Source organism: Streptomyces sp. NRRL S-646 (genome assembly GCF_000720765.1).
Taxonomy (GTDB): Bacteria; Actinomycetota; Actinomycetes; order Streptomycetales; family Streptomycetaceae; genus Streptomyces.
This window is the reverse complement of the sequence record NZ_JODC01000003.1, coordinates 57,672-113,730: the sequence shown is the minus strand read 5'-3', so window position 1 is coordinate 113,730 and position 56,059 is coordinate 57,672. Positions and strand designations below refer to the sequence as shown.

Genomic DNA, 56,059 nt, shown 5'->3' with positions numbered 1-56,059 from the left:
CACCCAGGCCTCCGATCAGCACGTCCGGCTCGTTGCGGGCGTCCAACGCATCGAGCGCGGCGTCCACGAGGAGCCGCTCCGAGCGGCCGTCCGAGGTGTCCATCAGAAAGCAGCCGTTGGCGATGATCTGCAGTGACTCGCCGTGTCGGCGCAGCACGACCTCGCCGTACGGGCCCTCGCGACGGTCCAGGACCACAGGGGTGTCGTAGATGGCGGTCATGGCCCCATCCTGCACGAACTCGGGTTTACGGCCAGGGGAATTACCGGGGGGCGTCGCGCGCCTCGCGCCTGCTGCCGGGCGTGCCTACGCTCGAAGCAGAGCGCTCCGCGATGCGGCGTGGATCGTCTGCGGGTTCGTTGTGGCTGGTCGCGCAGTTCCCCGCGCCCCTTCGGGGTCGCTGCCGACCTGGTCGGCAGCGAGAAGTGGGTGGTGGCTGTATGGCCGCGAATTACCCGTTCGTGGGACGTGAGGATGTGCTGGGCGAGCTCCGGGCGGCCCTGGACCGTGCTGCGTCCGGGCGGGGCGGGCTCGTCACCCTCACCGGGCCCGCCGGGGCGGGCAAGACCCGTACCGCCGAGGAGGTCGCCGAGCGTGCCGGGGCCTTTCGCGTCCTGTGGACCTGGTGTCCGCCGGAGACCGCCGGGCGCGCCTTCCGTCCCTGGTCGCGGCTGCTGCGGGAGCTGGTCGCGGAGGATGTGGCCTGCGGGCGGCTGGTGGCCGCGTCACCGCCGCTACGGGCGCTGGTCTCGGGTGCGGCGACGTCCGGCGCCCTGCACGGTGCCGACCCGGAGACCGCTCGGCTGCGGCTCGCAGGCGATGTCTCCGAGCTCCTGGCCACGGCCGCGCGCCGCCGTCCCCTGCTTCTGGTGCTGGACGACGTACATGCCGCCGACGCCTCGTCGCTGCGGCTGCTGCTGGAGACCGCGGACGCGGCCCGCACCTGCCCGGTCCTGCTGCTGGCGACGGCTCGCGACGAGGACGCGGCCTGGGGGGACGGGGGCTGGGCCCGGGCCCAACTGCTGCGGCGGGGGAGGGCGTTGGGGCTCGGGGCCTTGAAGGAGCGGGACATTGCGGTGTTGGTGGAGGCCGTGACGGGCGCCGCACCGGAGGCGGCTGCGGTGCGGGCGCTGGTACGGCGTACGGGCGGGGACGCGTTCTTCGTCACTGAGCTACTGCGGGCCGGGAGTTGGGGCGCTGCGCCGCCCGGGAACGGGGACGGCCCCGGTGTCTCCTCGGTCGCCGTCCGGGCCGCCGTCCGGGACCGGCTGGACGATCTGACCCCGCGGGCCGCGCGCGTGCTGGACGTGGCAGCCGTCCTCGGCACCCGGTTCCGGCTCGACGTGCTCGCCGAGGCCGCGGAGGTGCCCCTCGGCGAGCTGCGCACACTGCTGGGAGAGGCCGCCGGGGCCGGGCTGCTGGCCGTGGCCGGGGCCGACCGGGGCGCCTTCCGGCACGACCTGCTCAGGGACGCGGTCCACGACACCCTCGCCCCGGCCGCACGCGCCGCCCTCCATCAGGCGGCCGCCGAGGTCCTCGCCGGATACGCCCGCCGCGGCCGCGACACCGGCCCCGCGGAAGTCGCCCACCACCTGCTGCTCTCCGGCCCCGAGCAGGCGGGGGAGGCCGCGAGGTACGCCCGCGAGGCGGCGGTCCGGGCGGAAGCGCTGTCCGCGTTCGAGGATGCGGCCCGGTGGTACGAGCGGGCGGTCGAGGTGTGGGGCGCAGGGAGCGCCGAGCCCGTGGAACTCGTGGAGGTGCTGCTCGGGCTCGGTTCCGCGCGGCTCGGGGCCGGGGAGCGGGAGGCCGCGCGGGCCGCGCTGCTCAGGGCGGCGGCGCTGGCGCGGGAGGCCGGGCGGGCCGATCTGCTGGCGCGGGCCGCGCTGGGGCTCGGGACCGGGGCCGTCGGGTTCGAGGTCGACCTCGAGGATCGTGAACAGCTCGACCTGCTGGCCGAGGCCCGCGCCGCCCTGGCCGCCGAGCCCGCCCACGCCGCGCTGCGCGCCGCCGTCACCGCACGGCTGTCGCTCGCCGCCGGGCTGGTCGAAACGGAGAAGCACCGCATCGCCCTCGCCGAGGAGGCCGTCCGCACCGCCCGCCAGGCCGGTGATCCGGCGACCCTCGGCCCGGCCCTCGCCGCGCTGTGCGACGCCCGGCCCGGCCCCGACCACTGCCGCGACCGGCTCGACTGGTCCATGCAGATCGTGACGACCGCCCGCGACCTGCGCGACCCCGTGCTCGAACTCCTCGGCCGGCGGCTGCGGTTGGTCGCGCTGATGGAGACGGGCGAGTTCGCCGGGGCCGACGCGGAGGCGGCCGCGTACGAGACGACCGTACGGCCGCTGCGGCGCCCCCTGTACGCCTGGTACGTGCCCCTGTGGCGTGGGACGCGGGCCCTGATGGAGGGTCGGTACGACGCGTGCGCCGCCGCGCTCGACGAGGTCGAGGAACTGGGCCGCAGGGCCGGCAGCGCCAACGCGGCGATGCTCGCCGTCACCCAGCGCTGGTGCCTGTACACCGAGACGGGCGACGCGGCCGGGCTGGGGCGCGTGCAGGGGGAGGCGGCCCAGCTGGAGCGCTCCCCGATGCTCTGGCCCCGCGTCGCAGTCGCGCTCGTGGCGGCACAGTCCGGCCGACTCGACGAGGCCGCGCGCCGTCTGTCGGCCGTCGCACCCCGGCTCGGCGGTGCCCCCAGGGACAGCGAGTGGCTGCCGATGCTGGCACAGGCCGCGGAAACGGTAGCCGCTGTCGGCTCCCACCCCTGCGCGCCCGCCCTCTACGACCTCCTCGTCCCGTACGCCGGCCTGTTCGTGGTGGAGGGCATCGGTGCGGCGGTGCGCGGTCCGGTCGACCGCCATCTGGCGCTGCTGGCGGCGGCCATGGGCGACCCGGACCGCGCCCGCGAACACCGGGAGAGGGCACTGCGGGCGGCCGGGGCGGCGGGTGCGGTCGCACTGGCAGAACGCATAGCGGGCGAGACGACCGGCAGGGGGAGGGGCGGCGGGGCGAAGGCCGACACTCCGCCCGACACCGCCGGCTCCGCGCTCTTCCGGCACGAAGGACCCCTCTGGCACCTCCGGTACGCCGGTCACGACGTACGCCTTCCGGACAGCAAAGGGCTGAACGACATCGCCGTCCTGCTCGCGCGTCCCGGCACACCCGTGCCCGCGGTCGAGCTGGCGGCGCCGGCCGCCAAGGGGGAGCACGTCGAGGGCCTGCATCCGCAGGGCGACACCGGTGAGGTCGTCGACGCCGCCGCGCGGGCCGCCTACCGGCGCAGGCTGCGGGAACTGGAGGAGGAGGCCCGGGACGCCGACGAGGCCGGGGACGCCGGACGGTCGGAGCGGATCGCCGTCGAGCGGGACGCCCTGGTCGGGCAGCTCGCGGCCGCGTACGGCATCGGGGGCCGGGTGCGCCGTACCGGGTCGGACGCCGAGCGCGCCCGCACCACCGTCACCGCCCGCATCCGGGCCGCCGTGCGGCGGATCGCCGCCGCCCACCCCGAACTCGGCCGGCACCTCGAAACCGCCCTGCACACCGGCACTCTCTGCGTCTACCAGCCGGAACAGACCCCCGAGTGGCGGCTGTGAGGCCCCGTCCCACACCGTGATGTCCGATCTCACGCCTCCTGGGTGAAGCACCCGAAAGCACCCACGGAAGGCAGGACACCATGCCACGCACCACCAAGGCCGAGGCCGAACTCAAGGTCGACGAGCCCGTCATCGAGGGGCGCTACGCCCAGCTCGGCCCGTACACCGTCTCGTACGAGTCGATGAAGGAGGACATGGACCCCGCCCCGCTCTTCCGGGGCCTGCCCGACGACCGCTGCCAGTGCCCGCACTGGGGCCAGGTCGTCTCCGGCCGGATCGTGTTCCGGTACGCCGACCACGACGAGGTCTTCCACGCCGGCGACGCCTACTACGGCGCCCCCGGCCATCTCCCCCTGATCTTCGCCGGCACCGAGATCGTCGAGTTCAGCCCCACCGCGGAGCTGAACCGCACGATGGAGGTCGTCGGCCGCAACCTCGCGGGAGCGCAGTCATGACCACCGACAGCGGCACCCGTGTGAAGGAGCTCGCCGACCTCTTCGTGCGATTCCTGGAGACCAACACGGCCCCGGAGGGGCTGTTCACGGACGACGTGTTCCTCGACCTGACAGTCCCTCAGTGGCGGCTGCAGGCCTCCGGCCGCGACGAGCTCGTCGCCGCCCGCCGCCGCAGTCACCCCTTCCTCGGCACCGTGCCGCGCCACCGCGTCGACGCCACGCCCACCGGCCTCGTCCTCGAGTTCGAGGAGCAGTGGGAGGACGAGCAGGGCGGCACCTGGTACTGCAGGGAGCTGATGCGCGCCGACATCCGCGACGGCGCCATCAGCGAGGCGTCCGTCTACTGCACCGGCGACTGGGACCCGGCGACACGGGCGGCGCACGCGAGGGAGGTCGACCTGCTGAGGCCGTGAGGAAACCCATTCAGGAAGCGGGGGTTGTCCTCTGATGCAGGAAAAGCATGAGAGGTTGCTGTGAATCGCCTCTCGCGTGGCGTCGGTCACAGACAGGGACCCCTGTGGTTGCGAAGGGTGGGGCGCAACGGAAGGAGCGCCGCAACGTGGAACCCATCGCGACGGCCGACAACGAATCCTCGGTCGCGCCCCTTCCCGACGTGTCCGAACTCCTCGACGGTATGCCGCGTCAGCGTGGCGCGGCCACCGTCGTCGGACCGGCCGTGCAGGTGCCCGTCCCCGCGGCCCGCACCCTCCGCCCCTGGCGCCTTCTGCCGACCCCCACCGGTACGCCGTTCACCTTCGCCTACGCGGCGGTCCTGGCCCTCACCTCACTGTTCGCCACGTACGCCGCTCCGTCCCTCGTAGTCACCCTGTACCAGGCCTCCAGCACGGACGTCGCGCACCTCGTGCAGACGCCCGTGCTGGTGCTGCTCGCCAGCGCGCTGTGGATCGCGGGCGGGGTCGCGTCGCCGTACGCGATCTGTTTCCTGCTCGTCCTGACGGCGCTGGAGCGGCGGATAGGCGGTGCGCGCACCGCAGTCGTCTTCCTGCTCGGCCATGTCCTGGCCACACTCGCGACCGAGGTTCCCGTGGGCCTGGCCGTGCTCGTCGGCCACCTCCCCGACAGCTCCCTGCACCGCCTCGACTACGGCATCAGCTTCGGCGTCGCCGCCAGCGTCGGCGCCCTGGCCGGGCTGCTCACGCCCTGGCTGCGCTGGCCGGTGCTGGTCCTGTTCGGCAGCATGCTGGTCGAGGACCTGATCGAGTTCACGGACCCGATGACCAACTGGGGCCATCTGATCTCGCTGGCCATAGGCATCGCGACCTGGCCGATGATCCGCCGCTGGTACCGGACGGCCATGGCGACCGCCTAGCTGCCGCTCCCTGCGGATTCTTTTCGCTTCGCCCGGCGTTGTCCTCTCCAGCCAGGCCGCGCGTTGTCTTCTCCAGCCCGTCCGGCCTTGTCTTTCAGCCCGTCCGGCGTTTGAGGACGAGGCCCCTTCAGGGCCGAAAGCGGGGGTCTGGGGGCTGCAAGCCCCCAGCAACGCCCACTTCACCGCCGTGATCGCTGACAGCGAACGGGGCCCCGGGAACATTCGCGGAGCGCCACGCATTGAGTCGGCATAACTCAACTTGACTGCCGGAGGGTAGATCATGGCTTCGACGTCCACACCGCTCACCCTGCCCGTGCTGCCGCTCGACGACGAGGTCGTGCTGCCCGGCATGGTGGTTCCGCTGGACCTGAACGACACCGACGTACGCGCCGCGGTGGAGGCCGCCCAGGCCGCCGCCCGCTCCGAGCCGGGAAAGCCCAGGGTCCTGCTGGTGCCACGCATCGACGGCACATACCCCGGCACCGGGGTGCTCGGCACGGTCGAGCAGGTCGGCCGGCTCGCCGACGGTGACCCGGGCGCCCTGATCCGCGGCCGCGGCCGCGTGCGCATCGGCGCCGGCACCACCGGCCCGGGTGCGGCGCTGTGGGTCGAGGGGACGAGGATCGACGAGAGCGTGCCCGAGCCGCTGCCCGGTCACGTCACCGAACTGGTCAAGGAGTACAAGGCCCTTGCCACCGCCTGGCTCCGCAAGCGCGGCGCCTGGCAGGTGGTCGACCGGGTGCAGGCCATCGACGATGTCTCCGCCCTGGCCGACAACTCCGGTTACTCGCCCTTCCTGACCACCGATCAGAAGATCGAGCTGCTGGAGACCGCCGACCCGGTCGCCCGCCTCAAGCTCGCCACCCAGCACCTGCGCGACCACCTCGCCGAGCAGGATGTCGCCGAGACCATCGCCAAGGACGTCCAGGAGGGCGTCGACAAACAGCAGCGGGAGTTCCTGCTGCGCCGTCAGCTCGAAGCCGTACGCAAGGAACTGCGTGAGCTCAACGGCGAGCAGGACGGCGAGGAGTCCGACGACTACCGCGCCCGCGTGGAGGCCGCCGACCTGCCGGAGAAGGTGCGCGAGGCGGCGCTCAAGGAGGTCGACAAGCTGGAGCGGTCCAGCGACCAGTCCCCCGAGGGCTCCTGGATCCGCACCTGGCTGGACACCGTCCTCGAACTCCCCTGGAACGAGCGCACCGAGGACGCGTACGACATCCAGGGCGCCAAGGCGATCCTCGACGCCGAGCACGCCGGCCTGGAGGACGTGAAGGAGCGCATCACCGAGTACCTGGCAGTGCGCAAGCGCCGCAGCGAGCGCGGCCTCGGTGTCGTGGGCGGCCGGCGCGGCGGTGCCGTACTGGCTCTCGTCGGCCCGCCCGGTGTCGGCAAGACCTCCCTCGGGGAGTCCGTCGCGCACGCCATGGGCCGCAAGTTCGTCCGCGTCGCCCTCGGCGGCGTCCGTGACGAGGCCGAGATCCGCGGCCACCGCCGTACGTACGTCGGTGCCCTGCCCGGCCGTGTCGTCCGCGCCATCAAGGAGGCCGGTTCGATGAACCCGGTCGTCCTGCTGGACGAGATCGACAAGGTGGGCTCGGACTTCCGCGGCGACCCCGCGGCCGCCCTCCTCGAGGTCCTGGACCCGGCGCAGAACCACACCTTCCGCGACCACTACCTGGAGGTCGAACTCGACCTGAGCGACGTCGTCTTCCTCGCCACGGCGAACGTCCTGGAGGCCATCCCGGAGGCCCTGCTCGACCGTATGGAGCTGGTCCGCCTGGACGGCTACACCGAGGACGAGAAGGTCGTCATCGCCCGCGACCACCTGCTGCCGCGTCAGCTGGAGCGCGCGGGACTGCAGTCCGACGAGGTCGCTGTCGACGAGGGCGCGCTGCGCAAGCTCGCCGGCGAGTACACGCGCGAGGCGGGCGTCCGCACCCTGGAACGCTCGATCGCCCGGCTGCTCCGCAAGGTCGCGGCGCAGCACGAACTGGGCGACCGGGAGCTGCCGTTCACCATCACGGACGGCGACCTGCGCGACCTGATCGGACGGCCGCACCACGTGCCCGAGTCCGCCCAGGACCCGGCGGAGCGCCGTACGGCGGTCCCGGGCGTGGCGACGGGTCTCGCGGTCACCGGCGCGGGCGGCGACGTCCTCTTCGTGGAGGCGTCCCTGGCCGACCCGGAGACGGGCGCGGCGGGCCTGACCCTGACTGGCCAGCTGGGTGACGTGATGAAGGAGTCGGCGCAGATCGCGCTGAGCTTCCTGCGCAGCCACGGCGCCGAACTGGAGCTGCCGGTCGCGGACCTGAAGGACCGTGGAGTGCACATCCACTTCCCGGCGGGCGCGGTCCCGAAGGACGGCCCCAGCGCGGGCGTCACGATGACGACGGCCCTGGCGTCCCTCCTGTCCGGCCGCCTGGTCCGCACGGACGTGGCGATGACCGGCGAGGTCTCGCTGACCGGCCGTGTCCTGCCCATCGGCGGCGTGAAGCAGAAGCTGCTCGCCGCACACCGGGCGGGCGTCACCACGGTGATCATCCCCAAGCGCAACGAAGCCGACCTGGACGACGTCCCCGCGGAGGTGCTGGACAAGCTCGACGTCCACGCCGTGACCGACGTCCGCCAGGTCCTGGAACTGGCCCTCGCGCCCGCCACGAGCGACGCGAAGCCGGAGGTTCCGGTGGCGGCGTGACGGACGCCATCGGATAGGGGAGGCCCGGGTCCCGTGAGGGAGGCCCGGGCCTTCGCCGTACCTACGTGCTGAGGGTCAGCCGTTGGCCAGTGCCTGCACTCGATCCAGCGCTCCGTTGCTGCATGTCCCGGGGGGCGACTCCCGGACCCGCGGCCGGGGCGGGGTGGTGCTAGCCGTTGGCCAAGGCCTGCACCCGATCCAGCGCTCCGTTGCTGCATGTCCCGGGGGGCGACCCCCGGACCCCCGGCCGGGGGGGGGGGTGGTGCTAGCCGTTGGCCAAGGCCTGCACCCGATCCAGCGCTCCGTTGAACCTGTCGTGGTCCCCGACGGTCGGGCCGGACGACGTGTACTGCCACATCGTGTAGTAGCCCCAGCCCGCCGGCAGCGTCCCGGCGTCCGACGCGTACCGCGCGATCCACAACGGGTGGGCCGAGGCGAATCCCGCGTAGTTCCCCGTGCAGTCGCTCCACCAGCTCGTCGCCGTGTAGATCACGGCGTCCCGCCCCGTGCGCGCCTTGTACGTGTTCAGGAAGTCGGCGATCCAGCCGACCATCGCGCTCGCCGACTTGCCGTAGCACTCGGCGCCGTACGGGTTCCACTCGATGTCGAGGGTGCCGGGCAGGGTCTTGCCGTCCTTGGACCAGCCGCCGCCGTGGTCGACGAAGTAGTTCGCCTGGGTCGCGCCGCTGGTGGTGTCGGGGGTGGCGAAGTGGTACGCGCCGCGGATCATGCCGACGTTGTACGAGCCGTTGTACTGCTGGGCGAAGTACGGGTTCGTGTAGTACGTGCCTTCGGTCGCCTTCGTGTAGGCCCACTTGACCCCGCTGCTCCACAGGGTCGACCAGGCGACGTTGCCCTGGTGGGCGGAGACGTCGACACCCTCCGTCTGGGTGACGGCGGTGGGGGAAGGGGTGCCGCGCCGGCCGTCGTGGGCGAGGACGCCCATGCCCATGTGGGCAGAGCCGCGGGCGGGCCCGTCAGCGGCGGAGGCCGGGACGGCGAAGGGCAGGGCGAGGGAGAGGGCGGCGAGCAGGAGTCCGGCGCGGAAGAGGCGCCGGGGGCGAACCGATCCGGGTCTGTGCACGGGCATAGCGTGCCTCCGAAGGCTCGGTGATGCTCGGTGAGGAAGCGCTGAAGTGCCGAGGTGCCGCCGGCGTGGGCAAGCCGGTCATTGCCTGGTAAGGAAGCTACGCACGTCGAAGAGCGGGTGGGAAGGGGGCCCGGAGGCTGCCGTTGGTCTAGCCCTGCGAAATACTTGTGGAGCTGCGGCAATGACGGGGTCTGGCGGAAACTTTCAGGATCGGGAAACCGAGGCAGGGGCTGACGTGCACGAAGGCGGAAACCGGGACGAGCGCCGACTTCCGGCTCAGACGTCACCGAGTGGCGCGGACCAGGAGTACCTGTCCCTGGAGCGCGAACTGACGGTTCTGCTGCGGCGCGCCCGGGCCAGCCAGGGCGAGATGGCCCGCGAGGTCCACCCCGACCTGGAGTCCGCCGCGTACGGCCTCCTCGTACGCCTCGACGAGCACGACCGCCTGCGCGCCACCGAGCTCGCCGCGTACATCGGCGTGGGCAAGGCCACCATGTCCCGCCAGCTGCGCGCCCTGGAGGACCTGGGCCTGGTGGCCCGCGAACCCGACCCGGCGGACGGTCGGGCCTGGCTGGTCCGTCTCACCGAGGAGGGGCACCGCCGGGTGAGCAAGGTCCGTGACGCCCGGCGGGCGCGCTACGTCAGCCAGCTGGCCCACTGGGACCGGCGCGAGGTGGCGGAACTGGCGCGGCTGCTGGGGGAGTTGAACCGGAACATGGAGAAGTAGGCCGACGCCGGTCACCCTGCCGTCCTCAGGTGCCGGCGCAGCCGCCTCCGATGAGGTGCAGGGGCGCCTCCGCGCCCCCCGTCGGGATGGTTGCGGAAGGTGAGAGGGGCGCTGAGCAGCCGGGCCTGTCCAGCGGCGATGGTCAGGCCGAGGCCCGTTCCCGCGGACCCGCCGCCGGTGCGGAATCGCTGCGGACCGGTGGTGGTGAGGACGGTCAGCAGGCCGGGCGGGACGCCGGGACCGTGGTCGCGGACCCGGACGACCGGTCCGTCGCCGTGCCGGCCCCGCTCGAAGTCCACCTCGACCGTCACCGGCGGGGCACCATGACGAAGCGCGTTGGCGACCAGGTTGGTGAGCATCCGCTCCACGCGCCGCGGATCGGTCTCCGCGAGCGCGTCCGTGACGATCCGTACCTCGACCATGCCCTCCGCCCCGTCGAGCCCGGCGACCGCACGCCGGGCCATCGCGCTGACCTGCCGGGTTTCGGTCTCCACCGGCACCGCGTCGGCGTCGAGTCGGGCGACCTCCAGGACGTCCTCGACGAGGCCGCGCAGCTTGTGCACCCCGCCCGTCACCAGGTCGACGGCCGGGCCGGCCGGGAGCAGGCCGGTCGCGGTCATCATGGCCGCGACCGGTGTGCGCAGTTCGTGCGCGATGTCGGCGGTCACCCGTCGCTCGGCCTCCAGCCGGGCGCCGAGAGCGTCGGCCATGGTGTTCACGGATGCCGCCAGGGCCGGCGGTCCGGTCTCCTGCCCGACCTGACCCGGCGTATGACGGAGGCCGGGTAGGCGGGCGCCTGGTGAATTTCACCGTCCGTGCCCGACCGGCTCCGAAGCGTGCCTATCCTCGAAGGATGCCTCAGCCGAAGAATCTGGACCCCGCCTCCATGAAGGAGTTCTACGGCGCCGAGCTCCGGCGGCGACGTGAGGACGCGGGGCTGTCGCAGTCCGGGCTCGGAGACCTCGTGTTCTGCTCGGGGGCGTACATCGGGTACCTGGAAATGGCCGCCCGCAGCCCGCAGTTGGACATGTCCGAGCAGATCGACTCCGTCCTGAAGACCGATGGGTTCTTCCGGAGGCTGTGCGGGGCCGTTCTCAATGCGTCCAAGTTCGCGGGTTATTTCGCGGCCGCAGCCGAGCTGGAGCAACGGGCCCTGGCCATCTGCGATTTCGCCACCACCGTCGTGCCGGGGCTTCTGCAGACCCCCGTCTTCACGCGGGCCTTCATCCGTTCGCTCCGGCCCCTGGTGGACGAGCAGGAGATCGAGCAGATCGTCGGCGCACGGCAGGAGCGGGCTCGGGCTCTGCTCAAGAACCCCCTGGAACCTGAGCTGTGGTTCGTCATTCACGAGGCCGTGCTGCGCACTCAGGTCGGCGGAACCGACGTGATGCGCGAACAACTGGAACACATCGCCGACGTCTCCCGGACCCATCAGGCAGTCATCCAGATCCTGCCCTTCTCGGCCGGGATGACTCCCCTCATGTACGGCCCGATGAGGGTCATGACCTTCGCCGAGGAACCGTCCGCCGCCTACACGGAGACCGCCCACACCGGGCAGTTGATCGAGGATCCGACCGTAGTCGCGAGCGTCGCCAAGTCTTACGATCTGGCCAGGGCCGCAGCCATGTCCCCGGAAGCGTCCCTGGCCTTTATCGATCGGCTACTCGCGGAGGACTTCACACCATGAACAGCACGCACGACCTGCGGTCCGCTTGCTGGCGCAAGTCCTCGTACAGCAACGCGGAAGGCGGAGAGTGCGTCGAGGTCGCCGACAACTTCCCCGGTGTCATACCCGTCCGCGACAGCAAGGTCCCCGACGGCCCGATCCTGCTGGTGTCGGCCGCAGCCTGGACCTCCTTCATCCACGCAGCCGCCAAGTAGGTCACAGCCCGACGTACACAACCGTCGCGTCGTCATGCGTCTTGCTGCGCCGCAGATACCTCCGCTCCTCCGCATCCGCCCGCTCCAGCTCGCGCACGCGGTCCACCAACGCCTGCGCTCCCTCCTTCCGTACGAACCGGAAGCAGTCCGTCCAGTCGCCCTCCCGGAACTTCTCCACCCATCGCGTGGCCCCGTCCGTGAGGGCGAGCAGCGCCCGCACGTCGCCCCGTGGCAGCACCCCCGTCACCGCCCGCCCCGCCACCGACGGATCCGCGGCCGCCGTGAAGAAGCCGCCTTCCTTGTTGCGGAGGGTGGAGTCCACCAGGGCGTCGGTGGCCAGGGAGGACCGGGGCAGCTTGGACAGGCGGTCGTCCAGGAGGGACGCGACCACGCCGTCGGGGGACTCCACCAGCAGCGCCGAGTCCGACAGGACCAGGTACTCGACCCTCTCCACACCCCACCGCGCCACCACCACCGTTGCCTGTGGGGTGCGTGGGTGAGAAAGGTCACAGGTCGCGGCATGGGCTTCGGTCGTACGCGCGATGGCGCGGGCCAGCGCCTCCTGCAGCGGAACATCCGGGAGGGAAACGGTCAGTTCGGTCAGGGCTCCGCCGAGGCGGGCCGTGTACCAAGGGACCGAATGCAGACAGCCCGTCCCGCCGCGCGGTGGCGTCACTCCGTCCAGGACGACGAGGGTGCCGCCCTGGCCGGAAGCGGGCAGTGCGGCCGCGGCGAAGTCCTCGTTGGGGTAGGCCGGATCACCGGGCTCCGAGACAAGTTCCGTATGCATTCGGCCAGTCTGCACGACGTCTTCACAAGGTTCGCCAAAGCCTGGCATCGGTCGCGGAATTGACGCACTCGCGCAGGTCAGGTGCCCTGTTTGGGGTGGAATCCGTTGTTCCGGGAAGCCGTGGCGGCGAATACTGCCACCGCCCGGCGCGGACGTCCAACCGGCCTGCCGCACGGGGCCGCTGAACGCTTCCCAGGAACTTGCTCGCCAACTCCCCTCCGATGTTCACTCCTTCGGGTGGCGGGTCAGGTGATGCTCGTCCACTGCCCACCGGCACTGGGAGGGTCGGCACCGTACTGGGAGTACGCACGGTCGACGTCAGTTGACGGAGCGTCACCCGGGCCCATGAGTATCACGAGTCAGGAATGCGAGCACCGGTGCAGAAGACGCGGCCTCGTCGCACAGGCAAGCAGACGGATCCCGCAGCGGGCGTGGAGGGCACGCCCGGCAGCACCGGCACCACCACCGGCAAGGGCCGGCCCACGCATGTACGCAACCGGCTCGTCGTCGCCGTGGCCGTGGTGGCCGCCGCGATAGCCGGGGCCGGTGTCCCTTCCGTCCTCACCGCCTCCGGGCAGCTCAGCGACTCCCAGGACCTGGTGACGCTCGCCGGGCAGACCCAGGACGCCCTGGCCCTTGCTCATTCGCTCGCCGACGAGCGGGACGAGGTGACGTCCTACATCGCCGCCGGGCGGCCCAAGTCCAAGGCGCCCTCCGAGCAGCGCAGCGCCCGCGTCGACCGGCAGGTCGAGGAGCTCCGGGAGAACCCCGACACACCCGCCTCCCTCCGCAGCGACCTTGACGGCATCGCCGCGCTGCGCCGCTCCGCGCTCACCGGCAAGAGCGACGCCCTGCAGACGCACGACGCCTACTCCGCCGCCATCACCGAACTGCACGGGCTCGCCGAGCAGCTGGCGCAGCAGATGCCGCCCCGCGCCGGATCGGGCGCCTATGCCCTCGCCGAGCTGGACTCGGCCGTGCAGCAGGCCGCCGCCGCCCGCGGCCTGCTCCTCGCGGCGCTCAACGTGCCCAGGACCACCCAGACGGTTATCAGCCCGGTCACCGGACTGCCGACCACGGTCACCTCCTCCTCGGCCGCCGACACCAAGCAGCGGGGCGCGTTGACCGCCGCCGCCCAGCAGGCCCGGCTGCGCTCCGACGCGGCCCTCGCCGACTTCCACGACACGGCGACCAAGGCCGCCCGGACCTCGTACGACTCCACGGTCACCGGCCCCGAGGTCAACTCCGCCGAGAAGTACCTGGCCGCCCTCACCGACCAGCCGACGTTCTCCGAATCCGAACTCGGCACCAGCGCCTCGAAGGTCGACGCCGCTCTCTCCGCCCGTATCGACGCGATGCGCGGCGCGGAGTCCGCCCTCTACGACCGCCGCACCAAGGAGCTGGCCCAGCTGCGCGACGACGACGTCAGCGCGCTGGAGCTCCGTATCGCCGTCCTCGGCGCCCTGATGCTGCTCGCCGTCGGCATCGCCACGGCGATGGCCCGCACCCTCACCCGGCCGCTCTCCGTCCTGCGCCGCGGCTCGGCCCGGCTCGCCGAGGCGGCGGACCCCGCCGCCGAGGAACCGGTCACCTTCACCGGCCGCAACGATGAGTTCGCGCAGGTCGTCCGCTCCGTCAACGCCCTGCACGCGCACGCCGCCGCCCTGGGCGAGCGCATCGTCACGCTGGAGGCCGACCGCAAGCACCTGGTCGGCCAGCGCCAGAACATGGCGGACGCCCGTGAGGAGCTGCGCGCCGAACTCGCCGAATCCGCAGCCCAGTTGGAGCGGCTGCGCGAGAGCATCGGCGGCACGTTCGTGAACCTCTCCCTGCGCACCCTCGGCCTGGTCGAGCGCCAGCTCGCCGTCATCGAGAGCCTGGAGGAGCGCGAACAGGACCCGGAGCGCCTCGCCACCCTCTTCAAGCTCGACCACTTCGCGACGGTCATGCGCCGCCACAGCGAGAACCTCCTGGTCCTCGCCGGCACCGAGCACGTCCAGCAGAGCGCGCACCCCGTCCCGCTCGTCGACGTCGTCCGCGCGGCGGTCAGCGAGATCGAGCGCTACGAGCGCGTCCGCATCGCCGTGCTGCCGCCGCACGCGCACGTGGCGGGCTTCGCCGCGGACGACCTCTCCCACCTCCTGGCCGAACTGATGGAGAACGCCACTTCGTTCTCCCCGCCGGACCTGCCCGTCGAGGTCTCCGGCTGGCTCCTGGAGAACGGCGAGGTCATGCTCTCCGTCCAGGACGAGGGCATCGGCATGACCGCCGAACGCCTGACCCGCCTCAACACCCGCCTCGCCGAGTTCGACCCCGAGTCCCCCTACGACCAGGAGGGCGAGGAGGGCCTGGGCCTCGGCCTCTACGTCGTCGCCCGCCTCGCCCACCGCCACGGCGTCCGCGTCCAGCTGCGCGAGCAGAAGCAGGGCGGCGTCGCGGCGGTGGTGGTCCTCCCGAACCCCCTGCTGGCGCCGGCCCCGTCCGCCGCGGTCCCGTCGTCGTCCGCCCCCGCGACCGGCGGCACGCTCACGTTCTCCCTCCCGGGAGCGGACGCGGAGGCCAACTCCAACGAACTTCACGGCCGCCCGAAGACGACCGACCCGCTGGTGGAACTGGCGGAGAGGGCGGTACGCCACCACTCCACGGACGGTGAGCAGCACGAGGCGACCCCGGCCGAAACCACGATGGAGCTCCTGATCCCGGAGCAGGCGACGGCCCCGGAGCAGGAGCAGACCCACGACGGGCCCGCGGCCGCCGACGGCGGGGAACCCCCACAGGGGCCACCGGCACCCGACGACGAAGGTAGTACGGGTGGTGCGGGTGGGAACATCCACGCCGAAGGCGAAGCCGAGGCGGAACACACCCGCGCACCGGACGAGGAGCACCTCACAGACAAGGGCCTGCCCAAGCGCACCCCCAAGATCACCGCCCCCGCCCCAGCCGCAGCGCAGCGCCCCCGCACCGTGGACGCGGAAGCCCTCCGCAGGAGACTCGGCGGCTTCCGCACAGGCGCCCAGGCCGGCTACCGCGCCGTAGAAGCGGAGATCGCCGAACAGACCGCCCAGAACCAGCTGCCGGGCACCGCACCAGCCGTATCCGAAGAAACCACGGGGGGCACTGTCGAGGAGGCAAGCAGTTGACCGCGCCCAGTACCTTCGGACTGAGCAGTGAAGCCCGCAACCTGCACTGGCTGCTGACGAACCTGGTCGAGGAGGTGCCGGGCATCCAGTCAGTAGCGGTCGTCTCCTCGGACGGCCTGCTCCTGCTCTCCTCCGACCCCGGCCGCAACGACGAGGCCCGTCAGACCCGGGACACGAAGCCCACGGGCCCCCGGGGCTCCTCCGCCGATCTGGCCGCCGTCGTCTCCGGCATCGGCAGCCTCACCATCGGCGCGGCCAGGCTGATGGAATCCGGCCCCGTGAAGCACACGATGGTCGCGATGGAGGAGGGCAGCCTGTTCGTGATGTCGATCAGCGACGGCAGCCTGCTCGGCGTGCACGGCTCCGCGGACTGCGACATGAGCGTGGTGGCGTACCACATGGCCCTGTTCGTGGGCCGCGCCGGCCACGTCCTGACGCCCGAACTCCGCAGCGAGCTACGAAAATCCCTGGAGTCGGAGTCCGCCGGGAGCCACCGATGAGCAGTTCGCCCAAGAAGCTTCCCGTCCGCGGCGGCGACCGCAGGTCGGCCCGCGTGCGCCCCTACTCGCTCACCGGCGGCCGTACCCGCTTCGGCCACGTCCTCCTCGTGGAGACGTTCGTGGCCGCGCTCGACGCCCCCGAGGAGCGCAAGGAACTCACGAACGGTTCCCTCAGCACCCGGGTCATGCCCGAGATGCAGGCCATTGTCGAACTGTGCCGCCGTATGCGCACGGTGGCCGAGATCGCAGCACTGCTGAAGATGCCGCTGGGCGTGGTCCGCGTGCTGCTCAGCGACCTCGCGGACCAGGGCAGGATCCGCGTGTACGGAACAGGTACCGGTCACGGCACGGGCCGTCCGGACCGCGCACTGCTCGAAAGGGTGCTGAATGGACTCCGTCGCCTTTAGAGACACCGCCTTCGCGGACACCGACGAGGATCTGAAGTCCTGGCAGACGGACCGCACCCGTGCCCCGATCGCGACGAAGATAGTCGTGGCGGGCGGCTTCGGTGTCGGCAAGACGACCCTGGTCACCGCCGTCTCGGAGATCACGCCCCTGCAGACCGAGGCGCTGATGACCGAGGCGAGCGAGGAGACCGACGACCTCACCGCCACACCGGGCAAGCTGACCACCACCGTGGCCATGGACTTCGGCCGTCTCACGCTCGACGACGACCTGGTGCTCTATCTGTTCGGCACACCGGGCCAGCAGCGGTTCTGGTTCATGTGGGACGACCTGGTGCGCGGCGCGATCGGTGCGGTCGTCATGGCCGACACCCGCCGCCTCAAGGACTGCTTCCCCGCGCTGGACTACTTCGAGAGCTGCGGACTGCCGTACGTCGTCGCGGTCAACCATTTCGACGGCAGCGAGCTGTTCGAACCGGAGGACGTGCGGGAGGCGTTGACGATCCCGGCGCACATACCTGTAATGATCATGGACGCGCGCCGCCGGATCTCGGTGATCGAGACCCTGCTGTCCCTGGTGGGCCACGCGCTGGACGTCACCCCCGAGTAGCCTCCCCCCGGCCGCCCCCCAGCAGTCCCCGAGTAGGAGAACAGCCCCGCATGCGGAAGATACTCGTCGTAGGAGCCGGCCAGTCCGGTCTCCAGATCGCCCTCGGACTCCAGTCGCACGGGTACGAGGTCACCCTGATGTCGAACCGGACGGCGGACGAGATCCGCTCCGGCCGGGTCATGTCGACGCAGTGCATGTTCCACACGGCACTGCAGCACGAGCGCGATCTCCAGCTGAACTTCTGGGAGTCCCAGGCCCCGAAGATCGAAGGACTCGGCGTCTCGGTCGCGGCCCCCGGCTCGCACGACCCGGGCCCGACGCAGCGTGCGATCGACTGGGTGGGGAGGCTCGACGGGTATGCGCAGTCGGTGGACCAGCGGGTGAAGATGGCCGGCTGGATGGAGACCTTCGCACAGCGCGGCGGCCAGCTGGTCATCCACGGCGCGGCGGTCTCCGACCTCGACTACTTCTCCCGTACGTACGACCTGGTGCTCGTCTCGGCGGGCAAGGGCGAGCTGGTGTCCATGTTCGGCCGGGACGCCTCCCGTTCGCCGTACGCCGAGCCGCAGCGCGCCCTCGCCGTCTCGTACGTCCACGGTCTGGGCCCCCGCCCCGAGCACCCCGACCACGAGGCGGTCCGCTGCAACCTGGTGCCGGGTGTGGGCGAGCTGTTCGTCATGCCGACGCTCACCACCTCCGGCCGCGCGGACATCCTCTTCTGGGAGGGCATACCCGGCGGCCCGCTCGACGTCTTCAACGGCGTCAAGGACCCGGCGGAGCACCTCTCCCTGACCCTGGAACTCATGGAGAAGTTCACGCCCTGGGAGTTCGAGCGGGCCAAGTCGGTGGAACTGACCGACGCAGGCGGCGTGCTGGCCGGCCGTTACGCCCCCACCGTGCGCAACCCCATCGGCCGGCTGCCCGGCGGCGGACTGGTCCTCGGCGTCGCGGACGTCGTCGTCGCCAACGACCCGATCACCGGTCAGGGCTCCAACTCGGCCTCCAAGTGCGCCGCTTCGTACCTCGCCTCGATCCTGGAGAACGGCGAGAAGGAGTTCGACGAGACCTGGATGCAGGCCACGTTCGACCGCTACTGGGACACCGCCCAGCACGTCACCAAGTGGACGAACGCGATGCTCGCCCCGCCGCCGGAGCACATCCTCAACCTGATCGGCGCGGCCGGCCAGCTGCAGCCGGTCGCCGACCGCTTCGCCAACGGCTTCAACGACCCGTCCGACTACGAGAACTTCTTCTACGAGCCCGAGAAGACCGCTGCCTACCTCGCGGAAGTGACCGGCTAGGCGCCCTTGGGGCGCTGGTCCGGACGCACGGCTCCCAGGATCGGGTACGACGCGACCGGCGAGACCTTGACCGTCTCGCCCGTCCGCGGCGCCTGGATCATCATGCCCTCGCCCAGGTACATCGCCACATGCGTGGCATCCGGGAAGTAGATCACGAGGTCGCCCGGGCGCAGCTTCTTCAGCGGGATCCGCGGCAGCCGTGCCCACTGCTCCTGGCTGGTGCGGGGGATCGGCGTACCGGCCCTGGCCCAGGCCTGAGAGGTCAGACCCGAGCAGTCGTACGACTTCGGGCCCTCCGCCCCCCACCGGTACGGCTTACCGATCTGCCGCACCGCGTACCCGAGGGCCCGGTCACCCTTCCGTGAGGGACGGCGTTCGCCGCTCAGCACGCCGGACGCCATGAGCCGCTGCTGCGCCGCGTCGGTGCCCTTCTTCTCCAACTCGCCGAGCGCGGCCAGCTGTCCGGGTGTGAGGGAGGCGAGCAGCTTCTCGACGTCCTTCAGGCGCGCCTGAACGTCGTCGCGGTCCTTCTTCTGCCGTTCGGCGAGGGTGATTTGACCGTCGAGGGCCTTTCGCGCCGCGCGGTCCAGCTCGCCGGCCTGCTTCTCACTCGCGGTCAGCCGGCCGACCGCCTCGACCCGCTCCCGCGCCAACTGGCCGATCACATGCCCCTCGTCGAGCGCCTGCTGCGGATTGCGGGCGAGCAGCAGGCGTACATACGCGGAGATCTCGGTGCTGCCCTGGTACTGCTGTCTGGCCAGGCGGCCCGCAGCCACCCGGCTGTCGTGCAGCGAGCGGCGGGCCAAGGCCAGTTCGCGGTCGAGGCGGGCCACTTCCGCGCGCTGCTTCGTCAGCTTCTCCGCGGTGCCGTTGTAGGCCTCGGTGGCCTTCTCGGCCTCCCGGTACAGCCGCTGAAGGTCCGTCAGCTGCGCGGCGACGGTACGCCCGCCGGGCTCCGGCCCGGGCGCGGCCGCGGCGGGCGGCGGTACGAGGAGAGCGCCGGCGGCCATCGCCACCGTACAGACCAGGCGCAGCAGCTTTCCTGACACATCATCACCTCCGGTGCGGGGCAGCCCCTCTGCTCCGCACAGTCAGGTGTTGACGTCTCTACGGCGAAAGACCCGCCGCGTGTGCGCTGATCAGCGCAACCTCGTCACCCGTCGGTGTCGTCCGGCTTGCGGTTCGGCGTGGCGTCTGGATCGGCGTCCGGCTTGGACCACGGCCACTTCAGCCTGTCGGCCTTGCCGGTGGGGTCGTACTCGTACTTCCACCCCTGCGGGATGCCGAGCCGCTTGCTGTGGCCGCGCGGGACGCGCCGGTAGACGAGCACGGTGGGCGAGCCTCCGGCGGCGTCCGGTACGGGGATGCGGTACGTCTTGGGCGGGTGCCCGGTGGGGCCCACGAGGACGGGCAGTACGCGGCCGTCCATCGGCCCGCCCTCGAACGGTGTCTCTTCGCTCTTCACGGCACCAGTCTCAGACATCCTCGGCCAGCGCCTGCACCAGCGCGGCGGTCTGCGGGTCCCGGGCCGCGGTCACCGAGAGGACGGCCACGAACTGCTCGACCAGCCAGTCCCGCAGTTCGTCGAGCGGCGGCCGCTTGTCCTCGTCGAGCCAGATCAGGGAGGCCGCCTCGACCGCGGTGATCCACATCCGCACGGTCATCCGCAGCAGCAGCCCGGGGTCCGTGACCTCCAGATGTCTCAGGATGTGCTCGGCGGCGGCCCTCCGCACCCCGTCCACGATGGCGGTCGTCCGGGACGTCTCGACCACGCTGCCGCCCTGCAGCAGCGCGCTGAACCCGGCGTCGTGCTGGTCGACGAACGCGAGGTACCGGTCCAGGGCCCGGGCCAATCGGGCGAGAAGGGGGCCTTCGAGGGCCTCGTCGAAGCACTGCTGGAGCTCTTCGGCGGCCGACCTGAGCGCAGCCTCGTAGAGCTGCTGCTTTCCGCCCGGGAAGTACCGGTACACCAACGGCCGCGACACCCCGGCGGCCCCCGCCACGTCATCGAGGGAGACGTCCTCGGGGGCGCGGTGCGCGAAGAGGTTCAGCGCGGCGTCGAGCAGCTGGCTGCGCCGCTCCTCGACACTGAGACGGCGGTACGCCGGCGCGGCAGGGGTCATGGGTTGCAGCGTAGTCGGCGGCTGCGGGTGCGTCGTGGCTGGTCGCGCCCACGCGGCGGAGCCGCATATCAGACACGGCCCCGCGCCCTTTAGGGGCGCGGGGAACTGCGCGAGCAACCCCCACCGGCGCGCACCCTGCACTCAAGCCAGCAGCCCCGAGCTCTTCCACAGCCGTCGGCCGACACCCCGCAGCACCCCGATGTCATCCAGGAAATCAGTCAACCGCTTCGCCCCGGTCTGCATGACCTCCCGCCGATGCCCGCTGCCGCGCACCTGCTCCATCGCCTCGCGCTTGTCCAGCCCGACGTTCGTGTACACCTCGGGGTTGACGAAGGCGACGGAAAACACCCGCGCGAACTCACCGGACGTCACCCTGGTGAACTCCTGCGACCACCGCGGCGCGGTGACCATCTGCCGCCGCAGCTCCTCCCGCGCGTACCGCACATGCCGGGCCTCCTCCACGACATGGATCCGCGTGACCCCCCTGATCAGCGGCTGCACCCGCTCGTCCGGAAACGTCAGCCGCTGCATCCAGTCGAGAACCTCCTCACCGAGGAGCGTGGCCGTGAAGGACCCGGGAGTGGTCGAGATCGTCTTGAACAGCCGCCCCAGGTTCTGGTGCACCCGGGCCACCGGGTACCACGGCGCGTCCCCGCGCGAGATCAGCCGCGCGAACATCTTCGAGTGCCGGCACTCGTCCTCGATCTCGGTGAGCGCGTACCGCACATGCGCGCTCGTGGCCGCCTTGTCGTAGATGTGCCGGACGAGTAGCTGCATGAGAATGAGCTCGAACCAGATCCCGAGGGAGGCCAGCGCCGCGGCCTCGTGCTGCGACAGCAGGATCCGCTGCTCCTCGCCCATCCGCTTCCACAGGGGCGTGTCGTACAGCGACACCAGCTCCGGCGGCCAGAACCACTTGCCCTCCTCGAAGGGCGCGTCCCAGTCCAGTTCCCTGTCGGGGTCGAAGGAGTGCTTGGCGGAGGAGGCGAGGAGCCGTTCGGCCACCTGTTCGCGGTCCTTGAGCAGCCCGAGCGCGTCGCGCAGACCGTCCAGCGCGTCGGCTTCCGTCAGGGTCGTCATCGTTCTCCCACCTCTGTTACCCGGGGTCACATCCTCCACCGCTTATGAGACTGCTTGTCAGCAAGCTCGTCAATCCCCTGCGCGCGACTTGTTGACCCGGCGTCTACCACGTGTGAGCCTGCGAGGCATGCCGACTTACGACCTGTACGCCATGGACTCGGGAGATCCTCTCTGGCAGGTGCCGGCGACCGGCGCGGCCCGCTTCAGCTGGGAGTACGACGACGGCCGCGACCGCCTGCTCGCCCTGTACCAGAAGGGCAAGGACAAGCAGTGGGACGGCCAGAAGCGGATCGACTGGGATCTCGAAGTCGATCCGTACGACCCCCTCGGCACCCCCGACGAGTCGATGTCGCTGTACGGCACCAAGCACTGGGCCAAGATGACCGACAAGGACAAGGGCGAGCTGCGCAAGCACTACGCCTCCTGGCAGTTCAGCCAGTTCCTGCACGGCGAGCAGGGCGCGATGATCTGCGCGGCCCGGATCGTGGAGTCGGTCCCCGACTTGGACGCGAAGTTCTACTCGGCGACCCAGACCATGGACGAGGCACGGCACGCGGAGATCTACGGCCGCTTCCTGCACGAGAAGATCGGGATGCTCTACCCGATCAACGACAACCTCCAGTCGCTGCTCGGCGACACCCTCCGCGACAGCCGCTGGGACATGCCCTACCTCGGCATGCAGGTCCTCATCGAGGGCCTGGCCCTGGCCGCCTTCGGCATGATCCGCGACACCACCGACAAGCCGCTGCCCAAGCAGATCCTCGCCTACGTCATGCAGGACGAGGCCCGGCATGTGGCCTTCGGCCGGATGGCGCTGCGCGACTACTACAAGCAGCTCACCGACGCCGAACTGCGCGAACGCGAGGAGTTCGTCATCGAGGGCTGCTATCTCATGCGGGACCGGCTGCGCGGGGTCGAGGTCCTGGAGAACTTCGGGATCCCGACGGCCGAGGCGGAGCAGTACAGCGAGCAGTCCGAATTCCTCGCGCTGTTCCGGCAGTTGCTGTTCTCCCGCATCGTCCCCTGCGTCAAGGACATCGGCCTGTGGGGCAAGCGGCTGCAGCAGGCGTACGTCGACATGGGCGTGTTCGAGATGGGCGACTCGAACCTGGACCTGTTGATGGCCCAGGACGAGGAGATCGCGGAGCAACTGGACGCGGAACGGTTCGCGGTGGAGGAGCGGGAGCGGGTCGCGGAGGTGGAGGAGGCGATCGAGGCGGGGGCCGCCGAGGCGTGACGGATCACGCGCATGCAGTAGCGTTCTGACGTGTCCACGCCTCAAGGCCCGTACGGGCCGCAGAACCCCTACGGCCAGCCGCCGCAGGATCCCTACGCAGCCGGCCCGAATGCTCAGCAGCCGTATGGCCTGCCACTCGCACCGCAGCCGCAGCCGCCGTACGGAACCCCGTATGCCCAGACCCCGTACCCCCAGCAGCAGCCCTACGGCTGGGGTGTTCCGCCGATGTCGCCGCCTCCGGCGAAGCGGCGGACCGGGTTGGTGTTCGGCATCGTCGGCGGAGTCGTCGCCATGATCGCGGTGGTGCTCTTCGCGGGTTCGAAGATGGCGAACAGCGGCTTCCCGGAGGCCGAGTACGAGCTCTCGCTGCCCAAGACGCTGGAGAACGGCCGTTACCGACTCACCAAGGACCTCTCCGACTCCGAGGGGCGAAAGCTCCAGGACCAGGCGGCCGGGGCCTGGGACGGCAAGCTCGACGGGGTCGTGGTCGGGCACTACGGCCTGGGCGGTGACCAGGCGAAGGGCACACTCGCGGTGACGGGCATGTATGGCCGGTTCAAGTACCCCGACTCGATCCGGAACGGGATGATGAAGGGTGGAGGGGACGGCGAGGGCGCCAGGGTGGCCGTAGGGCCGAAGGACTTCCACCCGGACGGCTCCGACGGCCTCACGATCACCTGCGAGGTCGGGACCCAGACGCCGCTCGGCACGGAGGTGACGGTCACCATCTGCGGGTGGGCGGACGACAACACGAGCGGGTCGATGGCCGAGGCCACGGCCGCCACCAGGACCCGGAACCCGGCCGACGTGGACCTGAACAAGGCGGCCGTGGCGACCCTCCAGGTCCGCTCGGAGATGCGGAAGGCGATCGAATGACGTGAGCGTCAACCGTGCGCTCGGCTGTCACTCGCGGGAGGGGCGATCTGGCGTTCTGCCTGGGTAGGCTGGCCGTGCCTGCCAGGCTCCACCGCATGGGAGTGATCATGAGCGCCGCACGCGAGTACGGGCTGGACGAGGACTATGAGTGGGCCCGTCCGCCGGAGGGTGGCTGGACCGCGGACGACCTTGATGAGCTTCCCAACCTTCCTCCGCACACGGAGCTGATCGATGGGAGCCTCGTCTTCGTGAGTCCGCAGACCAATTTCCACTCACGTGCGATCCGTCTGTTGGACAACACCCTGCTGGGTCAGGTCCCGGATGAGCTGGATGTCATCCGCGAGATGACCATCAAGCTCAACAAGCGCAATCGACCGGAACCCGATGTCCTGGTGTTCCGTGCGGGGGCTGACACGGGGCCGAAGCAGACTTGGTATCGCCCGGAAGACGTCGTGATCGCCGTCGAGGTCGTCTCGGAGGACTCCGAGGACCGTGATCGGGAGGTCAAGCCGCGAAAGTACGCCGAGGCAGGCATTCCGCACTACTGGCGTGTCGAGGAGAACGAGGGGCTTCCGGTGGTCTACGTCTACGAACTCGACCCCGCGACCCAGGCCTATGGCCTGACCGGCATCTTCCACGACAAGCTCAAGCTGACCGTCCCGTTCCGCATCGATATCGACCTCACCGCGATCAACCGCCGCCGCTAGACCGAGCACCCCAGATCCTCTGGGACCGCCAGTGACACCGGCTCCGCCCCCTGGGCCGGGAACGACGTCCGCAGTGTGAAGGCATACGGCGTGGGCCCGTTCGCCCGCAGGTGCAGCAGGCGTTCCTCCGCTTCCGCCACCGTCGGGCGGTGGCCGGACGGGACCCACCACAGGGCCACCATGGCCTCCTCCACCCGCTCGAAGAACTCCCGGCGGCGGGCCAGCATCTCGCGGTGGCGGCCCTGGTACATGTACGCGGTCAGGGCGTTGCTGTCCCGCCACACCGACATGTTGATGATCAGCCACTCGTCGCCGAAGACCGCGATGTCCGTCGCGTCGCCCTCGTCGGACTGGAGCCGCCAGACGAATCCGTCCGCCGTGTCGGCGTCGGCGTTCACGGGGTCGAGGTTGTCGACGAAGTCCTTCAACTGCGGTGAATCCAGCGGGGCTTTGAGGCGTCCGATGTTGACCTGGGCGAGTTGGTACGCGGCATCGGGTGTCGTCATGGACCGAACGATAGGTCGGGAAGGCCGCGCGATCCCAGACCCCGTCTCAGCATGTGAGCAATGTCCGCCTTTCACCAGCGGGTCGCCGCCGTCGACCTCGAACAGGGCCGCATCCGCGGTCACGCCGTCGCCGAACTCTCCCATCTGCTCGCCGAGTTGGTGGAGAACGCCCTGATGTTCAGCCCGCCCAGGCAGCCGGTCGAGATCTACGGCTGGGGGGACGGCGCCGAGTACTGCCTCGCCGTCGTCGACCGGGGGATCGGCATGACACGGGAACGGATGGCGCAGGCCAACTCCCTGCTCACCGGCCGGGGCGGCGCCCTGCTCACGGCCCCCACCCGCTTTCTCGGCCATCATGTCGTCGGCGCCCTCGCGGCCCGCCTGGGCGCACACGTCGAACTGCGCCCCACCCAGGGCGCGGGCGTCACCGCATACGTCGCCCTGCCGGCCAAGCTGGTGCAGGAGCAGCCGTCAACTGCCGTTGTCTGAGGACGAGTTCAGCACCGCCTGCATCACGTCCCGGGCGATCGGCGCGGCCACCCCGCCCCCGGTGATGTCCCCGCGCTCCGCCGACGCGTCCTCCACCACCACGGCCACCGCGACCTTCGGCACCACCTCGCGCTCGCTCTGCGCCCAGGACACGAACCAGGCGTACGGCATACCGGCATTGCCGAGCCCGTGCTGTGCGGTGCCGGTCTTGCCGCCGACGATCGCGCCCGGGATCGCGGCGTTCGTGCCGGTGCCGTCCGTCACGACGTCCTCCATCAGCTGCTTCATGACGTCGGCGGTCTCCGGCCGCATCGCCTGGCGCACCGGGCGCGAGCCCGCAGTGGTCATCGTGGCGCCGTTGCCCGTGGTCGTCCGCTCCACCAGATACGGCGCGCGCACCTGCCCGGCGTTCGCCACGGCCGCCGCCACCATCGCCATCTGCAACGGCGTGGCCCGCGTGTTGTACTGCCCGATCGACGACAGCGCGAGCTGCGCCCGGTCGACGGAGGTGTCGAAGGTGCTCGGCGCCACGGAGAAGGGGATCCGCAGCCGGGTGTCGTTGAAGCCGAAGGCCTTCGCCGCGGCCCCCATGCGCTTCACCCCCACATCCACACCGAGCTTCGCGAACACCGTGTTGCAGGACCACGCGAAGGCCTCCCGCAGCGGGGCGTCCTCGCAGCCGTCGCCCTCGTTCATCAGCATGGTCGTGGTACCCGGCAGCCGGTACGGGTCCGGCGAATCGGTCGGCCGGTCGATGTCCAGGACCATGCCGGAGTCCAGCGCGGCCGCCGCGGTGACCACCTTGAACGTCGAACCCGGCGGATACGTCTGCCGCACCGCCCGGTTGAGCATCGGCTTGTCCGGATCGTCGTTCAGCCGCGTCCAGGACCGCTCCGTAGCCGCGGCGTTCCCGGACAGCACGGCCGGGTCGTACGACGGGCTCGACACCAGCGCCAGCACCCGCCCCGTCGCCGGCTCGATCGCCGCCACGGCACCCCTGCGCCCGTCGAGTCCCTCGTACGCCGCCCGCTGCGCCGCCCGGTTGAGGGTCGTCACGACGTTGCCGCCCCGGCCCAGGGCGCGCGTGAGGTCACCCACCAGGGGGAACGGCGAGAGCATCGGGTCGGTGCCGGACAGCACGGAGTCCCCGGTGTGCTCCAGCAGCGTGGTGCCGTACACCTGTGAGGCGAAGCCGGTGACGGGCGCGTACAACGGGCCGTCCGTGTACGTCCGTTCGTAGCGGAGCTGCTCGCCGGAGTCCCGGGAGCCGGTGACGCTCTGCCCGCCGACCAGGATGTTGCCGCGCGGCCGCTCGTAACGGGCGATGGTGGCACGGCGGTTGGCGGGATTGTCGTCGAAGGACCTGGCGCTGAAGATCTGGATGCGGACTGCGTTGACCAGGAGCGCGACGAGAAGGAGGGCGCAGAAGAACGCGGCGTGCCGGATGTGCTTCGCCATCAGGGCGCCACCTCCCCGTCGTACTGACGCCGTGCCGAGTGGCTCACCCGGATCAGCAGCGCCACGATCGCCCAGTTGGTGACCAGTGACGAACCGCCCTGCGCGAGAAACGGCATCGCCATGCCGGTCAGCGGGATCAGCCCGGTCACACCGCCCGCGATCACGAACACCTGCAGCGCCACGATCGAGGCCAGCCCGACCGCCAGCAGCCGGCCGAAGGGGTCGCGCAGGGCGAGGCCGGCCCGGTAGCCGCGCTCCACGAGGAGGCCGTAGAGGATGAAGAGCGCGGACAGGCCTGCCAGGCCCAGTTCCTCCCCGGCCGTCGCGAGAATGAAGTCGGACTTCGTCGCGAAGCCGATGAGGATCGCATGGCCGAGGCCCAGGCCGGTGCCGAGGACTCCGCCCGCCGCGAAGGCGAACAGCGACTGCGCGACCTGATTGGGGCCCTGCCCCGCCTCGATCGTCGCGAAGGGATGCAGCCAGTCCTGGACCCGGCTGTTCACATGCGGTTCCAGCCAGCCGACGGCCACCGCGCCCGCGGCGGCCAGCAGCAGGCCGACGGCGATCCAGCCGGTGCGGCCGGTGGCGACGTACAGCAGGACCACGAACAGGCCGAAGAACAGCAGCGAGGTGCCGAGGTCGCGCTCCAGCACCAGCACGCCAACGCTCAGCAGCCAGATGGCGAGGATCGGACCGAGCACCCGGCCCGTGGGCAGCTGGATCCTCCGGAACCGCCAGACCTGACGCCCGGTGTACGCGAGTGCGCTGCGGTTGGCCGCCAGATACGCAGCGAAGAACACCGCCAGCAGCACTTTCGCGAACTCGCCCGGCTGGATGGAGAATCCGGCGATCCGCACCCAGATGCGGGCGCCGTTCACGGCCGGGAAGAGGATCGGGAGCGCAAGCAGGAAGAGCGCGGCGACGACCCAGACATACGCGTACCGCTGGAGCACCCGGTAGTCCCGGAGCATCAGCACGAGCACGATGAACAGGGTCACGCCCAGCGTGGACCACACGAGTTGGGCGGGAGCGGCATGGTCGTGGGGGGTTTCCAGGTCGAGCCGGTGGATGAGCACCAGACCGATGCCGTTGAGCAGCACACCGATGGGCAGCAGCAGCGGGTCGGCATACGGCGCCCGCATCCGCACCGCCCAGTGGGCGAGCAGCGCGAGCACGCCGAGCCCGGCGCCGTAACCGGCGGCGCCGGGCGGGACGGTGCCGTTCCTGGCGAGGCCCACGGCGCAGTAGCCGTACACACAGAGCAGTACGGCGACGACGATGAGGGCGAGTTCGATGCCACGGCGCCGGGGCAGGCGGGTCACGGGAGCGGGAGTGTCCGGGGTCTCCGCCTGTGCCACGGTGGGTCCGGCGTTGGTCATGTCCGGAACCTACCCAAATAGTCGGTCTTGTGATCTCAGTGCCTCAGCACCAGCGCGGTTCGCGGCCGGTGACCTCGATGAAGCGGGCCGCGCCCCACGCCCAGGTGCCGTCCGGGAGGAGGTACCAGAGGTTGTTGCCGTCGACGCTCTGGCCCGGGGTCTTGCAGAAGATGGAGACCACGTCGCCCTCGTGGGCCACCCGGATCACCTGGCTGCCTCGGTTCGGCGCACTGCGCAGAAACAGCGTGCGCGCGATGACGACGCCCTGCGCGAGCCGGTCGTGGTGGTGGTCGTCCCCCTGGCCGAAGCCGGGGTCCCCGCCACCGTCGCCCCATTCGTCGTCCGCGAGGGCGGGGGAGACGGCTGCAGAGCTGACGAGAGCACAGGCGGCGGTGGCGGTGGCCAGGCGTATGAGGGTGGAGCGCAGGGACATGGGGGATACCTCCATGAACGGGGGCGAAGCTGACTATTCGCCACATGCCAGCCACATTAGGAGGAGGGGGCAGGGGCCGCCCGTCGTGCTGGTCCATAGGAGCGGGGCCGGCAGGAGCGCCCCGTCAGGGGCGCGGGGCCCCGCCGCGTCAGCGGCTGATGTCACAGCCGATTTGCGGCTCCGCCGCGTGGGCGCGATCAACCCCCACAAGCCGCGGCCAAAGAACGACCTGCAGCCCCGAGCTCTCAGCCCCCCGAACCAAGCGTCAGAATCGCCACCGCCCCACCATCCACCGCATTCGCAAACTCAAGCCGCGCCCCCAACACTTCGGCCTGTCCGACCGCAATGGTCAACCCAAGCCCGTGCCCCTTGGCACCGCCCTCCGTGCGGAACCGCTGCGGCCCATGCTCAAGGAGATAGTCCGGGTACCCGTCCCCGTGATCCCGCACGGTCACGACCGCCCCGTCCACTGTCAGAGACACCGGCGCCCGCCCGTGCTTGTGCGCATTCGCGACCAGATTCCCCAGCACCCGTTCCAGCCGCCGCCGGTCCGTCTCCACGCGGGCGTCCCTCAGGACGACGACCTCCGTGTCGGTCCCCGACGCCCGCACCACGCGTGTCGCCAGCGCACCCAGTTCCTCCGCGTCCAGCTCCAGCCGCTCCCGCCCGGTGTCCAGCCGGGAGATCTCCAGCAGGTCCTCGGTGAGCGTGCGCAGCGCGGCCACCCGGTCCCGCACCAGCTCCGTCGGCCGGCTCGGCGGCAGCAGCTCGGCCGCCGCGTGCAGCCCGGTCAGCGGGGTGCGCAGCTCGTGCGCCACGTCCGCGGTGAACCGCTGCTCGCTCAGCAGCTTGCCCTGCAGCGAGGCCGCCATGGAGTCCAGCGCGGCGGCGACGGCGGCCACCTCGTCCTGGGGGTGCGTCGGATCCTTCGTACGGGGGTCGTCGACGCGCGCGTCCAGGTCGCCGCCGCTGATCCGTCGGGCCACCTGCGCCGTGGCGTGCAGCCGCCGCGTCACCCGGGTCACCGCGAACGCGCCCACCAGCAGCGTCACCGTGATCGCCAGGCCCGAGGACCACAGGATCGCCCGGTCGAGCCCGGCGATCGTGCGGGACTGCTGCGAGTAGTCGACCTCGACGGCGAGCGCCCTCTTCCGGTCCGCGGGACCCGCCGCCCACATCGTGGGATGCCCGTGGTGCTCGGAGACCATCGTGCCGCGGTCCCCGTCCACCGCCAGCCTCCGCAGTGCCATCGGCAGCCCCGGAGGGTCGACGCCCGCGCCCGGCAGCAGCGAGTCCCCGGCCTCGTACGCCTTCGTCGCGTCCGTCAGGCGCGACAGTGCGAGGTCGCGGGCCTGGCCGACGGTCTGGTTCGTCACCGAGACATGCACGAGCACGCCGAGCAGCGCGGCGAGCGCACAGCACATCACGGCGATGAAGACGGCGGCCTTGAGGGCCAGCGTGCCGGCCCACTGGGGGAGCGCGAGCCTCGTCATGGGGTCGCCGAGGGGGACGGGGAGACTGAGGGCGACGCGGACGGCGTTGCATTGGGGCTCGTCAGGCGCTCGCGTTTGCCGATGTGCAGCATCTCGTCGTGGGTCAGCAGCATGACCTGCTGGTTCGGGTCCCAGGTCCACTGGAAGCGGTACTCGTAGTCGGCGAGATCGGAGGGCGCGTGGATGATCACGGAACGCCCGGCCAGCTCTACGCCGCTCACCGCGTCGTTGTTGGACATCACCTGGACCACCCGGCCCGCCTCCACGGTGTACACGCGCACGGCCGTCTGGTTGCCGGGCAGCAGCCGGAAGCCCAGCGTCAGGTCGGCGCGCCCGTCGCCGGTGATGTCCCGGTAGTACGCCTTGAGCAGCGGACACTTCGGGTTCGCCGGCTGCTTGCCGCAGTACGCCATGCGGCGGGCCGTCTCGCGGTACGGCGCCTTGGAGCCGGAGTAGTCGTCCGGATGCTGGGACATCTCGGCCCTGACGACGGCCACCGGATCCACCTTGCGGATGTCGTCGCCCGGAGCGGTGATCCCCTTCATGGCCTCGGACTCGCCGTTGTCGTAGTTCCAGGCAGGGCTGGCCGCGGGGCTCAGACTCGGCCACAGCTTGGCCGGGCTGGTCGCGGTCGGGGTCGACCCGGCGCCCTGCAGCCCGCCCGCGTCACCGCAGCCCGCCGCCAGCAGGGCGAGGACGGCAGTGGCGAGCGCTGTACAAGCGGCGCGAGTGCGGAGCACTGTACTCCTGTGGCTGAGAACGATCGGTGACCCGGTACACCCTATTCGTCCGGCGAAACGATTACCTCGCTACTCGGCCAGCTCCTCCAGCAGCCGGGCCGTGGACAGCCCGGCCCGCAGATAGTCCACGAACAGCTCGTTGTGCAGCGCCCAGGGCGAGCGGCGGGACCGTATCAGCCGTATCGCCTCCTCGGTGGCGTGCCCCCGGCGGACCAGGGCGTGCGCGACGACCAGCCCGGAGCGGTTGTACCCGTGGTAACAGCGGACGAGGACCTTTTGGCCCTCGTCCAGTGCCTCGCCCGCGGCCTGCGCCAGGCGCATCACACCCGCGAGCTGGGTGCCGTCCAGCGGCCCGTCCGGTATCGCCCACACATGGTGCTCCACACCGGGGTCGGGCCCGTGCCCCGGCAGTCTCAGCAGGGTCTGTACGAGATCGAACTCGCCCCGCACGACAGCGAACTCCAGTTGCCCGGTGTGACCCCTGAACTCGTGCCCGCCCATCCACAGTCCGGGCACTATCTCACTCCATGGACTGTCCGGAGCCGGTACGTCGGGCTGCTTCCTGCGGGTACGCAATCACGCCTCCCCAAGCGCCGCTTCCGTGGAGCCCAACTCCTCTTCAAAGGTAGCCGGGTTCTTGCCCGGGGAGCACCCCGCCTGTTCCCATGGTCAAGGGGTGATGGTGCATGACCGGACTGCGTGTCGTACCGTCCTGGCGGCACGGCCAGGAGCGGCTCTACGTATGCCTCACGGACGGGCGGAACGTCGCCTGGTACGACAGGGAGGCTGCCAGGGTCAACCTGCTCAGCGAGGACGAGAGGGAGGGCGTGCTGCAGGCTCTGGGCCCCTTCCTCACCGGCCCGGTGACCGTCGGCCCGCCGCCGGTCCCGACCCCGGCCGAGCTGGCCAGGCTCTCCCTCCCTCCGGACGACGACCTGGCGCCCAACCGCCCCGGCGAGGCGCTGCTGGTCGCCCTCGACCGGGAACCCGGCCCGCCGCACCGGCTGCGTCCGGACCCGCGCCGCCGGGCGCTGGCCGCGGAACAGACGGTCGGCGAGGCCCTGGACCGCCTCGACGGCGCGGGCTGGCACGCCCTGCACTCGATCCCGCTGCCCGGCGGCGACCGCATCCACCACCTGGCGATCGGCCCGGGCGGCCTGTTCGCCGTCCACACGGTGTACGCCCGCAAGCAGAAGGTGACGGTCGCCGACCCCATGGTCACCCTGGGCCGCCGCGAACCCCACCCCCTGCTGCGCCGCGTCCGCGCGGACGCCGACCGGGCCTCGTACGCGCTGACGGCCGAGGTCCACCCGGTCCTGGCCCTCGCGGAGCCCGCGGACGTCACGATCCCGGCCCCCCTCCGCGAGGTCCGCGTCCTGAAGGACACGGAACTGGAGGGCCTGGCCCGCCTCGGCGGCGTCCTCAAGCCGGCGGATGTGGAGGCGTTGCACGCGATGGCGCGGGACAGGGGGACGTGGAGGCGAGTGTGACGGCTGCCTTACTCAGCCCGTCCGGCGTTTGAGGACGAGGCCGTTCAGGCCGAAGGGGGTCTGGGGGCGCAGCCCCCCAGGGACGGTCACCCCCGAGGCCGGAGGCCTCACGGCAGCGGCGCCGCGCCGGCGGGATCGAGCAGCGGGGCGAGCAGATCGCCGTAGTCCTGCAGGCGGGGCGCGAGATCCGGCGCCTGGAAGGTGAGCTGCGCAGCAGACCCGCACTCCTCGACCTCGCTCCAGGTGACCGGCGCGGAGACGGTGGGCTCGGGCCGGGCGCGCAGGGTGTAGGGCGTGGCGGTGGTCTTCCGGGCGGCGTTCTGACTCCAGTCGACGAAGACCTTCCCTGGCCTGAGGCTTCGGGTCATCCGGTGCAGGGCGAGCCGGGGCATGGCCCGCTCGGCCTCGACCGCGAGCTGCTTGGCGTACTCGCTCACCTGCTCGGACGGGGTGGGCCGTACCGCTGCGAGCAGGTGCAGCCCCTTGGACCCGGAGGTCTTGGCGAAGGCGTCGATGCGGTCGGCCGCGAGCCGTTCCCGCAGCCAGAGGGCGACCTGACAGCAGTCGACGACGGACGCGGGCGCCCCCGGATCGAGATCGAAGACGATCCGGTCGGCGACGCCGGCGTCCTGGACGACCCACTGAGGCGTATGGAACTCGGTGACGAGATTCGCGGCCCACATCAGGCTCGCAAGATCCTGTACGAGCACCATCCGCGCAGGTCCCTCCATCCGCGGCACCTCGGCGGTGGTGACCCAGTCGGGCGTACCGGGGGGCACGTTCTTGGCAAAGAACACCTGCCCGTCCGGCCCGTCGGGATACCGCAGGAAGGAGACGGGCCGGTCACGGAGGTGGGGGAGCAGGTGGTCGGCGGTGGTGGCGTAGTAGTGCAGCACCTCACCCTTGGTGAACCCGGTCGCGGGATACAGCACCTTCTCGAGGTTGCTGAGCGCGAGCCGTCTCCCCTCCACCTCTGTGATCGGCGTCATACGATGAGAATCTCACGCAAACCGCGATGAAACTGCGTGAACTCTGCAAATGGATCAAAACAGACCGAAAGGGTGCTGCACGTGCGATCCATATGGAACGGCGCCATCTCGTTCGGCCTGGTCAGCATCCCGATCAAGCTGGTGAACGCCACCGAGAGCCACTCGATCTCCTTCCGCCAGATCCATGTGGAGGACGGCGGCCGCATCCGCTACCGCAAGGTCTGCGAACTGGAGGACAAGGAGGTGAGCGGCGCGGAGATCGGCAAGGGCTACGAGGACGCGGACGGCACGATCATCCCGATCACGGACGAGGACCTGGCCCACCTGCCGCTCCCCACGGCGAAGACGATCGAGATCGTGGCGTTCGTTCCGGCGGACAGCATCGACCCCCTCCAGATGGACGCGGCGTACTACCTCGCCGCGGGAGGCGCCCCGGCCGCAAAGCCGTACATCCTCCTGCGCGAGGCCCTGAAACGCAGCAACAAGATCGCGATCGCCAAGTACGCCCTGCGCGGCAGGGAACGGCTGGGCATGCTGCGGGTGGTGGAGGACGCCATCGCCATGCACGGCCTCCTGTGGCCGGACGAGGTCCGCGCCCCCGAAGGCGTGGCCCCCGACGCAAAGGTCAGCATCAATGACAAGGAACTCGACCTGGCGGACGCCTTGATGGACACCCTGGGCGGGATCGAACTCGACGAACTCCACGACGAGTACCGCGAGGCGCTCGAGGAGGTCGTGGCGGCGAAGGCGGCCGGCGAGGCACCACCGGAGGCCCCGGAACCGGCGAAGGGCGGCAAGGTCCTGGACCTCATGGCAGCACTGGAGAAGAGCGTGAAGGCCGCCAAGGAGTCGCGCGGCGAGGAGGAGCCGGCAGAGGTCAGACGCCTCCCGGCCCGTCGAACGGCCCCGAAGCAGCCCAGCGGAAAGAAGTCGACGTCCACGGCCAAGAAGACAACCGCGAAGAAGACGACGGCGTCGGCCTCAGCAAAGAAGTCGACGGCGAAATCGACGCAGGGCGCGAAGAAGACGGCGGCGAAAACAACCACAGCAAAGAAGACCACCGCCAAGAAGACAACGTCCCGCAAACGCACGGCCTGACACCGCCCGATGGATCCAATGAGTACGATGACCGGCCCAGGCAGCGAGAGCGGTCGTGCCAACCACGGAGTCGATCGCCTGTTTGTGACCGTTTGCTGTGCGCCTGAGCTGCCGCGCGAGTCCGACTAAAGGCGATCCACTAAGGGCGCACCTGGGATGCGTGATGCTTCATACTCCGGCGGTTGCCTACATGCGAAGACCCCGCACTCAGCCCATCCGTTGGTCACGGGGTCTTCAGGCACCTCACAAGCGCCCGCGGACCGCCCTTGTCCCAGGACCGCCGCCACCGCTGGACGGAACGGACGCCGACCCGTAACTCCTTCGCGATCGCCGAACTCGGCTCACCCCGGGCGAACTGCTCGGCCGCCCTCAACCTAATCCCCTCGCGGAACTGTCGGCACTCGTCCGACAGACCACTGCCCTGCGCGTACTTCACAACAGGCGGCGTACCGCGAGGACCAAGCCCTGTCACCGGCTACGACAACCCGAGTTCAAGCTCGGTAAGTGTTGTGGAGGGTTGCGTCTGGCAGGAAGGTCACCCAAGCCCGGCAGAGCCGTCCGCCCTCTCCGGTCCGCGCGCTCATCGCCGCCCGAGTACGACTCTTGCGCCGGCCGCCGTGAGGATTTCCGTCCCTGTTACAGTGCTCACGACCATCTGACTACCGGTCAGTAGCTAAGTTGCCTTTCCGGCACGGGGAATCAAAGCCGATGCGCCGACCGATATTCGCGCGCGCCGGTCAAGGAATACATGCACAACAATTTCAGATCAAGGATCGCGGCGTTCTTCGTCGCCCTGGCCGTCGCCTTCACGGGCTGCGTGGGTTCCGCGGCCAGTGCCCAGGCCGCGGAGCAGGGCCGGGTGGAAAGGCTCGCGGAGATCGTCCGCAAGGTGGCCCAGTACGCGAACTGCGACCGTCTGCCGCTGCTTGAACGGCCGGCGTGCCTGAAGCAGTTCGCGGGCAAGGCCATCGCGCTGGGCGTCGGTGTAGGGGTGTTCCTCTACACCGCGCAGGACGCCATGAAGGACCACGGAGCGAGCTTCAAGGACCTCGACAAGAACATCAAGGGCATCGAAGCCCTCAAGCCGCTGGATCTCGTGGATCCCAGCAAGTCGCCGGACCCCGCGGAGCAGCTGAAGCTTCTGGAAAAGGCCGTCCAGACCTTCAAGAGCGCCCGGCCGCACCTGGACAAGCTCGGGGAGAACCTGGCCAAGGCGGACTCCCTGCTCGGGGACCAGAACGACTCCCTGCTCGCCCTCACCTTCCTGACCGTCGCGCTGGGCGAGTACTTCCCCGAGCAGAAGAAGTACCCGGAGGCGAAGCCGGTCTTCGACTTCGAGAAAGAGCTGAACGAGCTCAACGAGACGCTCGACCAGATCAACGCGGGTTTCGCCAAGATGAACCGCGGCCTGGACACGATGAATTCGGGCGTCCGCGATGTCAACAAGGGCCTGGCCGAGGCCAACAAGGGCATCGACAAGGCCAACAAGGGCATGAAGGAGCTCAACGAGGGAATCCGCCAGGCCAACAAGGGAGTCGACGAGGCGAACAAGCACGTACCCGGCATCAAGAAGGGCGCGGAGAAACTCCGCGACATGTCGGGGCTCGACTTCGACTTCTCCGGCCTCGGGGACACCTGGGCCTCCGGAAAGTCCCTCCTGGACGACGCCGAGCAGCAGCGGAGGATGTCACTGCTGCTGGACCTGCTGCCCGGGGTCGGCGACGGCAAGGGCGTAGTCGAGGCGCTCGTCGGCAAGGACCTGGCCACCGGTCAGAAGCTGACCACCGAAGAACGCCTGCTCGGCGGTGTGTCCGTGCTGAGCTGGCTGCGGACCGGCGACCGGCTGCTCACGGCGGACGAGATACGCAAGGCCCGCAAGGGTGAACAGGTCGTCACCTGCAACAGCTTCCCCGACGGCACCAGGGTGCTGATGGCGGACGGCTCCCAGGTGCCCATCGAACAGGTCCAGGAAGGGGATCGCGTCCTGGCCGCCGATCCCGACACCGGCCGCCGGCAGCCCGAGCCGGTCACGGATCTGATCACCGGTCAGGGCGAGAAGAACCTCGTCGACGTCACGGTGCAGACCGACCAAGGGCCCGCCACGGTCACGGCCACGGACGAGCACCCGTTCTGGGTGGACGACCTCGGAGCCTGGGCGACCGCGGACCAGTTGCGACCGGGAGCCTGGCTCCGGACCAGCGCGGGTACCCGGGTGCAGGTCGGCGCGGTGAGGGCCTGGACCGCTTCCGACCAGAGGGTCCGCAACCTCTCCGTCGATGATCTGCACACCTTCTACGTCATGGCCGGCAGCACACCGCTGCTGGTTCACAACACCAACGGCTGCGGCAGGTGGAAGGCCGAGTTCGACGCTCTCCCCAACGGCAAGCAGAGTCATGTGAAGGAGATCTCGACCGCCGCGGAGCTCCGCAAGACCTTCGAGCGGTGGACGAAGGACGCCAAGCGGCTGCCCGCCCGCGGACCGAAGATCCCGGATGTGTACCAGCTCCCCGACGGCACGATCATCCAGTGGCGTGCGTCATCCGCCTCGGGTGGCGAGACCATCGATATCTTCCCCGTCACAGGCAAGGGAAAGAAGGTGCACCTGCCGTCATGAGCACGGAGTTCATCATTGGCGAGCTGCTGGAGGAAGGGCTGGACGACTGGGTGCCCATCGACCGCCTGATCGGGCTCGCACAGGAGACGGCCGAACAGTCCGGCCGCGACTTCCGGGTCGTGGCCGTGGAAGTACTCACCGAGTTGCTGTGCGGTGGGCTGATGGCTGTGGGAGACCTCGGCGGCAGCGGTTTCGAGGCGTGGAGCGGGAGCCCCGAGGCTCTGGTGCGGCGAGTCGTGGCCATGCTCGACGGGTTCGACTGGCGGCCCCAGGGTGGTGCCTGCTGGCTCGCCGACACCAGACAAGGCACCAGCGAGGGGTCCCGCCAGCGCGTGTCTCCTTGATGGGCCGGTCAGTTGATCGGACGTGTCTGTCCGATCGGTGATCCCTCATGAGCAGGCCGTTGAGCTGGTCGAAGACGCCTTCCTTCTGCCAGGCGGCGAAGTGGCCGTAGACCGTCTACCGTCTACCACCTACCACGGTGCGAAGTCGTGCGGCAGATATTCGCCGGATTCCGGTGCGGTCGACGTACAGGATGGCGTCGTTGTGGGAGCAGGATCGAGCCGCTGATGCCGGCCGATCCAGTTCGCGTGCGGCGGTGGGCCGACCGCCGCCGCACAGCACGCGCTCGGCTCGGCCTCCCGTACCAGGCGCCGCCGGCAGGGATGGCTGAACGCCGGAGACCCGATCGCTGAGGTGGCCCGTCGTGTTGGCAACTCTCCCGAGGTGATGCACCGCCGCTACCACGGCTGCATTGACGGCCACGAGGAAGCGGCCAATGCGAAGATCACAAAGGCGTTGGAGGAGGACGGGGACATGACCCAATAGGCGGGGCAACCAATATCCGGCAGTTAATCCGCATCGACGAAAAGCGGATGCCTCGATTCTGGTAGCGAACTGATTGAGTTACCCCGATCCTGCTGCACATGGCTAGATCGCCGGAGGACTCACATCCTCAACCGTCTCCCGTACCACCCCAAAACCCAGAAGCCTCAAACGGCACTCAGGTGTCTGGTGGTGGCACTCGTCAGGGACGCGACGTAGTTTCCCTCGTGTGCGTCGCTTGCTCGCTGATCACCGCCACCGTTTTTTCGGTGCCTATTTCCTTAGCGATGTGGCGCGGTGATCCCTGGATCATAGAAATATTTGAGCGGCATTTTGCTGCAACGATCGGCCTTCCTCTCGCTGCAATGCTCGCCTTCATCCTTGTCGTCCTGCTGGAAGCTCGTTTCGACAGGGTTGAAATGAAATTCTTCGGGATCGTTGAATTCAAGGGAGCCTCAGGGCCCATTGTCCTATGGGCGTTCTGCTTCCTCGTCATGGCGATATCTATTGGCATGCTGTGGTGATGAATCGGTATTCTCGGCGACTTTCCGGGCGCCACGCATAGCGCCGGCAGTCGCGATCAATGATCAGCCCACGGTCTCCGGCGATGGGCGCTGCCATCCCTCATCCAACAGCTTCACCTCATACGGATGGCACGACAGGCCGGTGCCCCATGGTTGACGAGTGTGCCGGACGTGGGTCGCGTGTATCGCAGATGGTGCGCGAACAGCGAGAGACAACGAGAAAGAGCGGAAGTCAGTGAGACTGACTCCCGCTCTCTCATGTCGGCATTCGCACTGGTCAAAGCCTGATTCTTGCTGGCTGACCGGCGAGTGCCCCCGGCAGGATTCGAACCTGCGCACACGGCTCCGGAGGCCGTCCGATTCCCGCATGTTTTCGCAGGTCAGCACCTTACCTGACGTTCTGTCAGGCCCGCCGTCCCGCGTATGTCCCGCGGAAATGAAATGGCCTATTTGCTCGCCTTGTCCGGACCATTCCCTGTGGCGGCCGGCGAGCGTGCGGTGATCGCTCTCGCGTACCTGCGCCGACACGACCCCCTGGCTCAACTCGCCGCCGGTTTCCGTATCTCCGTCGGCACCGCCCACGCATACGTCAACACCGTCGTCGAGCACCTGGCCGACAAGGCGCCGGGCCTGCTGAAGGTCCTGCGCGAGACAGACCCCGACTATGTTCTCGTGGACGGCACACTCGCCGAGTGCGACCGGGTCGGCGACGGGCGCGCGGACTACTCGACGAAGCACAAACGGCACGGTGTGAACGTGCAGGTCATCACGGATCCGGCCGGTCGTACGCTGTGGCTCTCACCCGCCCTGCCCGGCCGAACGCACAGCCTGACCGCCGCCCGCACCCACAAGATCATCAGGATCTGCGAGCGCCAGGGCGTCCCCGTCCTCGCCGACATGGCCTACATCGGCGCGGGCGAGTGGGTCACCACTCCCAAACGCCGGCCGCCCCAGGGCGAACTCACCCCGACCGAGCAGACGGCCAACCGGGCCTTGTCCGCGGCCCGCGCACCCGTCGAACGCGGAATCGCCCGCCTTGAATCCTGGCGAATCTTCCGCAGAGCCCGATGCAGCCCCAACCGCATGACGTCAATCGCCAAGGCTGTCCTCACCCTGGAGCGGCACCGCTGAAAGAGCTCATTGATCGCCTGGACGAACGAACCCACGCACAGGGTCTTCGCTCCACTTCCCCAGGACATCGTCAATTACATCAAGATCGTCTCTTGGCGCTTCTTCGATGTTGGGAATCTTCGGAGGGCTCCAGTCAAGAGTTCCGCCGAGGCCGACGACTTGATACTGGAGTGATCCATCGTCCGTTGCGCGCGCGCAACGAGCCGTGGTCCCCGGCGACGTCGGAAGCGTGCACGGTGAACGTGCTCAGGATCAGGACGGCCAGTCCGCAGCCGGTGATGATCCACCAGGGTGCGGGGCGGACGCCGGCGGCGATCGCGGCGCCGATGACCGCGATGCCGAGGGAGGAACCGATCTGGCGGCTGGTCGCGGCGACCGCTGCGGCCACCCCGGCCTGGGCGCGCGGCAGGCCGGAGACGGCTGTGTTCGTGATGGGTGCGTTGACGAAGCCGAAGCCGAGCCCGAACAGGGCGTAGGTGAGGGACAGCAGGGCGTACGAGGGGTGGGTGGAGCGGGTGGTCAGGACGGCCAGCAGCCCGCTCGCCGTGATGCCCGTGCCCGCGAGGAGGAGCGGGATGCGCGGGCCTCGGCTGGCCACGATCCGCCCGGACAGCGGCGGGCAGATCAGGGAGAGCACCGCCATCGGGAGCAGGTGCAGCCCGGTGGACAGCGCGCTGAGGCCCAACTGCCGCTGCAGGTAGAGGGTGTTGGCGAACAGGAAACCGCCCAGTGCCGCGAAGGCGAAGACCGCCGTCGCCGTGGCCGCGCTGAAGGGTGCGCTGCGGAAGAGACGCGGGTCGATGAGGGGTTCGGTGCGCCGGTTCTCGTACGGGATGAACCAGGCCAGCGCGCCCGCCGCCGCGACCAGGCAGGCCGCGATGGGCGGTGAGGTCCAGCCCTCGTCGGGGGCCTCGATGATGGCGTACGTCAGGGTGGCGAGCAGGGTGATGACGAGGAGCTGTCCCACCGGGTCGGGCCGGAGGGCCCGGGGGGCGCGGGACTCGGGGACGTATCGCACGGTGAGCGCGAGGGCCGCCAGGCCGATCGGGATGTTCAGCCAGAAGACCGAGCGCCAGCCCGCCGTCTGGACCAGGAGGCCGCCGAGGATCGGTCCCGCCGCCATGCTGATCCCGACCACCCCGCCCCACACGCCGATGGCCCGTGCCCGCTCCCGCGGCTCGGTGAAGGTGTTGGCGAGGATGGCCATCGCGACCGGGGTGAGCATGCAGCCGCCGAGCGCCTGCACCGTCCGGAAGGCCACCAGCCACTCGAGTGTCGGAGCCAGGCTGCACAGCGCGGACCCGGCGGTGAACAACGCCAGGCCGAGCTGGAAGATGCGCCGCCGTCCGACGCGGTCGGCCGTGGAGCCGGCCAGCGTCAGGAACGAGGCGAGCACGATGGTGTAGGCGTCGAGGGTCCATTGCAGGCCGGAGACCGGGGAGTCGAGGTCGTCCTGCATCGAGGGCAGCGCGACGTTGAGGATGGTGGCGTCGAGGCTGACCAGCAGGACGCTCATGCAGCAGATGGTCAGGACGAGCAACTTCTGCCGTCTGCCCCCGGGTTCGGACATGACCTGCTCCCGTTCAGTGGGTCGGGCGGTTGGTGGCGTGCGCGTCCGCGAAGTCCCAGAGCACGGGCAGGAATTCGGCCGGCGTCTCGACCTGCGGCATGTGACCGGTGCCGGGCAGCAGCTCGAACCGGGCGCCCGGGATGGCGGCGGCCCAGGCCCGGCCGTAGTCGGCGTCGACGACCTGGTCACTCTCGCCCCAGGCGACAAGCGTCGGGTGGGTGACCTTGGCCAGACGCTCGAGCAGGGTCGGGTCGGCCATGGCGTGCGGGCCGGAGTAGACCTCCAGCGCGGCCCGGTTGGCGGCCATGACCGCGCGCTGGGCGTCGGAGAGCGCGCTGGGGTCGAAGCGGAACTTCGAGGGGTCGTGGAAGGAGAGCCGGGCCAGTTCGACGGGGGAAAGGGGGAAGGTGTCCGCGACGGGGTGGCCGGGGACCTGGATGCCCACGGCGTTGACGAGGACGACGCTGCTGATCCGGTCGCTGCCGAGTACGGCCAGTTCGGCGGCGATCCAGCCGCCGATCGAGTTGCCGACGACGGTGACGTCCTCCAGGCCGAGGGTGTCGAGCAGTTGTGCGTAGAGCTGGGCGAGGGCGGGGACGTCCGTCAGCCAGGCGGGGCGGACGGTGCCGCCGAAGCCGGGGTGGAGCGGGGTGATGATGCTGGCAGGCCGCTGCTCGGCGAGGAGCCCGGCGAAGGGGGCGACCGTCTGGGGGCCGCCGCCGCCGTGCAGGAGCAGGAAGGGGTGTCCCTCGCCCTGTGACCTGCCCTGGATTTCGACGGTGAGGTCGACGTCGCCCTGGGCGAGGGAGAGGGTGTGGGTGGTGGTGACGGTCATGGAGGTACTCCTCGAGTAGGCGGTTCTGTACGGGGGGTGGGTGGGCGTTACGCGAAGTCGGTGGCCGGGACTGTGGCGTACCGGCTCATCACCTCGATCGTCGACTCCGGGGTCATCTCGCGGCCGCCGGCGACCATGTCGCGCAGGTCGCGGAAGTACTGCACGTACAGGTCCGGTGTGAAGGTGTTGAGCATCACCGCCGGTTCGTCGCCGAGGTTGGCGAAGGTGTGCGGGGCGCCGGGCGGGATCATCGCGAGGGTGCCGGCCGGGGCGGTGTGGGTGGTCTGGCCGATGGTGAAGTGGACGGTGCCGGAGACGACGTAGAAGCCCTCGTCGTGCTGGGCGTGCCGGTGCTGCGGTGGGCCCTCGGTGTGCGGGGCGATGGTGATCTCGCCGATTCCGAGGCGGTGTCCGGTGGTGCTCCCGTCTTCGAGGATGCGGATCCGTGTCGGTCCCAGGTGGATGGTCTCGCCGTCGTCCGGGCCTACCAGGGAGACGTCGTTCATCGCTTTCTCCTTCGGTCCTTGTTGCTCAACGCTCGCGAGAGCGAGCTCTCACGAAAGAGGACAGTAGAGGGTTGACCCTCAACGTGCAAGTGAACTCTCATAAAGAGGGTTGGCAGTGATAAGCTGACCCGGGACTTACGGGCAGGATCGGGGACACATCGATGGCGACACAGACCGGGACCAGTGCGGGCGTGAGCACCGGCCGCAGCAACCAGAAGATGCGCACGCGCACCGCGATCGTCGATGCCGCCCGCGAACTCATCGGCACCGGCGGCGAAGTGACCATGCCCGCGATCGCGCGGGCTGCCCTGGTGTCGGAGGCCACCGCCTACCGCTACTTCCCCGATCTTCCCTCGCTGGTCAGCGAGGCCCTGGCGGGCGTCTGGCCACCCCCCGCCGAGGCGCTCGCGCCGGTCGCGGACTCGGCCGACCCCGTAGAACGCATCGCCTTCGCCTGCGAGTTCCTGCTCCGCGGCATCCTCGCCCGCCAGGGAGCGGTGCGCGCCATGATCTCGGCGACCATCACCCGGCCCGAGACGGTGACCAACCGCCCCGGGGTCCGTTTCGGGCTCATCGACCACGCACTCCTCCCCCTGGAGGACACGCTCGCAGCGGCCGATCCCGAGGCGTTCGCCCAGCTCAAGCGCGACCTCGCCGTGGTCGTCGGCGCGGAGGCGCTGTTCACGCTCACCGATCTGTGCGGGCTCGGGCCGGACGAGGCGGTCGACAGCGCCGTACGGACGGCGCGGAGGCTCACGGAGGCCGCCGTGCGGGAGAGGTCGTAGCCACCGCGGGTGGCGTTACGTCCCGCAGAACCGCCCGTCGATCAGGACGTTCCGGGCCTGCTCGGTGGAGCGGCCGGAAGCGCCGTCGCCCTCGTTTCCAGGACCACGACCCGGCGGTCGTCGGCGCTGATGCCGTTCCGAGTGGTGTAGCCGGGGAGGTCGCCGACGTGGCTATAGTACGAGCCGCCGCAGGTCAGCGAGAAGCTCATCAGGCCGAGGCCATAGCGCGCCGGGCCATACGGGATCCAGTTCCGTGGCGCGCACGGTCGTGTTCATCTCCGCCAGTTGGGCGGGGTGCAGGAGTCGGCCGCCCCGGAGCGCCTGGTAGAGGCGGTCAGGTCGGCGGTCGTGCTGAGGGAGCCGTCACGTGGTCCTGGCCCTGATCGGCCCTCTCATCGCCACCCGCGCGCCCCTTACGAGCCCACAAACCGGCGCGATGCCGGAGGCGACCGGCACCCCGTGACCCACCGGGCAGCTTGCCTCGCTCCCAGAGCTCCCGGAGCTCCCGTACGACTACGCGGCACTCGCCCCGGTCATCAGCCCGGAGATCATCGAGCTGCACCACGACAAGCACCACGCGGCCTACGTGAAGGGCGCCAACGACACGCTGGAGCGGCTCGCCGAGGCGCGGGACAAGGAGACGTGGGGCTCGATCAACGGTCTGGAGAAACCTGGCCTTCCACACCAGCACGGCTCCGGAGTGATCACAGGTTTCCGAAGGTCAGCGGTCTAACTGACGGGCCGTTAGGCCCGTCGTCCCGCGAATGTCCCGCCAAAATGAAATGTTCCGTTTGGGCGCTCTTTCCTGGTCGGCGGTCGGTACTCGTCTGTCGCCCCCTGCGGACGAGATCGCGCTCGCGGCCGTTGACGCGGAACACCCCGCTCATGATGTCGAGTTGCCACAACCGCATGGGGGCCTCCCGCTGCCGGCAGCGATAGAAGCGCCGGTGGGTCTGCTCCTGGCTGTTGATCAGCTCCTGGTCGCGGGCCCTGGGCGCAGACGAGCGGGTCTTGTTCCCCCTGCCCCGCTCATCGCATGGTGGCTTATGTCACCCGTTCACCGGCGAGGAAGGGCCGTAGCAGATCGAGGAGGGCCTGCGGGCGGTGCAACGGGATGATGTGGCCGCAGTCCTCGATGGTGCGGCCCGTCAGATCGTCTGCGACGGGGCGGAGTTGGTACTCGAGCGCGGCGCCGACGGGATGGGAGCCGACCGTCATCGTCGGTACGGTCAGCCGCCCTTGGGCGACGGTCCGTTCCACCTGCGCCGCGCTCTGCGGCAGGGCCCTGTAGTACGAGAAGGCGCAGCGCAGCGCCTCGGAGCCGGAGTAGGCGTGGACGAAGGCGTCCCGGATGTGCGGCGGGACGCCCTCGCCCAGGGTGCCGGTGGTCAGGAACCAGTCGACGTAGCGGGCCTCGTTGCCGCGGAGGACCTCCTCCGCGAGATGTGGCACGGAATGGAAGCCGAACCACCAGGGGGCGCCGTCGGAGAGGAAGTCCTCCGCGCCGGGCAGCCGACCGAGCAGTGACTCCATGACGACGAGCCGTTGCACCAGGTCCGGGCGGCGCATGGCCAGCAGGAACGCGGGCGGGGTGCCCGCATCGATGCCTGCCACCGCGGCGTCGTGTACGCCGAGTTGCTCCAGCAGGGCCGCGGCGTCGTCCGCCAGGGTCGCGGCGTCGTAGCCGGACTCGGCCCGGCTGCTGGCCCCCAAGCCGCGCAGATCCGGCGCGATAACCGTGTGCCGGTCGGACAGCCCGGCCATGACGTCCTGCCACAGCTGCCAGGTGTGGGGGAAGCCGTGCAGCAGCAGGACCGGCGGCCCCTGCCCGTCCAGTGCCACATTCAACTCCACACCGTTCACGGCGACTCGGCGCAGTTCAGGCATGCCTGCCTCCAGGGGGGTGGTCCCGAGTGGTAACCAATGGCGACAAGGCAACCGTAGGAAACTATGATGGGCGTGCCCAGACGGCACTTTTCCCTCAGGTGGTGAGTCCGGCGTGACCATGTCGCGGCGCGGTGACCTCTTCGATCCGCTGTGTCCGACCCGGCAGCTCCTGGACCGGATCGGCACCAAGTGGACCTCGATGGCGGTCAGGGTGCTCGCGCAGGAGGCGCCCGGAGAGGTCCGCTTCGCCGACCTGCGGCGCCGCATGCCGGGCATTTCACAGAAGATGCTCTCCGTCACCCTGCGCAGTCTGGTGCGCGACGGTCTGGTCGCCCGCCGCGTGGAGGGTTCCGTCCCTCCGCGCGTGTACTACCGGCTCACCGATCTCGGCCTCTCCCTGGAGGAGCCTATGGCCGCGCTGCGCGCGTGGGCCGAGCAGCACATGGCGCAGATCGAGGAGATGAACCTGCGGTACGACGCCGCGCCGGGAGACTGAGACAAGCCGTGCGACGCGGCCCCGCGTGCCCGCCCTTGGCCTGGGCGCGGTTCAACTCGCCGTCAGGTCCGCGCTCTTGGTGAGCGTTTCGTTGGCGTCGATTTCGGCACGCAGGCGCTCACGGCGCGCTCGCGCCCCGGCGAGGCATCGGAGCCCAGCAGCTGACGCAGCGGCGCCTCGTCGGCGGTCACCGCCGCGGCGAAGGCCGCGGCCGCCCGCACCGGATCCCCTGGCTCGCCGGACACCGCGAGGGTGGACGCACGGCGCCGGCCGGTCTCCTCGTAGTCCTCCAGGCGGATGGGTGAACTTCACCCGAGCTGCTCAGCCACCCTGCCGGTCGTACGTCACTGCCTGCACCCCTCGATGGTCAGCCGACCATCGCGTGGCCTGAGCCCGCCACTGAACAACCGCACCAGGGGTCTTGCCGCTGCCGGACTTCCCGTTCAAGACGTGATGACAGCAGTGGCGAGGATGAAAGGGCACCCAGGGGCGCGAAAGGGTCGACACCGGCTCGCACGCCAGCGCACACGTCGGCGACGTTGTGCGGTACAGACCAGAGCCGGCGCCGCCGCTTTCCTGGGCACCGACAACGCTCCCTCAACCGCGCCCGACCGAGGGGCCAGCCCCATCGACACCGATGCCGAGCCCGGCCACGGCTGGGCCTGAACATGGCCTGTCGGCCGCACGTTGTAGCTACAGGCATCGTCACCGGCAGAGGGACGGGCAGGATGATCGCGGGCAGGTAGAAGGAGCAACGACCCACCAGACCGTTTGCGCTTCTGTGTGGCATCAGCCACATATAGGCAGGTCAGACCCGGTTCTCGGCGAGAAGGCGACGCTTCTCTTCGGATTGGCAGAAGTATCGGATTTTTGCCGAGAGCCGCTGTCGAACGTCTCGCGAGATGGCTTTGACCTGCGAAAAACCGTCAAGGGGCAAGGCTGGCCGCCTTGTTCGGAACGCCACGGAACTGCAAAGAGCCACGGTCAAAAGACCGTGTGCGTTTTGGCAGGTACGCAAAAACTCCCGACCTGTATTTCTGCAGGTCAGGAGCTTTTTTCCGGAGTGCCCCCGGCAGGATTCGAACCTGCGCACACGGCTCCGGAGCTTACCTGGCGCGTCGTCAGGCTGGTCGTCCCGCGAATAGCCCGCGAGGAAGAAATGTTCTGCTTACCCGTTTCATTCCTGAATGCTTCGCCTGGGTGTGTGCGGACACTGTCCTGTGATGGAAGTCGCAACGCTTGGTTGGCGCAGGTCTGAGAGTGGCAAGTGGCTGGGCCTTGCGAGGATGGCGGCCAGAAGAGGGTCGGTCTCGGACGGGTGTCCCACGCCCTCACTCGTGGGATATCCGGGGTATGCGTACCTGTAGCTGACCACATCGACCTTGGCGGGATCCCTCGTGGTCATCACTCAGGATCTTTTGGTAGTACAGGATCAAGATCCAGGCGGCGCCAAGATATCGGGGGAACGTGGGCTGGCAGGAAGAAGTCGTCACGGCGCTGGACGCCTGGGTGGCGCACGAGGGTGTGCCGGCGCGCGAGCCGCGCTGGCGAGCCCTGGGGCGGGCAGTAAGGGGCCGCAAGCCGGGGGAATTCATCGTCGACGTTCGCGGCTCCGACGTAGCGACGGACCAGCTTCAGGGTGACAGCTTGAGGCTGGCGGGACCTGACGAGAGTGAGGTCGACGCGGGCCACTCCGTGCTCGATGTGTTCAAAGACGGTTCGGCTGTGCGCGTGCGCGTCGCCGAGTTCGCTGACCCCCGCGACCCTCACTTGTGGATGAAACCGCAGCCCACCGGTTTTCTGGTGAAAGCCCTTCGGGAGGGTATGGCTGCGCTGACCAACGCCCCGCTCGCGCAGCTCATGGCACGTGGCGAAGCGGGGTCGGGAAACCTCGCGGCCATGGGAGCGCCATCGGGCGTGCTCTCGCCGGCGCAGGATCACGCCTACCGTGCCTGTACGGGTGAGGGGCTGTGGCTGGTCTGGGGGCCGCCCGGAACCGGCAAGACGACGGTCCTCAAACGGGCCATCGGGGATCTCACTACGCGGGGCAAGCGAGTTCTGCTGGTCTCGGCGACCAACATCGCTGTGGACAACGCTCTGTGGGGCGTGGTGAAGGAGCGGCGGCACGCCGACGGCGAGATCGTCAGGGTGGGGCCGCCCCACCTGCGTGAGGTCGCCGAGGACGCGAGTGTCTGTCTGACGCTGATGGTCCGCGAGCGGCTCGCGGACGCAGACGAACAGCGCCGGGCTGTGGCTGCCCAGCTTGTCGACGCACGGGAGCGGTCACGTCGCCTGAAGGATCTGGAGCGGAGTCTCACAGGCTTCGACGCCGCGGCGTATGCGGCAGATCGCGCCCGTCTCGATGATCCCGCCCGCACCTCCGAGGCCCTGACACGAGTACGTGACCAGGTTCGCCATGAGGTGCATGCCGCAGGAGAGCGCATCGCGCAGCTCGAACAGGCAAGAACATCGGCAGCCGGCGAAGTACGCGCAACGGAACAGGCACAGGCTGATTGGGCGGCTCATGATGAGGTACAGGCGCAGTTCACCGAGATGCGGGAGGCCGTGACCGGCCTGGAGGCCAAGGCTTTGCTCGCCGAGGGCCGGCGTGATGCTGCCGAGCAGCGACTCAGTGATCTGGAACAGCTCAAGGGCTTCTCGAAGCGCCGGGCCAAGAAGGACCTGGTGACGGCCCGGTCTGAGGCGGAGAAGACGCATCATTCCGCCGAAGAGGCGGGGCAGAAGGCCGCGAATGCCCGTGATGTACTCGCACGCACCCAGGAGCAGCTGGGACAGCGGATCGCCGATCTCCGTGCGCGGATCCTCTTCAGCAAGGAGGAGATCGAGCATAGGCAGCGGTCCTTGCACGGCCTGGAGACAGATCTTCGGAACATTCGGCGCACCGCGGACGCCCTCAGCGCGCGGCTCTTCCCCCTCGAAAGGGAGCTCGGTCTGGCGCAGGCGGCGGAGGCACGCGTAGCGGAGGCCGTTCGTCTCGGCCACCCGCAGCGCTACGCGGTGGCATCGGGATTGAGGCCCCAGGCCGCGGCGGACGAGAAGAACCGCCCCTCCCTGGAACGCCGTCATCGAGAGTTGCAGGAACAGTACGACAAGCTCGCCCGGGACGCCCAGGGCGAGATCATCCGCGGCGCGAAGGTCGTGGCGACCACACTCGCCCGGTTCCGTACCACCAAGGCGGTCTTCGAGGGCGAATACGACGTCGTCCTGATCGACGAGGCCGGAGCGGCGACGCTGCCCGAAGTACTCCTCGCGGTGGGCAAGGCGAGGACCACGGCCGTATTGCTCGGCGACTTCATGCAGCTTGGCCCCGTCCTCCCGGAACTGGATGGCGAGAAACGTCCCGATGTCGCGCGCTGGATCCTGCGCGACGTCTTCGAACACTTCGGCATCGACTCTCCGGCCGCTGCTGTGAACCACCAGGGCTGTGTCGTCCTCGACGTCCAGCACCGTTTCGGCCACGACGTGATGGGCCTCGCGAACGCCCTGGCATACGACGGTGTACTCAAACCCGGCCCTGGCGTCGAGCGGCGTGCCGCGCTGCGCAAGCCGGATGACCCCGAAATCGTGATCATCGACACCGATGGGTTGCAGAGCCTGGCTCAGGCGCGCCGAACCGGTCGCCGTAAAGGGTGGTGGCCCGCTGGGTCCCTGCTCGCGCGGGCGTTGATCGATTTGCATGATGAAGAGGGCGAGACGGCCGGCGTCGTCACGCCATATCCCGTGCAGGCGGAAGCCACCTTGGAGGCCCTCCGCGACATCGAAGGCAGCGGAGGAGGCCGGCTGGCCGAAGTGGGCACCGCCCACCGCTTCCAGGGGCGCGAGTTTCCCGTGGTGGTATTCGACACGGTGGAGGACGACTACGGTGACGGCCTCTGGATGGCCCACGCCTCCCGTTCCCCAGAGGCGACCACCTGGGCCCGTAACGGCGTGCGCCTCTTCAACGTAGCCGTCACCCGCGTACAGACCAGGCTGTACGTCATCGGAAGCCGCAGCCGCATCCTGGCCGCAGAAGAACACACCCCCATGGGAAAACTGGGGGAGTTCATCCGCGCACAGCGTGCCCGGTCGGTCCCCGCGACCAGACTCATCGCTCCCAACGCCCAAGTTCCGCCAGACCTTGGCCAGTTCAGCTCCCGTCTCGCCGAGGTTCTCTCCCGCCACGTCGAGGTCTCCGACATCGACGACGAGATCTCCTTCTACGACACGTTCGCCGACCGTCTCGCAGAGGCTCGAACGTCGCTGTGGATCTGGTCCCCCTGGACTGCGAAGCGACTGATCGGCTTGCTGCCCGTGCTGGAAGACGCCGTGCGGCGAGGAGTTCGTGTCACGGTCTTCGTCCGGGACCCCTACGACACTGGCCAGAAGAAGCAGACCGAACTGGTCAAGCAGTTGCGGAAAGTCGTGCCGACCGTCGTCTCCGTCAATGTCATGCACCAGAAGATCGTCGTCATCGACGAACAGACAGTCCTGCTCGGCAGCCTCAACTCTCTGTCGCAAAGCCGCTCGCGCGAGGTCATGCTGACGATCAAGGGTGGCCACTTCGCCCGCAAGATCCTCGCCCACGAGCACGCGGAGGACTTCGCGAGACCTCCCCGGTGCAGTGCGTGCAAGGGGGACGACGTGGACCTGCGCCGCCGAGGCAACGGAGCCTGGTATTGGCGGTGCTTCAATCGGGCGTGCTCGGCGCGGAAGGGACATAAAGCCTGGGAGGCACCCGTACGCATTTCCCGAGGGGCACGCCGAAGGTGAGGCGATACGGCCGTGGTTCAGATCGGACTGGCTCTGCGGTTGGCGGCCCTGCGGTGGGGAGCGCCGAAGGGGGATCGGTACCGCGGGCGAGAGTCGATGCTCAGACCTTGATGACGGTGATGCGAGAGCCGCACAGGGCGGTTAGATCCTCGGGGTCTGAGGTGAGAACTGTCGTCGGACCGGGGGCAGCGAGGGCGGTGGCGCTGAGCATGGCGTCGATGGCGTACTTGTGGCCGTGCAGGCCGGCGTCGGCGAGGAGGGTGGCGGCGTGGCGGGCGATGGGCTCGGTGACCGGTTCGATAACGAGGCGGGCGAGGGTCCACTCCAGGGCCGGGCGGTTGATCCGGGGGTGGACCACTTCCACGAGGGTGGCCGCGGAAGTGATCACCCGCAAATCGTCGGCGCGAGCGAGGGCGAGCCAGCCGGTGACGGTGCGGTCGCGAAGGACGGCCTTGGCCAGCCCTTCGCTGTCCAGGACCAGGGTGCCGCCGGGGGTAGCCGGGGAGGGGCGTGTCACGCGGCGTTCGCCCCGCCTTGCGTCTGCTGCTGGCGGGCCTGGTGGAGCTGGTCGCGCAGGGCCTGGATCTCTTCGTCCGTGACGGGCCCGTGCTCGGCCTCGGCGACGGCGATGAGCTCGTTGAGATTGTCCCGCTCGATCTGGCGCGCGACGGCGGCGGCGACATAGGCAGACAGGCCCGAAGGGCCGCTGCGGGCCTTGGCGGCTTCGGCGATGTCGCGGGGCATGGTGATTGAGTACTTGCCGGTAGGGTCACTCATACTCCCTATCCTACCTTGGATCCTACCTGCATGCGGGAGTGGCGCAGCGAACTGTCGAGTCGCTCGCTGCGGATGGCTCCATCCTTGTCTGGGGTGCGCAGAGGGGAGTGCGCGGCGTCGTTGCTGCCGGGGCTTTATGTGGGCATCCAGGACGTTCACCTGAACAGAAGGGTGGTGGACGTCATGAGGAACTCGAAATCTCAGGCGCGCGGCGTCCCCGGCAGGAGACGTGGAAGCAGGGCCGTGGCCGTTCGCCGCACAGCGGGTGCTACGGATATCAGGGCGCTGGCCGATGACCTCGGCGCGGCGCTCCTCCGTTCCGTTCGGCAAGGCGCTGCGGATGAGTCCCCTGCGGGGATCAGCCGTGGCTCGCCACAGGGTCGCGCGGCTGGGGTCAGCTGGTACGCCTTTGCTCTGGAGTACATCGAGATGAGGTGGCCGCTGATCGCGGCGAAGACCCGGGATGAGACCAACGATGCGCTGTGCGCGATCACCCGGGCGATGCTCCGGGACGTGCGGGGCCGTCCGAGCGATGAACTGCTGCGGCGGGCGATGCGGGGCTGGGCGTTCGTCGTCCCATGCCCGGAGCCGTGCCAGATGCCGGCGGATGTCCGGCTGGCCCTGCGCTGGGTGGCGGGAGCCTCGCGTCCGTTGGCCGATCTGATGGATCCGGCTGTGATGCGGTCGGTGTTGACAGCCCTGCGGCTCAAGCAGGATGGCGCGGTGGCGGCGGCCGAGACGCAGCGGCACAAGCACAAGGTCCTGGTCAATGCGGTTCGGTACGCCGTCGAGCAGCGCAAGTTGCCCGGCGACCCACTTGCTCCCATCAAATGGAGCGTGGCTGAGACCGTCCACCAGGTTGACCCACGGGTGGTCGCCAACCCAGGTCAGGCGCGTTCCCTGCTGCGCGCGGTCTCCTACGTCGGCAGTTACCGGCGGGCTCGTGGACGGCGGCTGGTCGGACTGTTCGCCGGGATGTACTACGCCGGGCTGCGCCCCGCCGAAGCGGTCGGGGTGTCTTTGTCCAACTGCGTGCTGCCCGCGGAGGGCTGGGGGCAGGTGACCGTGCATCGCACACTGCCGCAGGCGGGCAGGCGGTGGACTGACACTGGAAGAGCCCACGACGAGCGCGGTCTCAAGGGCCGCCCGGCTGACGACACCCGGCCCGTACCGATGCCGCCCGAGCTGGTGTCGATCTGGCGGGAGAGCATCGACACCTTCGGCGCGGCGGACGACGGGCGGCTGTTCTTCAACGAGCGCGGTGGCATCGTCGGGTCCAGCGCCTACGATCGCGTCTGGCGTGAGGCCCGTGAACTTGCCCTCTCGCCCGACCTGGTGCGCTCACTGCTCGCAGGCCGTCCTTATGACCTGCGGCACTCGGCTTTGTCCACCTGGCTCAACGCCGGCGTCGATCCCACCGAGGTCGCCGAACGCGCAGGCAACAGCGTCGAGGTCCTTATGAACAGCTACGCCAAGTGCCTGTATGGACGCCAGGCGATCGCCAACCAGCGCATCGCAAACCTGTTGTGCGAGTACGAATAAGCCTGCAAGCCTGCTTCGAGTGGCATTTCGGATGTCGTCGGCGGTAGCGAAGTGCTTATGTGTCTTCGAACCGTGGGGTGCCGACGCATCCGACACGCCGCAGAATTGGAGCCTGCAGGGCGTTCCATGCCCCAGTCAGGAGCCTGACCATCCGTCGCGAATCAGGCCCCTGACCTGCTATTTACCTAGTCGATTTCGGTGAACAGTTCGACCTCGTAGGCCCGTTGAGCTGTCGGACGAACCGGCTTCCAAAGTCGACCGCCCCTTGCAGCCGAGGTCGGCTCGGGAGCGGGCTGTGGCGTTGGGCGGGGCCTACGACGGCGGCGAGGTGGCACCGTTGCTTTGACCCGTCGCCTTGATGAGGGGCGGCTGGTGCCGCGCTGGACGTGCGGCCGGTGCATGGACTTCATGGCTTTCTCCTTGAGTTCCGTTACCTAATGGGTCGTTTTGCGCCCTTAAGGTGCCGTTGGGATTCGGGCGTCATCGTGTCCTGCTGTACAAACCCCGAAGCATTCCGACGATCCGTCGGAATGGCTGGGGAGGATGATTGCAGCGTGGCAGATCGGCCGAGCAATCGCCAAGCAGTATGCGTTAGCTGAACGTTAATGGGTGTCCGATGCTCCGTGGCATGCTTTCTCGTGTCGGCCGATGTGGCCAATGGTGGCGTGAGTCGCGGGGAAGCAAGGGTTGGCGATCATGGAATTTCGAGTACTGGGACCGGTGGTTGCGCTGCGGGCGGGGCTGCCGGTCAGGATGAAGTCGGCGAAGGCTCTCGAACTCCTCGCTGTTCTACTCATGGCGCCCGGTCATCGTGCCTCGCACGTTGGCGTTATGCGCCACCTGTGGCCGGGTGAGGAGGCGAACGCTAATCGAATTCGCCAGTGTTTTCATCAATTGCGGCAATCGTTGCCAGATATCACCCAGCAGAACGAGCGAGGGTACTGCCAGATTCAGGCTGATCCGTTGAGTGTCGACTACGTTCGCTTCCATGAATTCTGCCGCGCTGCAGATACCGCAGGGAGCACGTCTGTGCGTCTCAAGGCGCTCAGATCAGCTCTCGGTGAGTGGCGGGGAACACCCCTGGAAGACATGCCGGAAGAAGGATTCGGACGAAAACGCGGCGAACTCATCACCGAGCTGAAGGAGGCGATGGTGGCATGTGTCCTCGCCGAATTGGAGTGCGGTCAGGCGCCTGCCGCGCTCGACCGGGCCAGCTCCGCGCTGACCCGCTGGCCGGAGAGCGAGACACTACTCGAACTCAAGGTGCGTGCCCTGCGCACGCTCGGCAGGCATGACCAGATTGAGTCGCTGCTCGCCCGCTGGGAGCGCCAGTTTGGTCGGCCCACCGTTCACTTGCTGCTCGCTGGCGAGGCAGAAGAAGCAGGGTCGGCAGCGGCTGGCAACCCATCGGCGTCGACCCGTGCGAAGCCCCGGCAGCTTCCGTCACAGCCGGTCGAACTGATCGGCCGTCAGCCTCAGATCGGCCGACTAACGGAGACTCTCCTGGGACGTACGGCTGGGCGGAGCAAGGTTGTCGTGTTTACCGGCATGCCCGGTGTCGGGAAGACCTTCCTCGCTGTGCGGGCGGCCGCCCGGGTCGAGCAGAGCTTCCCGGACGGGATCCTCTACGTCGACCTCGGTGGATTCTCGCCAAGAGAGCCGGAGCGGCATGGCCCCGTCCTTGCCAGGCTCCTGAACGATCTCGGAGTGCGGCCCTCGACCCCGACGATGGACGGCATGGTCTCCGCTTACAGGACCGCCCTTGCGGACCGCGCAGTCCTGCTCATCCTGGACAACGCGCGTGATGAGGAGCATGTCCGCCTGCTGCTTCCCGGACTCGGGGCGAGCGCGGCGATCGTCACCAGTCGTCGTCACTTACATGGGCTGGCGATCCGGGAGGGAGCGGACCTGGTAGACCTCCCTCCGCTGGATCGGCAGGAAGCGACCGAACTGTTGAGGACACGGCTGGGTGAAGACCGGATGCGCATGGCCATCCCGTTCGTCGACGACCTGGTCGAGCACTGCGGCGGGGTGCCGCTGGCGCTCGGGATCATGGCCGCCCGAATTGCGCAACGCCCACCTGCGGCGCTCGCAGGCGTGGTCCGCGAATTGCGGCAGGAGAGCACCAGACTGCGTTCCCTTGACATGGGCTCGGAGAACCTGAGCGTTCGCCTGTCGCTGGAAGCGTCGCACAGGCTGCTGTCGGCGCCGGCGGCCAGGCTTCTTTGGCAGATGGCGGTTCACCCGGGGCCGACGGTCAGTTGGGCGGCGCTGCGGGCGCTCGAATCGGACGACGCCGTCGGCGTGAGTAACGCCATGGATGACCTGATGCGGATGAGCCTTGTGACTGAGCCGACCTTTGAGCGCTACTTTCTGCACGACCTGGTCCGTGTCTATGCCGGCGAACTGGCGGATCGGCAGGACGAAGCCGAGCAAGCCCGGGTGGTGGAGCGAGTGCTGCACTTCCTGCTGCACAACGCCTGGGTTTGTGACCGGAAGCTGGATCCTGGCCGCCGACTGCCGATTGGCGAACCACGGGACGTCGAAGTCGTGGCTCCGACTTGCGCGGCGGATGCGATGTCCTGGTTCGAGAACGAGTACTCGACGCTGACTGCTGCGGTCAGGCTTGCCGAGAATCGTGGACTCGACCGCTACACATGGTTGCTGTCGATGGCCCTGGTGACCTTCCAGTGGCGCTCTGGGCGCAATTTGGATGCGCTCAAGTACCTGACTAGCGCTCTCGAGGCTGCGAGGCGGGAGGCCGGTCCGGCGGATGTGGCTATGGTTCACCGGATGCTTGCCGGTACTTATCGCGGCCTCGGTAATCTGGCCCAGGCGACGCAAGAACTGCGCAGGGCGGTACGGGTGAGCGAGGACGACGGAGACGTTCCGGGTGTTGCCATGGGGCGTTACGTTTTAGGCGTTCTGCTGCGAGAGAACGGCGCACCGAGTGAGGCGCTGGACCACTTCACGGCTGCCTTGTCTGCCTTCGAACGACTTGGCGATCCCTTGGGTAGCGGAGCCGCCCTTAACGGCATTGGGAGTGCCCGCTACGACTTGGGCCAGTACGACGAGGGTGTGGAGCACTGCCTGCGGTCACTGGCCCTGCTGGACGCCACGGATGACGTAAATGGTCGGGCACATGTGTTGTTCAGCCTGGGCCGGATCCGGGTGGCACTGGCGGAGCA

General features: G+C 69.4%; 50 protein-coding genes, 1 tRNA gene and 4 pseudogenes (2 of these 55 only partly in view). 30 read left to right on the top strand and 25 right to left on the bottom strand.

From position 1 onward, the window contains the following. A protein-coding gene (locus IH68_RS0104895) for a spermidine synthase (protein ID WP_030928866.1) crosses the window boundary here: on the bottom strand, positions 1–220 show its start. Its footprint begins 458 nt before the window's first position; only the first 220 of its 678 coding nucleotides appear in the window; the start codon lies at positions 218–220; the stop codon falls past the left edge of the window. 218 nt (positions 221–438) lie between these two features. On the opposite strand from IH68_RS0104895, the gene IH68_RS59080 reads away from it, so the two are divergent. The 5 genes from IH68_RS59080 to lon all read left to right on the top strand — a co-directional run bounded on the left by IH68_RS59080 (position 439) and on the right by lon (position 8,068). Then, positions 439–3,588 (top strand): ATP-binding protein, encoded by a 3,150-nt coding sequence (locus IH68_RS59080; RefSeq protein ID WP_030928863.1) that lies wholly within the window; start codon positions 439–441, stop codon positions 3,586–3,588. 80 nt (positions 3,589–3,668) lie between these two features. Next, entirely contained in the window at positions 3,669–4,043 is a 375-nt protein-coding gene (locus tag IH68_RS0104885; protein WP_030928860.1) for a hypothetical protein, read from the top strand. Beyond that, positions 4,040–4,456 (top strand): hypothetical protein, encoded by a 417-nt coding sequence (locus tag IH68_RS0104880; protein WP_030928857.1) that lies wholly within the window; start codon positions 4,040–4,042, stop codon positions 4,454–4,456. Before IH68_RS0104885 ends, IH68_RS0104880 begins: the two co-directional genes overlap by 4 nt. A gap of 146 nt (positions 4,457–4,602) precedes the next feature. Further along, positions 4,603–5,373, top strand: coding sequence for a rhomboid-like protein (locus IH68_RS0104875; protein ID WP_030928854.1), 771 nt, complete (start codon positions 4,603–4,605; stop codon positions 5,371–5,373). A 280-nt stretch (positions 5,374–5,653) separates the two neighbouring features. Next, positions 5,654–8,068, top strand: a complete 2,415-nt coding sequence (gene lon, locus IH68_RS0104870) for an endopeptidase La (protein ID WP_030928851.1) — start codon at positions 5,654–5,656, stop codon at positions 8,066–8,068. A gap of 265 nt (positions 8,069–8,333) precedes the next feature. On the opposite strand, the gene IH68_RS0104865 is transcribed toward lon, so the two are convergent. Next, positions 8,334–9,158, bottom strand: a complete 825-nt coding sequence (locus IH68_RS0104865) for a lysozyme (protein WP_030928847.1) — start codon at positions 9,156–9,158, stop codon at positions 8,334–8,336. Between the two features lie 235 nt (positions 9,159–9,393). Here IH68_RS0104865 and IH68_RS0104860 point away from each other — a divergent pair, with 235 nt between their 5' ends. Next, positions 9,394–9,885, top strand: coding sequence for a MarR family winged helix-turn-helix transcriptional regulator (locus IH68_RS0104860; protein ID WP_030928844.1), 492 nt, complete (start codon positions 9,394–9,396; stop codon positions 9,883–9,885). Between the two features lie 11 nt (positions 9,886–9,896). Here IH68_RS0104860 and IH68_RS0104855 read toward each other — a convergent pair whose 3' ends face one another. Further along, complete coding sequence (locus IH68_RS0104855; RefSeq protein WP_078912361.1) at positions 9,897–10,595, bottom strand: sensor histidine kinase; 699 nt, start codon at positions 10,593–10,595, stop codon at positions 9,897–9,899. 143 nt (positions 10,596–10,738) lie between these two features. Here IH68_RS0104855 and IH68_RS0104850 point away from each other — a divergent pair, with 143 nt between their 5' ends. Both IH68_RS0104850 and IH68_RS0104845 read left to right on the top strand, forming a co-directional pair. Then, positions 10,739–11,572: a helix-turn-helix domain-containing protein gene (locus tag IH68_RS0104850; protein WP_078912317.1), complete on the top strand. Its 834-nt coding sequence runs from the start codon at positions 10,739–10,741 to the stop codon at positions 11,570–11,572. Continuing rightward, complete coding sequence (locus IH68_RS0104845) at positions 11,569–11,766, top strand: DUF397 domain-containing protein (RefSeq protein ID WP_030928835.1); 198 nt, start codon at positions 11,569–11,571, stop codon at positions 11,764–11,766. Before IH68_RS0104850 ends, IH68_RS0104845 begins: the two co-directional genes overlap by 4 nt. Before the next feature lies 1 nt (position 11,767). Here the strand turns inward: IH68_RS0104845 and IH68_RS0104840 are convergent, their stop codons facing one another. Further along, positions 11,768–12,556, bottom strand: coding sequence for a protein phosphatase 2C domain-containing protein (locus IH68_RS0104840; RefSeq protein ID WP_030928832.1), 789 nt, complete (start codon positions 12,554–12,556; stop codon positions 11,768–11,770). Between the two features lie 377 nt (positions 12,557–12,933). On the opposite strand from IH68_RS0104840, the gene IH68_RS0104835 reads away from it, so the two are divergent. Genes IH68_RS0104835 through IH68_RS0104815 form a run of 5 tightly spaced genes read left to right on the top strand, consistent with a single transcriptional unit; the run spans position 12,934 to position 18,511 of the window. Further along, entirely contained in the window at positions 12,934–15,696 is a 2,763-nt protein-coding gene (locus tag IH68_RS0104835; protein WP_037884574.1) for a nitrate- and nitrite sensing domain-containing protein, read from the top strand. After that, a complete protein-coding gene (locus IH68_RS0104830) occupies positions 15,693–16,196 on the top strand; it encodes a roadblock/LC7 domain-containing protein (protein WP_030928826.1) in 504 nt (167 codons plus the stop codon). Before IH68_RS0104835 ends, IH68_RS0104830 begins: the two co-directional genes overlap by 4 nt. Next, positions 16,193–16,603, top strand: coding sequence for a DUF742 domain-containing protein (locus IH68_RS0104825; protein ID WP_030928824.1), 411 nt, complete (start codon positions 16,193–16,195; stop codon positions 16,601–16,603). The genes IH68_RS0104830 and IH68_RS0104825 overlap by 4 nt, the downstream gene beginning before the upstream one ends. Next, the gene (locus tag IH68_RS0104820) at positions 16,584–17,210 is read left to right on the top strand and encodes a GTP-binding protein (protein WP_030928821.1); all 627 of its coding nucleotides are present in this window, start codon (positions 16,584–16,586) and stop codon (positions 17,208–17,210) included. The genes IH68_RS0104825 and IH68_RS0104820 overlap by 20 nt, the downstream gene beginning before the upstream one ends. A 50-nt stretch (positions 17,211–17,260) precedes the next feature. Further along, on the top strand, positions 17,261–18,511 hold the full coding sequence (locus IH68_RS0104815; RefSeq protein ID WP_030928818.1) for a styrene monooxygenase/indole monooxygenase family protein: 1,251 nt from the start codon (positions 17,261–17,263) through the stop codon (positions 18,509–18,511). Here IH68_RS0104815 and IH68_RS0104810 read toward each other — a convergent pair. The 4 genes from IH68_RS0104810 to IH68_RS0104795 form a co-directional block, all read right to left on the bottom strand. Continuing rightward, positions 18,508–19,560 (bottom strand): C40 family peptidase, encoded by a 1,053-nt coding sequence (locus IH68_RS0104810; RefSeq protein WP_030928814.1) that lies wholly within the window; start codon positions 19,558–19,560, stop codon positions 18,508–18,510. The genes IH68_RS0104815 and IH68_RS0104810 overlap by 4 nt on opposite strands. A gap of 104 nt (positions 19,561–19,664) precedes the next feature. Next, positions 19,665–19,976, bottom strand: coding sequence for a hypothetical protein (locus IH68_RS0104805; RefSeq protein WP_030928811.1), 312 nt, complete (start codon positions 19,974–19,976; stop codon positions 19,665–19,667). Positions 19,977–19,986: 10 nt separating this feature from the next. Then, positions 19,987–20,634, bottom strand: a complete 648-nt coding sequence (locus IH68_RS0104800; RefSeq protein ID WP_030928808.1) for a TetR/AcrR family transcriptional regulator — start codon at positions 20,632–20,634, stop codon at positions 19,987–19,989. Positions 20,635–20,775: 141 nt separating this feature from the next. Beyond that, positions 20,776–21,714: an AurF N-oxygenase family protein gene (locus IH68_RS0104795; RefSeq protein WP_030928805.1), complete on the bottom strand. Its 939-nt coding sequence runs from the start codon at positions 21,712–21,714 to the stop codon at positions 20,776–20,778. A gap of 127 nt (positions 21,715–21,841) precedes the next feature. Between IH68_RS0104795 and IH68_RS0104790 the strand changes: the two genes are divergently transcribed. From IH68_RS0104790 to IH68_RS0104780, 3 genes are all read left to right on the top strand, one after another. Continuing rightward, positions 21,842–22,951, top strand: a complete 1,110-nt coding sequence (locus tag IH68_RS0104790; RefSeq protein WP_030928802.1) for a ferritin-like domain-containing protein — start codon at positions 21,842–21,844, stop codon at positions 22,949–22,951. 30 nt (positions 22,952–22,981) lie between these two features. Then, positions 22,982–23,827, top strand: coding sequence for a hypothetical protein (locus IH68_RS0104785; RefSeq protein ID WP_030928800.1), 846 nt, complete (start codon positions 22,982–22,984; stop codon positions 23,825–23,827). A 107-nt stretch (positions 23,828–23,934) separates the two neighbouring features. After that, complete coding sequence (locus tag IH68_RS0104780) at positions 23,935–24,534, top strand: Uma2 family endonuclease (RefSeq protein WP_030928797.1); 600 nt, start codon at positions 23,935–23,937, stop codon at positions 24,532–24,534. Here IH68_RS0104780 and IH68_RS0104775 read toward each other — a convergent pair. Beyond that, positions 24,531–25,040, bottom strand: a complete 510-nt coding sequence (locus tag IH68_RS0104775; RefSeq protein WP_030928793.1) for a DUF3291 domain-containing protein — start codon at positions 25,038–25,040, stop codon at positions 24,531–24,533. The two genes, IH68_RS0104780 and IH68_RS0104775, sit on opposite strands and share 4 nt — an antisense overlap. A gap of 60 nt (positions 25,041–25,100) precedes the next feature. Here IH68_RS0104775 and IH68_RS0104770 point away from each other — a divergent pair, with 60 nt between their 5' ends. Continuing rightward, positions 25,101–25,529, top strand: a complete 429-nt coding sequence (locus IH68_RS0104770) for an ATP-binding protein (RefSeq protein ID WP_030928791.1) — start codon at positions 25,101–25,103, stop codon at positions 25,527–25,529. Here IH68_RS0104770 and IH68_RS0104765 read toward each other — a convergent pair. The 6 genes from IH68_RS0104765 to IH68_RS0104740 form a co-directional block, all read right to left on the bottom strand. After that, positions 25,512–26,987 (bottom strand): penicillin-binding transpeptidase domain-containing protein, encoded by a 1,476-nt coding sequence (locus IH68_RS0104765; protein WP_030928788.1) that lies wholly within the window; start codon positions 26,985–26,987, stop codon positions 25,512–25,514. The genes IH68_RS0104770 and IH68_RS0104765 overlap by 18 nt on opposite strands. Continuing rightward, the gene (locus tag IH68_RS0104760) at positions 26,987–28,366 is read right to left on the bottom strand and encodes an FtsW/RodA/SpoVE family cell cycle protein (RefSeq protein WP_030928785.1); all 1,380 of its coding nucleotides are present in this window, start codon (positions 28,364–28,366) and stop codon (positions 26,987–26,989) included. Before IH68_RS0104760 ends, IH68_RS0104765 begins: the two co-directional genes overlap by 1 nt. A 43-nt stretch (positions 28,367–28,409) precedes the next feature. Next, entirely contained in the window at positions 28,410–28,799 is a 390-nt protein-coding gene (locus IH68_RS0104755) for an SH3 domain-containing protein (protein WP_030928782.1), read from the bottom strand. Between the two features lie 245 nt (positions 28,800–29,044). Continuing rightward, complete coding sequence (locus IH68_RS0104750) at positions 29,045–30,292, bottom strand: sensor histidine kinase (protein ID WP_030928779.1); 1,248 nt, start codon at positions 30,290–30,292, stop codon at positions 29,045–29,047. Then, entirely contained in the window at positions 30,289–31,032 is a 744-nt protein-coding gene (locus IH68_RS0104745; protein WP_030928775.1) for a hypothetical protein, read from the bottom strand. The genes IH68_RS0104750 and IH68_RS0104745 overlap by 4 nt, the downstream gene beginning before the upstream one ends. A 69-nt stretch (positions 31,033–31,101) precedes the next feature. Next, the gene (locus tag IH68_RS0104740) at positions 31,102–31,608 is read right to left on the bottom strand and encodes a protein-tyrosine phosphatase family protein (RefSeq protein ID WP_030928772.1); all 507 of its coding nucleotides are present in this window, start codon (positions 31,606–31,608) and stop codon (positions 31,102–31,104) included. 110 nt (positions 31,609–31,718) lie between these two features. On the opposite strand from IH68_RS0104740, the gene IH68_RS0104735 reads away from it, so the two are divergent. Then, complete coding sequence (locus IH68_RS0104735) at positions 31,719–32,522, top strand: nuclease-related domain-containing protein (RefSeq protein WP_030928769.1); 804 nt, start codon at positions 31,719–31,721, stop codon at positions 32,520–32,522. Positions 32,523–32,629: 107 nt separating this feature from the next. Here the strand turns inward: IH68_RS0104735 and ligD are convergent, their stop codons facing one another. Next, positions 32,630–33,511 (bottom strand): non-homologous end-joining DNA ligase, encoded by an 882-nt coding sequence (gene ligD / locus IH68_RS0104730; RefSeq protein WP_030928765.1) that lies wholly within the window; start codon positions 33,509–33,511, stop codon positions 32,630–32,632. 72 nt (positions 33,512–33,583) lie between these two features. On the opposite strand from ligD, the gene IH68_RS0104725 reads away from it, so the two are divergent. After that, complete coding sequence (locus tag IH68_RS0104725; RefSeq protein ID WP_030928762.1) at positions 33,584–34,609, top strand: Ku protein; 1,026 nt, start codon at positions 33,584–33,586, stop codon at positions 34,607–34,609. A 247-nt stretch (positions 34,610–34,856) separates the two neighbouring features. On the opposite strand, the pseudogene IH68_RS0104720 reads toward IH68_RS0104725, so the two are convergent. Then, positions 34,857–35,045, bottom strand: a pseudogene (locus IH68_RS0104720) (helix-turn-helix domain-containing protein); the annotation flags it as partial. A gap of 312 nt (positions 35,046–35,357) precedes the next feature. Between IH68_RS0104720 and IH68_RS0104715 the strand changes: the two are divergent. Beyond that, positions 35,358–37,223, top strand: a complete 1,866-nt coding sequence (locus tag IH68_RS0104715; protein ID WP_051833211.1) for a polymorphic toxin-type HINT domain-containing protein — start codon at positions 35,358–35,360, stop codon at positions 37,221–37,223. Continuing rightward, complete coding sequence (locus IH68_RS56985; protein WP_030928753.1) at positions 37,220–37,567, top strand: hypothetical protein; 348 nt, start codon at positions 37,220–37,222, stop codon at positions 37,565–37,567. The genes IH68_RS0104715 and IH68_RS56985 overlap by 4 nt, the downstream gene beginning before the upstream one ends. A 43-nt stretch (positions 37,568–37,610) precedes the next feature. On the opposite strand, the pseudogene IH68_RS57815 reads toward IH68_RS56985, so the two are convergent. Next, positions 37,611–37,766 (bottom strand): annotated as a pseudogene (locus IH68_RS57815) (transposase); the annotation flags it as partial. A gap of 153 nt (positions 37,767–37,919) precedes the next feature. Between IH68_RS57815 and IH68_RS55040 the strand changes: the two are divergent. Together IH68_RS55040 and IH68_RS56280 are read left to right on the top strand one after the other, a co-directional pair. After that, positions 37,920–38,051 (top strand): hypothetical protein, encoded by a 132-nt coding sequence (locus IH68_RS55040; RefSeq protein WP_324607663.1) that lies wholly within the window; start codon positions 37,920–37,922, stop codon positions 38,049–38,051. 98 nt (positions 38,052–38,149) lie between these two features. Beyond that, positions 38,150–38,572, top strand: a complete 423-nt coding sequence (locus IH68_RS56280; protein WP_159403642.1) for a hypothetical protein — start codon at positions 38,150–38,152, stop codon at positions 38,570–38,572. 313 nt (positions 38,573–38,885) lie between these two features. Here the strand turns inward: IH68_RS56280 and IH68_RS56275 are convergent. Beyond that, a tRNA-Arg gene (locus tag IH68_RS56275) sits at positions 38,886–38,949 on the bottom strand. Positions 38,950–39,061: 112 nt separating this feature from the next. Between IH68_RS56275 and IH68_RS0104695 the strand changes: the two are divergent. Further along, positions 39,062–39,703: pseudogene (locus IH68_RS0104695) on the top strand (transposase family protein); the annotation flags it as partial. Positions 39,704–39,836: 133 nt separating this feature from the next. On the opposite strand, the gene IH68_RS0104690 reads toward IH68_RS0104695, so the two are convergent. From IH68_RS0104690 to IH68_RS0104680, 3 genes are read right to left on the bottom strand one after another with little or no spacing between them, the layout of a single operon-like run. Then, entirely contained in the window at positions 39,837–41,273 is a 1,437-nt protein-coding gene (locus IH68_RS0104690; RefSeq protein WP_051833206.1) for an MFS transporter, read from the bottom strand. Positions 41,274–41,286: 13 nt separating this feature from the next. Beyond that, positions 41,287–42,108, bottom strand: a complete 822-nt coding sequence (locus IH68_RS0104685; RefSeq protein WP_037884572.1) for an alpha/beta fold hydrolase — start codon at positions 42,106–42,108, stop codon at positions 41,287–41,289. Positions 42,109–42,155: 47 nt separating this feature from the next. After that, positions 42,156–42,614, bottom strand: a complete 459-nt coding sequence (locus IH68_RS0104680; protein WP_030928739.1) for a cupin domain-containing protein — start codon at positions 42,612–42,614, stop codon at positions 42,156–42,158. A 161-nt stretch (positions 42,615–42,775) separates the two neighbouring features. Between IH68_RS0104680 and IH68_RS0104675 the strand changes: the two genes are divergently transcribed. Both IH68_RS0104675 and IH68_RS52735 read left to right on the top strand, forming a co-directional pair. Beyond that, positions 42,776–43,399: a TetR/AcrR family transcriptional regulator gene (locus IH68_RS0104675; RefSeq protein ID WP_037884571.1), complete on the top strand. Its 624-nt coding sequence runs from the start codon at positions 42,776–42,778 to the stop codon at positions 43,397–43,399. A gap of 535 nt (positions 43,400–43,934) precedes the next feature. After that, positions 43,935–44,088, top strand: a pseudogene (locus IH68_RS52735) (superoxide dismutase); the annotation flags it as partial. Positions 44,089–44,443: 355 nt separating this feature from the next. On the opposite strand, the gene IH68_RS0104655 reads toward IH68_RS52735, so the two are convergent. Next, entirely contained in the window at positions 44,444–45,286 is an 843-nt protein-coding gene (locus IH68_RS0104655; protein WP_030928732.1) for an alpha/beta fold hydrolase, read from the bottom strand. Positions 45,287–45,404: 118 nt separating this feature from the next. On the opposite strand from IH68_RS0104655, the gene IH68_RS0104650 reads away from it, so the two are divergent. Beyond that, entirely contained in the window at positions 45,405–45,782 is a 378-nt protein-coding gene (locus tag IH68_RS0104650; RefSeq protein WP_030928729.1) for a winged helix-turn-helix transcriptional regulator, read from the top strand. A 1,467-nt stretch (positions 45,783–47,249) separates the two neighbouring features. After that, positions 47,250–50,552, top strand: a complete 3,303-nt coding sequence (locus tag IH68_RS0104645; RefSeq protein WP_030928726.1) for an AAA domain-containing protein — start codon at positions 47,250–47,252, stop codon at positions 50,550–50,552. Positions 50,553–50,652: 100 nt separating this feature from the next. Here the strand turns inward: IH68_RS0104645 and IH68_RS0104640 are convergent, their stop codons facing one another. Together IH68_RS0104640 and IH68_RS0104635 are read right to left on the bottom strand one after the other, a co-directional pair. After that, positions 50,653–51,069, bottom strand: a complete 417-nt coding sequence (locus IH68_RS0104640; protein ID WP_030928723.1) for a PIN domain-containing protein — start codon at positions 51,067–51,069, stop codon at positions 50,653–50,655. Beyond that, complete coding sequence (locus IH68_RS0104635) at positions 51,066–51,329, bottom strand: hypothetical protein (RefSeq protein WP_030928720.1); 264 nt, start codon at positions 51,327–51,329, stop codon at positions 51,066–51,068. The genes IH68_RS0104640 and IH68_RS0104635 overlap by 4 nt, the downstream gene beginning before the upstream one ends. A gap of 243 nt (positions 51,330–51,572) precedes the next feature. On the opposite strand from IH68_RS0104635, the gene IH68_RS0104630 reads away from it, so the two are divergent. Continuing rightward, positions 51,573–52,871 carry a tyrosine-type recombinase/integrase gene (locus tag IH68_RS0104630; protein ID WP_234341230.1) on the top strand — a complete coding sequence of 433 codons (1,299 nt, stop codon included), beginning with the start codon at positions 51,573–51,575 and terminating at the stop codon, positions 52,869–52,871. 696 nt (positions 52,872–53,567) lie between these two features. After that, positions 53,568–56,059, top strand: the 5' portion of a protein-coding gene (locus tag IH68_RS0104625) for an AfsR/SARP family transcriptional regulator (RefSeq protein WP_030928715.1). It continues 223 nt past the right edge of the window; the window shows 2,492 of its 2,715 coding nt (coding positions 1–2,492); its start codon is at positions 53,568–53,570; its stop codon lies beyond the right edge, outside the window.

What these genes read in the sequence shown, in the direction of transcription:
- IH68_RS59080 (WP_030928863.1), top strand. Translation starts at nt 439, where the DNA reads ATGGCCGCGAATTACCCGTTCGTGGGACGTGAGGATGTGCTGGGCGAG.
- IH68_RS0104885 (WP_030928860.1), top strand. Translation starts at nt 3,669, where the DNA reads ATGCCACGCACCACCAAGGCCGAGGCCGAACTCAAGGTCGACGAGCCC.
- IH68_RS0104880 (WP_030928857.1), top strand. Translation starts at nt 4,040, where the DNA reads ATGACCACCGACAGCGGCACCCGTGTGAAGGAGCTCGCCGACCTCTTC.
- lon (WP_030928851.1), top strand. Translation starts at nt 5,654, where the DNA reads ATGGCTTCGACGTCCACACCGCTCACCCTGCCCGTGCTGCCGCTCGAC.
- IH68_RS0104865 (WP_030928847.1), bottom strand. Translation starts at nt 9,158, where the DNA reads ATGCCCGTGCACAGACCCGGATCGGTTCGCCCCCGGCGCCTCTTCCGC.
- IH68_RS0104855 (WP_078912361.1), bottom strand. Translation starts at nt 10,595, where the DNA reads ATGGCCGACGCTCTCGGCGCCCGGCTGGAGGCCGAGCGACGGGTGACC.
- IH68_RS0104850 (WP_078912317.1), top strand. Translation starts at nt 10,739, where the DNA reads ATGCCTCAGCCGAAGAATCTGGACCCCGCCTCCATGAAGGAGTTCTAC.
- IH68_RS0104845 (WP_030928835.1), top strand. Translation starts at nt 11,569, where the DNA reads ATGAACAGCACGCACGACCTGCGGTCCGCTTGCTGGCGCAAGTCCTCG.
- IH68_RS0104840 (WP_030928832.1), bottom strand. Translation starts at nt 12,556, where the DNA reads ATGCATACGGAACTTGTCTCGGAGCCCGGTGATCCGGCCTACCCCAAC.
- IH68_RS0104825 (WP_030928824.1), top strand. Translation starts at nt 16,193, where the DNA reads ATGAGCAGTTCGCCCAAGAAGCTTCCCGTCCGCGGCGGCGACCGCAGG.
- IH68_RS0104820 (WP_030928821.1), top strand. Translation starts at nt 16,584, where the DNA reads ATGGACTCCGTCGCCTTTAGAGACACCGCCTTCGCGGACACCGACGAG.
- IH68_RS0104815 (WP_030928818.1), top strand. Translation starts at nt 17,261, where the DNA reads ATGCGGAAGATACTCGTCGTAGGAGCCGGCCAGTCCGGTCTCCAGATC.
- IH68_RS0104800 (WP_030928808.1), bottom strand. Translation starts at nt 20,634, where the DNA reads ATGACCCCTGCCGCGCCGGCGTACCGCCGTCTCAGTGTCGAGGAGCGG.
- IH68_RS0104795 (WP_030928805.1), bottom strand. Translation starts at nt 21,714, where the DNA reads ATGACGACCCTGACGGAAGCCGACGCGCTGGACGGTCTGCGCGACGCG.
- IH68_RS0104790 (WP_030928802.1), top strand. Translation starts at nt 21,842, where the DNA reads ATGCCGACTTACGACCTGTACGCCATGGACTCGGGAGATCCTCTCTGG.
- IH68_RS0104780 (WP_030928797.1), top strand. Translation starts at nt 23,935, where the DNA reads ATGAGCGCCGCACGCGAGTACGGGCTGGACGAGGACTATGAGTGGGCC.
- IH68_RS0104775 (WP_030928793.1), bottom strand. Translation starts at nt 25,040, where the DNA reads ATGACGACACCCGATGCCGCGTACCAACTCGCCCAGGTCAACATCGGA.
- IH68_RS0104770 (WP_030928791.1), top strand. Translation starts at nt 25,101, where the DNA reads ATGTCCGCCTTTCACCAGCGGGTCGCCGCCGTCGACCTCGAACAGGGC.
- IH68_RS0104765 (WP_030928788.1), bottom strand. Translation starts at nt 26,987, where the DNA reads ATGGCGAAGCACATCCGGCACGCCGCGTTCTTCTGCGCCCTCCTTCTC.
- IH68_RS0104760 (WP_030928785.1), bottom strand. Translation starts at nt 28,366, where the DNA reads ATGACCAACGCCGGACCCACCGTGGCACAGGCGGAGACCCCGGACACT.
- IH68_RS0104755 (WP_030928782.1), bottom strand. Translation starts at nt 28,799, where the DNA reads ATGTCCCTGCGCTCCACCCTCATACGCCTGGCCACCGCCACCGCCGCC.
- IH68_RS0104750 (WP_030928779.1), bottom strand. Translation starts at nt 30,292, where the DNA reads ATGACGAGGCTCGCGCTCCCCCAGTGGGCCGGCACGCTGGCCCTCAAG.
- IH68_RS0104735 (WP_030928769.1), top strand. Translation starts at nt 31,719, where the DNA reads ATGACCGGACTGCGTGTCGTACCGTCCTGGCGGCACGGCCAGGAGCGG.
- ligD (WP_030928765.1), bottom strand. Translation starts at nt 33,511, where the DNA reads ATGACGCCGATCACAGAGGTGGAGGGGAGACGGCTCGCGCTCAGCAAC.
- IH68_RS0104715 (WP_051833211.1), top strand. Translation starts at nt 35,358, where the DNA reads ATGCACAACAATTTCAGATCAAGGATCGCGGCGTTCTTCGTCGCCCTG.
- IH68_RS56985 (WP_030928753.1), top strand. Translation starts at nt 37,220, where the DNA reads ATGAGCACGGAGTTCATCATTGGCGAGCTGCTGGAGGAAGGGCTGGAC.
- IH68_RS56280 (WP_159403642.1), top strand. Translation starts at nt 38,150, where the DNA reads ATGGCTAGATCGCCGGAGGACTCACATCCTCAACCGTCTCCCGTACCA.
- IH68_RS0104690 (WP_051833206.1), bottom strand. Translation starts at nt 41,273, where the DNA reads ATGTCCGAACCCGGGGGCAGACGGCAGAAGTTGCTCGTCCTGACCATC.
- IH68_RS0104685 (WP_037884572.1), bottom strand. Translation starts at nt 42,108, where the DNA reads ATGACCGTCACCACCACCCACACCCTCTCCCTCGCCCAGGGCGACGTC.
- IH68_RS0104680 (WP_030928739.1), bottom strand. Translation starts at nt 42,614, where the DNA reads ATGAACGACGTCTCCCTGGTAGGCCCGGACGACGGCGAGACCATCCAC.
- IH68_RS0104675 (WP_037884571.1), top strand. Translation starts at nt 42,776, where the DNA reads ATGGCGACACAGACCGGGACCAGTGCGGGCGTGAGCACCGGCCGCAGC.
- IH68_RS0104655 (WP_030928732.1), bottom strand. Translation starts at nt 45,286, where the DNA reads ATGCCTGAACTGCGCCGAGTCGCCGTGAACGGTGTGGAGTTGAATGTG.
- IH68_RS0104650 (WP_030928729.1), top strand. Translation starts at nt 45,405, where the DNA reads ATGTCGCGGCGCGGTGACCTCTTCGATCCGCTGTGTCCGACCCGGCAG.
- IH68_RS0104635 (WP_030928720.1), bottom strand. Translation starts at nt 51,329, where the DNA reads ATGAGTGACCCTACCGGCAAGTACTCAATCACCATGCCCCGCGACATC.